48 protein-coding genes (1 of these 48 running past the window's edge) are annotated in these 57,671 nt (G+C 43.9%); 11 read left to right on the top strand and 37 right to left on the bottom strand.

Annotation, left to right across the window (positions count from 1 at the left end; all coding sequences use genetic code 11):
* The 5 genes from B3O12_RS05480 to B3O12_RS05500 form a co-directional block, all read right to left on the bottom strand.
* The coding region (locus B3O12_RS05480) for a M16 family metallopeptidase (protein ID WP_286755580.1) at positions 1-1,260 on the bottom strand (1,260 nt) is incomplete at its 3' end.
* Between the two features lies 1 nt (position 1,261).
* Positions 1,262-2,413 (bottom strand): type IX secretion system outer membrane channel protein PorV, encoded by a 1,152-nt coding sequence (gene porV / locus B3O12_RS05485; protein WP_189629303.1) that lies wholly within the window; start codon positions 2,411-2,413, stop codon positions 1,262-1,264.
* 31 nt (positions 2,414-2,444) lie between these two features.
* A complete protein-coding gene (porU, locus tag B3O12_RS05490; RefSeq protein WP_286755581.1) occupies positions 2,445-5,804 on the bottom strand; it encodes a type IX secretion system sortase PorU in 3,360 nt (1,119 codons plus the stop codon).
* 26 nt (positions 5,805-5,830) lie between these two features.
* Entirely contained in the window at positions 5,831-6,547 is a 717-nt protein-coding gene (locus B3O12_RS05495; protein ID WP_286755582.1) for a CDP-alcohol phosphatidyltransferase family protein, read from the bottom strand.
* Positions 6,544-7,182 (bottom strand): MBL fold metallo-hydrolase, encoded by a 639-nt coding sequence (locus B3O12_RS05500; protein ID WP_229838550.1) that lies wholly within the window; start codon positions 7,180-7,182, stop codon positions 6,544-6,546. Before B3O12_RS05500 ends, B3O12_RS05495 begins: the two co-directional genes overlap by 4 nt.
* 75 nt (positions 7,183-7,257) lie before the next feature.
* Between B3O12_RS05500 and B3O12_RS05505 the strand changes: the two genes are divergently transcribed.
* From B3O12_RS05505 to B3O12_RS05515, 3 genes are read left to right on the top strand one after another with little or no spacing between them, the layout of a single operon-like run.
* Positions 7,258-8,310: an NAD(P)/FAD-dependent oxidoreductase gene (locus B3O12_RS05505; RefSeq protein ID WP_286755583.1), complete on the top strand. Its 1,053-nt coding sequence runs from the start codon at positions 7,258-7,260 to the stop codon at positions 8,308-8,310.
* Positions 8,311-8,331: 21 nt separating this feature from the next.
* Positions 8,332-11,616 (top strand): hypothetical protein, encoded by a 3,285-nt coding sequence (locus tag B3O12_RS05510; RefSeq protein ID WP_286755584.1) that lies wholly within the window; start codon positions 8,332-8,334, stop codon positions 11,614-11,616.
* Between the two features lie 46 nt (positions 11,617-11,662).
* Positions 11,663-12,544 (top strand): YicC/YloC family endoribonuclease, encoded by an 882-nt coding sequence (locus B3O12_RS05515; protein ID WP_286755585.1) that lies wholly within the window; start codon positions 11,663-11,665, stop codon positions 12,542-12,544.
* Between the two features lie 170 nt (positions 12,545-12,714).
* Here the strand turns inward: B3O12_RS05515 and B3O12_RS05520 are convergent, their stop codons facing one another.
* From B3O12_RS05520 to B3O12_RS05585, 15 genes are all read right to left on the bottom strand, one after another.
* A complete protein-coding gene (locus B3O12_RS05520; RefSeq protein ID WP_286755586.1) occupies positions 12,715-13,380 on the bottom strand; it encodes an energy transducer TonB in 666 nt (221 codons plus the stop codon).
* Between the two features lie 82 nt (positions 13,381-13,462).
* Entirely contained in the window at positions 13,463-14,137 is a 675-nt protein-coding gene (locus B3O12_RS05525) for an energy transducer TonB (RefSeq protein WP_189629310.1), read from the bottom strand.
* 25 nt (positions 14,138-14,162) lie between these two features.
* Entirely contained in the window at positions 14,163-14,564 is a 402-nt protein-coding gene (locus B3O12_RS18780) for a VanZ family protein (protein WP_414706567.1), read from the bottom strand.
* 1 nt (position 14,565) lies between these two features.
* On the bottom strand, positions 14,566-14,946 hold the full coding sequence (gene gcvH, locus B3O12_RS05530; RefSeq protein ID WP_189629312.1) for a glycine cleavage system protein GcvH: 381 nt from the start codon (positions 14,944-14,946) through the stop codon (positions 14,566-14,568).
* A gap of 55 nt (positions 14,947-15,001) precedes the next feature.
* Positions 15,002-22,078: a cell surface protein SprA gene (sprA, locus tag B3O12_RS05535; RefSeq protein WP_286755587.1), complete on the bottom strand. Its 7,077-nt coding sequence runs from the start codon at positions 22,076-22,078 to the stop codon at positions 15,002-15,004.
* 63 nt (positions 22,079-22,141) lie between these two features.
* Positions 22,142-22,735 carry a Holliday junction branch migration protein RuvA gene (gene ruvA, locus B3O12_RS05540; protein ID WP_189629314.1) on the bottom strand — a complete coding sequence of 198 codons (594 nt, stop codon included), beginning with the start codon at positions 22,733-22,735 and terminating at the stop codon, positions 22,142-22,144.
* A gap of 101 nt (positions 22,736-22,836) precedes the next feature.
* Complete coding sequence (locus B3O12_RS05545) at positions 22,837-23,943, bottom strand: DUF4837 family protein (protein WP_189629315.1); 1,107 nt, start codon at positions 23,941-23,943, stop codon at positions 22,837-22,839.
* Positions 23,944-24,028: 85 nt separating this feature from the next.
* On the bottom strand, positions 24,029-25,366 hold the full coding sequence (locus tag B3O12_RS05550) for a lytic transglycosylase domain-containing protein (protein WP_189629316.1): 1,338 nt from the start codon (positions 25,364-25,366) through the stop codon (positions 24,029-24,031).
* An 8-nt stretch (positions 25,367-25,374) separates the two neighbouring features.
* A complete protein-coding gene (gene gatA, locus B3O12_RS05555; protein ID WP_286755588.1) occupies positions 25,375-26,796 on the bottom strand; it encodes an Asp-tRNA(Asn)/Glu-tRNA(Gln) amidotransferase subunit GatA in 1,422 nt (473 codons plus the stop codon).
* Between the two features lie 6 nt (positions 26,797-26,802).
* On the bottom strand, positions 26,803-27,003 hold the full coding sequence (locus tag B3O12_RS05560; RefSeq protein WP_189629318.1) for a Sec-independent protein translocase subunit TatA/TatB: 201 nt from the start codon (positions 27,001-27,003) through the stop codon (positions 26,803-26,805).
* A gap of 257 nt (positions 27,004-27,260) precedes the next feature.
* A complete protein-coding gene (locus B3O12_RS05565) occupies positions 27,261-28,463 on the bottom strand; it encodes a murein hydrolase activator EnvC family protein (protein ID WP_189629319.1) in 1,203 nt (400 codons plus the stop codon).
* Positions 28,447-29,220 (bottom strand): DUF4292 domain-containing protein, encoded by a 774-nt coding sequence (locus tag B3O12_RS05570; protein WP_189629320.1) that lies wholly within the window; start codon positions 29,218-29,220, stop codon positions 28,447-28,449. Before B3O12_RS05570 ends, B3O12_RS05565 begins: the two co-directional genes overlap by 17 nt.
* A complete protein-coding gene (locus B3O12_RS05575; RefSeq protein WP_286755589.1) occupies positions 29,198-30,937 on the bottom strand; it encodes a tetratricopeptide repeat protein in 1,740 nt (579 codons plus the stop codon). The genes B3O12_RS05570 and B3O12_RS05575 overlap by 23 nt, the downstream gene beginning before the upstream one ends.
* Before the next feature lie 33 nt (positions 30,938-30,970).
* A complete protein-coding gene (locus B3O12_RS05580; RefSeq protein ID WP_286748212.1) occupies positions 30,971-32,455 on the bottom strand; it encodes an oligosaccharide flippase family protein in 1,485 nt (494 codons plus the stop codon).
* Between the two features lie 102 nt (positions 32,456-32,557).
* Entirely contained in the window at positions 32,558-33,343 is a 786-nt protein-coding gene (locus tag B3O12_RS05585) for an enoyl-CoA hydratase/isomerase family protein (protein ID WP_286755590.1), read from the bottom strand.
* Positions 33,344-33,508: 165 nt separating this feature from the next.
* On the opposite strand from B3O12_RS05585, the gene B3O12_RS05590 reads away from it, so the two are divergent.
* A complete protein-coding gene (locus B3O12_RS05590) occupies positions 33,509-34,960 on the top strand; it encodes an NADP-dependent isocitrate dehydrogenase (RefSeq protein ID WP_189629324.1) in 1,452 nt (483 codons plus the stop codon).
* A gap of 53 nt (positions 34,961-35,013) precedes the next feature.
* Here the strand turns inward: B3O12_RS05590 and B3O12_RS05595 are convergent, their stop codons facing one another.
* The 5 genes from B3O12_RS05595 to B3O12_RS05615 all read right to left on the bottom strand — a co-directional run bounded on the left by B3O12_RS05595 (position 35,014) and on the right by B3O12_RS05615 (position 38,121).
* Entirely contained in the window at positions 35,014-36,072 is a 1,059-nt protein-coding gene (locus B3O12_RS05595) for an adenylate/guanylate cyclase domain-containing protein (RefSeq protein WP_229838611.1), read from the bottom strand.
* Positions 36,073-36,098: 26 nt separating this feature from the next.
* Positions 36,099-36,458, bottom strand: a complete 360-nt coding sequence (locus B3O12_RS05600) for a nuclear transport factor 2 family protein (RefSeq protein WP_286755591.1) — start codon at positions 36,456-36,458, stop codon at positions 36,099-36,101.
* Positions 36,459-36,577: 119 nt separating this feature from the next.
* Positions 36,578-37,540 (bottom strand): sodium-dependent bicarbonate transport family permease, encoded by a 963-nt coding sequence (locus B3O12_RS05605; RefSeq protein ID WP_286755592.1) that lies wholly within the window; start codon positions 37,538-37,540, stop codon positions 36,578-36,580.
* 33 nt (positions 37,541-37,573) lie between these two features.
* Positions 37,574-37,864 carry a hypothetical protein gene (locus B3O12_RS05610; RefSeq protein WP_286755593.1) on the bottom strand — a complete coding sequence of 97 codons (291 nt, stop codon included), beginning with the start codon at positions 37,862-37,864 and terminating at the stop codon, positions 37,574-37,576.
* A complete protein-coding gene (locus B3O12_RS05615) occupies positions 37,861-38,121 on the bottom strand; it encodes a hypothetical protein (RefSeq protein WP_286755594.1) in 261 nt (86 codons plus the stop codon). Before B3O12_RS05615 ends, B3O12_RS05610 begins: the two co-directional genes overlap by 4 nt.
* Before the next feature lie 87 nt (positions 38,122-38,208).
* Here B3O12_RS05615 and B3O12_RS05620 point away from each other — a divergent pair, with 87 nt between their 5' ends.
* The gene (locus B3O12_RS05620; protein ID WP_189629330.1) at positions 38,209-39,132 is read left to right on the top strand and encodes a LysR family transcriptional regulator; all 924 of its coding nucleotides are present in this window, start codon (positions 38,209-38,211) and stop codon (positions 39,130-39,132) included.
* On the opposite strand, the gene B3O12_RS05625 is transcribed toward B3O12_RS05620, so the two are convergent.
* The 5 genes from B3O12_RS05625 to B3O12_RS05645 form a co-directional block, all read right to left on the bottom strand.
* The gene (locus tag B3O12_RS05625) at positions 39,129-39,434 is read right to left on the bottom strand and encodes a SemiSWEET family sugar transporter (protein WP_189629331.1); all 306 of its coding nucleotides are present in this window, start codon (positions 39,432-39,434) and stop codon (positions 39,129-39,131) included. The genes B3O12_RS05620 and B3O12_RS05625 overlap by 4 nt on opposite strands.
* A gap of 67 nt (positions 39,435-39,501) precedes the next feature.
* Entirely contained in the window at positions 39,502-40,143 is a 642-nt protein-coding gene (locus tag B3O12_RS05630; RefSeq protein ID WP_286755595.1) for a hypothetical protein, read from the bottom strand.
* Positions 40,144-40,338: 195 nt separating this feature from the next.
* Positions 40,339-40,944 carry a short chain dehydrogenase gene (locus tag B3O12_RS05635; protein ID WP_286755596.1) on the bottom strand — a complete coding sequence of 202 codons (606 nt, stop codon included), beginning with the start codon at positions 40,942-40,944 and terminating at the stop codon, positions 40,339-40,341.
* A gap of 23 nt (positions 40,945-40,967) precedes the next feature.
* Complete coding sequence (locus tag B3O12_RS05640; RefSeq protein WP_286755597.1) at positions 40,968-41,621, bottom strand: type II secretion system protein GspG; 654 nt, start codon at positions 41,619-41,621, stop codon at positions 40,968-40,970.
* On the bottom strand, positions 41,560-41,940 hold the full coding sequence (locus B3O12_RS05645) for a GyrI-like domain-containing protein (RefSeq protein ID WP_286755598.1): 381 nt from the start codon (positions 41,938-41,940) through the stop codon (positions 41,560-41,562). Before B3O12_RS05645 ends, B3O12_RS05640 begins: the two co-directional genes overlap by 62 nt.
* Positions 41,941-42,226: 286 nt before the next feature.
* Between B3O12_RS05645 and katG the strand changes: the two genes are divergently transcribed.
* Positions 42,227-44,464 carry a catalase/peroxidase HPI gene (gene katG / locus B3O12_RS05650; RefSeq protein ID WP_286755599.1) on the top strand — a complete coding sequence of 746 codons (2,238 nt, stop codon included), beginning with the start codon at positions 42,227-42,229 and terminating at the stop codon, positions 44,462-44,464.
* Positions 44,465-45,159: 695 nt separating this feature from the next.
* On the opposite strand, the gene B3O12_RS05655 is transcribed toward katG, so the two are convergent.
* The 6 genes from B3O12_RS05655 to B3O12_RS05680 all read right to left on the bottom strand — a co-directional run bounded on the left by B3O12_RS05655 (position 45,160) and on the right by B3O12_RS05680 (position 51,026).
* Positions 45,160-45,945: a WG repeat-containing protein gene (locus B3O12_RS05655; protein ID WP_286755600.1), complete on the bottom strand. Its 786-nt coding sequence runs from the start codon at positions 45,943-45,945 to the stop codon at positions 45,160-45,162.
* 141 nt (positions 45,946-46,086) lie between these two features.
* Positions 46,087-47,409 carry a dihydrolipoamide acetyltransferase family protein gene (locus tag B3O12_RS05660; protein ID WP_286755601.1) on the bottom strand — a complete coding sequence of 441 codons (1,323 nt, stop codon included), beginning with the start codon at positions 47,407-47,409 and terminating at the stop codon, positions 46,087-46,089.
* 75 nt (positions 47,410-47,484) lie between these two features.
* Complete coding sequence (locus B3O12_RS05665; RefSeq protein ID WP_286748199.1) at positions 47,485-48,732, bottom strand: competence/damage-inducible protein A; 1,248 nt, start codon at positions 48,730-48,732, stop codon at positions 47,485-47,487.
* A gap of 1 nt (position 48,733) precedes the next feature.
* On the bottom strand, positions 48,734-49,909 hold the full coding sequence (locus B3O12_RS05670) for a trans-sulfuration enzyme family protein (RefSeq protein ID WP_286755602.1): 1,176 nt from the start codon (positions 49,907-49,909) through the stop codon (positions 48,734-48,736).
* 84 nt (positions 49,910-49,993) lie between these two features.
* Positions 49,994-50,602, bottom strand: coding sequence for an alpha-ketoglutarate-dependent dioxygenase AlkB family protein (locus B3O12_RS05675; protein WP_286755603.1), 609 nt, complete (start codon positions 50,600-50,602; stop codon positions 49,994-49,996).
* Between the two features lie 106 nt (positions 50,603-50,708).
* Positions 50,709-51,026, bottom strand: coding sequence for a hypothetical protein (locus B3O12_RS05680; RefSeq protein ID WP_286755604.1), 318 nt, complete (start codon positions 51,024-51,026; stop codon positions 50,709-50,711).
* Between the two features lie 141 nt (positions 51,027-51,167).
* On the opposite strand from B3O12_RS05680, the gene B3O12_RS05685 reads away from it, so the two are divergent.
* The 5 genes from B3O12_RS05685 to B3O12_RS05705 all read left to right on the top strand — a co-directional run bounded on the left by B3O12_RS05685 (position 51,168) and on the right by B3O12_RS05705 (position 56,583).
* Complete coding sequence (locus tag B3O12_RS05685; protein ID WP_189629343.1) at positions 51,168-51,950, top strand: DUF6503 family protein; 783 nt, start codon at positions 51,168-51,170, stop codon at positions 51,948-51,950.
* Between the two features lie 309 nt (positions 51,951-52,259).
* Positions 52,260-52,739, top strand: coding sequence for a nucleoid-structuring protein H-NS (locus B3O12_RS05690; protein ID WP_189629344.1), 480 nt, complete (start codon positions 52,260-52,262; stop codon positions 52,737-52,739).
* A 7-nt stretch (positions 52,740-52,746) separates the two neighbouring features.
* Entirely contained in the window at positions 52,747-53,328 is a 582-nt protein-coding gene (locus tag B3O12_RS05695) for a hypothetical protein (protein ID WP_229838555.1), read from the top strand.
* Complete coding sequence (locus B3O12_RS05700) at positions 53,325-54,161, top strand: hypothetical protein (protein ID WP_229838556.1); 837 nt, start codon at positions 53,325-53,327, stop codon at positions 54,159-54,161. The genes B3O12_RS05695 and B3O12_RS05700 overlap by 4 nt, the downstream gene beginning before the upstream one ends.
* A complete protein-coding gene (locus B3O12_RS05705; RefSeq protein ID WP_286755605.1) occupies positions 54,148-56,583 on the top strand; it encodes a leucine-rich repeat domain-containing protein in 2,436 nt (811 codons plus the stop codon). Before B3O12_RS05700 ends, B3O12_RS05705 begins: the two co-directional genes overlap by 14 nt.
* 170 nt (positions 56,584-56,753) lie before the next feature.
* Here B3O12_RS05705 and fabF read toward each other — a convergent pair whose 3' ends face one another.
* Positions 56,754-57,671, bottom strand: partial view of a beta-ketoacyl-ACP synthase II gene (fabF, locus tag B3O12_RS05710; RefSeq protein WP_286755606.1) — the 3' portion only. The gene runs 324 nt beyond the window's last position; 918 of the gene's 1,242 nt are visible here — the last part of the coding sequence; the start codon falls outside the window, past its right edge — the gene reads right to left on this strand; its stop codon occupies positions 56,754-56,756.

Genomic DNA, 57,671 nt, shown 5'->3' on the forward strand with positions numbered 1-57,671 from the left:
CCCGCTTATACTTCTTGTCAGGCTTTCGGTTTGAAGATGCGTAGAGAGGACCTGCTGTATATCTTCTCTGCTGGTGTTGTTTATTGCTTCAAGGTAATTATTATAGAAATCAGTGGGAAGGGACTGCGTGGCAAGGGTTTTGTATTTGGTAATAATTGAGAATGGGCTCGATATGGCATTCAGGTAGTTGCCTATCATGTAGTTTTTGACCACTTCTAACTCTTGTGCTGAGACGGGCTCTTCTTGTAACCGTTTAATTTCTTTGTAGATTTCGTGGATGGTTTCTTGTTCATATTCAGCTTTGACATCAGTAGAAATAACGAAATAGCCACTGTGATTTAAGGGGTAAAGGCTAGAGTATATACCATAGGTGTAGCCTTTATCTTCTCGGATATTCTTCATTAGCCTTGAGCCAAAAAAACCGCCAAGTAGTTCGTTGGCCACCATGAAGTGAAAGTAATCGGGGCTGCTACGTGTAAATAGCCTTTTACCTAATTTAATGGAGCTTTGTACAAACTTTGAGTCTCTGTGGCTTGTGTCTTTGGGAGCATTACTTTCTTTAAATGAGGGAGTCTCAAACTGCTTGGGTACTTCAGGCTGTCTTTTGGAAAAGTAGCCTGAGATTATTTGATAGTAGTTGCTTGGAAGATCTCCTGAAAGAAAGATGTCGAATGAGCAAGTATAGTTTTTATGAAATGTTTGTAGCTGTTGAGAATTGATTGAATTGATATCTGAAGGATAGAGGCGGTAGCCATAGGGATGGTCTTTGAAAAGGGCGTTCCTAAGGTTTACTGAGGAAGTATAACTTCCCTTTTGCATATTCAGTTTAAGCCTGTTTTGCTCTTTTTCTTTGAGTGTATTTAGTGCTTGATCGTGAAATGAGCTTTCATATATGATGTCGCTAAGAAGGCCTATATTCTCATTGAAATGCTTTTTGAGACCATAGATTGAGATAGAAGAGTGGTCGAAGCCGGGGGTTATTTCGACAAAGCTACCCAGTTCATCTATTTTCTCCGACAGTTGTGCTCCGCTGTATCTATTTGTGCCTTCCAGGAGCATCTTGATGGCCAGTTGAACCTCAGCTGCATTTTGCGCATTAAGATTGCTTCCTTTTGTAAGTAACTCTATTCGAAATGCCTCTGTGTTTTTTTCAGGGTATGCATACAGGTTGCTTCCTCCGGGAAGGGAGAACTTTTCGATCGGTGGTAAAGATATTTTTTGAACTTGCTGAACCGAGGGGGCCTGAGTTCTGTCGAGCATATTAATTATCCTCCTTTTTCTTTGAGAAATTGATTATGGCACCAAACCGCAACGTTTCGGCCAATGGATGCTCTTGTAATTGTGGTACTAGATAGGAGAAGTTCAATTCGATCTTCTCCAGCTTGAAGCCAAGCCCGGCTGTGAAATACTTTCTATTTCCTTTGTTTTCGTGTTCGTAGAAGTAACCGGTTCTGAGGGCAAATTTTTCATTGTATTCGTATTCGGCACCAATTGAAAACATTATTTCTTGCAGCTCTTCATTGAATCCTCCGGGGGCATCTCCGAACGAACTAAAAATTCCATCCAAAAGGCCTTTATCTCTATGTGATCCATCGGGTTGTGGGGTCGGAACCATCAGCTTACTGACATCTAAGGCAATAGTAATTTTATTGTAGGGGTCCAGGAATGAAGAAAGTGCTGTACCTAACCGCAAGGTGGTAGGTATGAAGTCTTCTTCATCAGCACTATTGTATGAAATCTTAGAGCCTATATTGGTAATGGTGGCTCCGTAAGATATTTGAGACTGTTTGTTTAATACCGTTAATTGTGTTCTGTAGTATACTCCAATGTCGGCTGCAATGCTGGTTCCTGGTTTAGGGTCAGAAACAGGGCTGGTGGTAATATTGCCTGAGAGATTGGAGAGAATGTACTTACCGGTTACACCAAGGCTAAGGTTGTCGCTTAGTTTACGTGAATAACTTGCGGCAATGGAGAACTCTCTTGGAGTGAAACTTCCTATGGGTTGTCCGGCTCCATTGGTTAATTCTATATCGCCAAGATTGAAGTAGGTAAGTGCTACACCAAAGGCTTGTTCATCATCTATTTTTTTAAAACCGGAGAGGTAGGAGAGCGACATATCGTCTACATATTTTTTTAACCATGGGGTGAAGGTGATGCCGAGTCCTGAGTTTTGGTTTATTTGGGATAGTTTGGCCGGATTCCAAAATGTGGCATTAAGATCTGGGTTGGTAGCTACACCAACGTCTCCCATGGCTCCTGATACAGGGTCTGGAGCAATGGTAAGAAAAGGCACGGCTGTTCCAATTACATTTCTATCTGTATCCTGGCCACTTATGTTTCCTGAGTTTTGTCCAAAGGTATTGAGAGTGATGTAGGAGAGGAGTATGGTGAAGATGAAAATCCTATGTTGCATGAATTTTTTGTTCAAAGATAGTACGTAATAGTTAATTTGAAATTATGAGTTTTCTGCGTACAAAGTCGCTTTTTCCCGTTGTTTTTGAAACTATTTTGAGTGTATAAAAGTAAATGCCGGCATTTAGTCGTTGTTGGTTATTGTCTTTTCCGTTCCAGTTTATCTCTAATGTAGCTTCTGCACTGAGCACTTCTTGTTCTATTCGGTGTACAGGTTTGCCTTGATTACTGATAATATCAACACTTACCAGAAGGTTTTCCTGTACCAATTTGTGAGTTACTTTAAAAAAGGTTTCCTCTATAAACGGATTCGGATAGGATTTTATTTCTGTGATGTACGATGAATTCTCCATTACCTCAAACTCCAGGTATTCAACGGCTGCATTTCCGTGTGAGTCTCTTGCTCTTACTTCTATGCGGTGTTTGCCTTCTGGAAGACCTTGCAACAAAGTGGTTGCCATACCACGCCCCGCTTTGTCTGGCAGAGTGGTGAAGGTTTCTCCCAGATCTATCTGTAGTGTGTCATTAAGAATGAGCATTAAGTTTTGACCCAGTACGGCATTGGAAATGTTTATACCGGTTTGGTCTCTAAGCTTTACAATGGCTAAAACATCAGGGTCGAAGGGACTCTGAGGGGGTGCCAGGGTATCATTGAGGAAAATTCTGATTTCAGGGGGGGCGGTATCTGTGACCGGACTGGGGTGTGTGCCACCAAGCGTAAAGGAAAGAGTGCTACCTAAAGCCTCTTGATGGTTGGTTTTTGCATAGGCCTGAATTTTTCCATGACCGAAAGAGTAGTCGATGTTTTTAGGGATTGTAAAATTTATGGTAAAATGGCCAGCTTCTACTGTGGCTTCTCCTCTAAATAATACCCGGTCTCTTTCCTTATATTCGAAAGGAGCATTTTCTGAACCAAGGGTAATTTTCGGTTGGGTCTTGTCTAATAGTTCTATGGTCGCTATTCCGTTAAAGTTGGGGGCAACAGAACCATTGGAGATAATTCGGCCACGAACTTGAATCGGTTGAAGCGCCCTTAGTGTATCTGTTTCAGAGGGTTCTTTTCCATTTATGTGTGTTATTTCTACCTGATTCTGAGGATATGCTAGCCTCATGCTTGGGTCGCCAAGGAGGATGAAATTTCGGTTTAGGCTTCCTTGTAGTGAATTATTTTTAGTGAATTTGATGACATCCCCGAGTCGTTGGTACTCTCCGTTGTTTTGTTTGAGCATGGAACCGTAAAGAGCTTCGTTCAGGCGATAATTGGTGCTGGAAAATACAGGTCGGGCGGTTGTTAAGAGTCCAATAGCTCCACCGGTGTTTTTAAAAATCAATCGTTCGGCTCCTGATTCTGTATTAGGGTCGTCATTTCGTCCGAACTCGCAAGTGGCAGTAATCAGAAAAGGCATTTTGTAGGTATTTCGCCACTGATCTATATGATTGAATGTGAGTATGCGTTCTTGGGTCCAACCAAATTCAGCACCATGACCTGTAAAGTTGATGATCAGTTTTCCCTGGTTTACGGCATCGAGCAATGCTTTTTCTGCAGCCGGAGAAAACTCGCCATTAGGCTTTCTTTCCTGTTCGAATGCATCCAGATAGAACTTGTTTACCCGAAATTGATGATAAGTAGTGTCTACCAGAGTAGCGAGCTGATCGGCATCGCGCTGGTGAATATTTCTGTCTCCATCATCTGCGACAAAGAGAATTTTACTTTTCCAGTTGCCCATAGTGTTTGGATGGGTATGGTATAGAATGATTTTATCTATAGCTTTTTTGGCCTGATCGTAGTTGCGTGCAGGTATACGCCCTATACCAATGTCTAGTTGATGATCTCCTGATGTAGACTCCTCCCAGAAGCCCTCGTCATTATCCAAAAAGCCAAAGAAATCGTCTGAGGAATAAGACAATAGCGGGTGTATGGAGTTTCTCGACTCATAAGTGGGTACGAGGTTGGTATTGTCTGATACTCTGTTTTTATAATCAAATGAGCCTTTTCCCAAAAAGAGCACATACTTTAAGTTGCCCTGATCGTATTTGTGTCTAATGAAATCGCGAATGGCCACAATATCCTGGCGGCCGCTACTAAACTCGTTGTAGATTTGTGAGGTTGAAGCTACTTGAACGCTCATAAGGTCGTGCGTTCTTCTAAATGTGGCTAAACGCTCGGCCTGTAGTATTAAACTCTCATGAGTAACAATTAAAAAGTCGACCGGAGGGGTTGCTCTGAGGTTTTGATTAGCTATGGACTTAAACTGAAGGGGCTCTGGTAAACTTGATGGATTAAAAACCTGATATGTAGCTTGTTCTTCTGTAAAAGCTCCAAACTGGGCTTGGTTGTTCGATCGGCTGAATTCCTGAATAGCAATATTGGATGGGTCCGAAATATTCCAAATGACCAGATCGTTGCTTGAAGTTTCTAACTGATATGTGACTAAGCCCGAATGGTCGGGGGTGAACCGGAGTGTTTTCTGCTCAGTTTGGAATGCAGCTTTTGCCTCTACCTCTACAAGGTATTTATCTAAATAGGCCACGGCATTGCCTGAGCTATTTCTGTCATAAGAGAGACTAACTTCTAAAGCACCAGAACTGAGTAGATTTAACGGAATAGAGAAGCTGTTTTGCTGGATATTGCCTTTTATGGTGTATTGTGAGTTGGGTATGGCATTGAAGTTCATTTGTCCGACTTCCGATCCATTCACTTTTATGGAGGCTTGGGTAGTGGTAAAGGCCTGTGCCACAAGGCTTGCATGAATTGTGGCCTGGGTTGCTTCCGCTAAACCGGCTAGGCTGTGCTGAAAGGAGATTGGAACGGAGGTAATGCTTTCGCCAAGCCATTCTCTACCGGAAGACAGCAGGTTAATTAGGTCATTTTCATGATAAAACAGATACCTGGATTGAGTGATTTTTTGATGGTCGGTGCCTAGGTTGGGAGTCTGTCGAGCCCTTTTTCCGGCAGAAGGTTTATGTGTAAGGAAATAAAATACACTGTCGGAATAGAGATTTTTTTCTACCTGAAATGTTTTCGTAGTGCCATCGTAGATGGTTTTGTGGGGTGAATCTACATAGAACAGGATAAAATCGTTTTCGTTGAACACACCATCGTTTGCTCCCGACACCACTATGGCGTTTTCAGTGAGGTCAATCGGTCGTTGGTCGCTGTTAGATTGAGGGAGCATGCCTCCCGGATTTCCGTAAACGGCCAATTGGCGAGGGTCTATGCTTTCCGGAGAAAAGCCCATTTCGCGCAGTTTGTTCCATGAGATTTTATATACACCGGGAGAGGTAAAGCCCATCTTCACCCAGTGCCCTTCGGCCAAAACACTGGCTTGCTGGGCATGCAGTATAGGCTGCATGAAACAGAGGAGCGCAATAATGAGGTGTTTGGCTTTCAATACTTTAAGTTGCTGATTTATAACGTTTAAACTTTGTGGGTTGTATTTTCGGAGCTTTTAAAATTAACGGTGAGCGACAGCAGCAAATAAAGCATCATTAGGTAAGGAGCCGAGTCGAACCTAAACACGGCTACCAAGGGTATAGTTGAAAGTAGTAGTGTATATTTCTCCCAATTATGCCTAAAAGCAAATCCTTTGAATTTTAATGAGATCATTTTCATGGGGCTCACCATAAGAAATGAAAAAAATACGGCCAGTACTATGAGCCAATAGCTTGCTTCATGAAGGGTTTGCCCAAAGTAGCTCGATTGATTGTATATAACTATGGGGAGTGCGGAAACAAACAGTCCATGGGCCGTAGTAGAAATGCCCTTAAAAACGGCACTTTGATTATCTGAGATATTGAAAATGGCCAGTCGTATGGCCGAACAAACGGGAACTAGTAAAATGAGATATCCCCAACCTTCTATCGGGAAATAGGATGCATATATAAAGGTGGGGAGCACCCCAAATGTGACCAAATCGGCTAGTGAATCGAGCTGCACACCGAATTTTGAAGGCACCTTAAGCGCTCTTGCCAAAGCACCATCGAGCAAGTCGCAAAAGGCAGCTGCAAAAACAAAGTAGTGCACTTTGGGTTCACTGCCCTCCGGGGCGGAAAGTATATGTTCTATAGCCAAAACCCCAAGGACCAAGTTGGTTAGCGTAAACAGGTTAGGTATGTTTTTTATAATCCATTTCATTGGATGGCGCAAAAAGGGTTGTACTTCTTTTCGTGACTAATGGTGGTGGGAATGCCGTGACCTGGATACACCAGAGTTTCATCATTTAACTTAAAGAATTTCTCCCGAATACTGGCAATTAAGGTGTCGTAATTCCCTCCCGGTAAATCAGTTCTGCCAATGCTTTCATGGAACAGAACATCTCCACCAATAAGAAATCCGTCCTTCCGGTTATAAAAAGCTATGTGTCCGGGGGCGTGTCCGGGTACAAAAAGTACTTCGAGTTGGCCACTGCCCACCTCTACGGTATCACCTTCTTTAAGGAAGAAATCCGGTTGCGAGGGGGTATACTTTTGAAAGCCGTAGCTTGGTGCATAGGCTTCTACCGATCTGAGCGTATCAAGATCGTTTTCTCCAATGTAGAGTGGGGCGTTAAATTGACGCATAGCAAACGCATTACCCAATACATGGTCTATGTGGCCATGTGTATTCAATATTTTTTCTATGTGAATGGATTCTCGTTCTATGTAGCTAACCAGTTGAGATTCTTCGGCCGGATCGAAGCATCCCGGGTCAATAATAACTCCCTTGCCCTCTTCATATACCACATAGGTGTTTTCCATAAAAGGGTTGAACGTGAATGTTTTTACGTGCATACTTTAACCGTTTAAAAGCTCTAAATTTCACCGTTTATTCAAGAGTTATCAAGAATACTTCGATAATTTCGCTGCATGAGGGTGGACTATCTTGTGGTTGGAGCCGGGATTGCCGGTAGTGTATTGGCAAGACAACTTTTGGAGATGGGAAAACGAGTTATGGTTATCGATGAACCATCGCTTTCCAATAGTTCGAAAGTTGCAGGAGGGTTGTATAATCCCATTACGGGTAGAAAAATGGTTAAGACCTGGAATGGAGATGTGTTGTTTGAATATCTGGATGGCTTTTACCGGGAATGGGAAAACGACCTGGACGAGTCTTTTTTCTATAGTATTCCTATTTACAGGCCTTTCTTCTCTATAGAAGAACAAAATGAGTGGATGGCGAAGAGTATTGAGCCAGCCTATATCCCTTACATTGCCGGTATTAAGCAAAAACCTTTTTGTGAAGATGAAGTGCAGAACCCTTATGGAGGAATTTTACTGAATAAATCAGGATACCTAGACACAGCTACTCTGTTGAAAAGTTTCAGAGCTTATTTAGTAAAGTCGGGTTTGCTTCTGGAAAGCCAATTCAACCCCAATAAGCTTCAAAAAATGGGAGGGAACTACACCTACGAAGGAATAGACTTTCGCCATTTGGTTTTTTGCGATGGTCACCTCTCAACCACCAATCCATGGTTCAGTTGGTTGCCATACCGGCCGGTGAAGGGGGAGTTACTTTTCATTAAATCTAGCGTTATGCCAAGGGTAATTTACAATAGAGGTGTATTTGTTATACCCTTGGGCAGTGGAATGTGTAAGTGTGGATCTACTTACGATAATGGCCAACTGGACGAAATTCCAACCATTGCCGCAAAAAGTGAGTTAATAGATCGTGTGAAGAGCCTGGTGAATTTTGACTTTGAGGTGATAGACCAGAAGGCAGGAATAAGGCCTGCCACAAAAGACCGAAAGCCTTTTGTTGGCAGGCATTTTGAAGAGAGAAATATCTGGATTTTCAATGGGCTTGGAGCTAAGGGAGTGTCGTTGGCTCCATATTATGCAAGACAACTTGCATTACATATGGAAGAAAACGGAGCACTGGATGATGAAGTCAATATTGAAAGGTTTTTTTCGTTATTTTAAGAGTTTCTTCGACAACCACATATGGTTATAAAGTATTCCAAAACGTACCCGCTTCTATTTGTGCTTTTCACTGTGCTTTTTGTGGTGAATGAGGCACAAGCACAAGCCTTCAGAGAGAAATTTGGTAAGAATAGAATTCAGTACAAGTATTTCGACTGGAGTTATTTTGCCTCAGAAAACTTTGAGGTGTATTATTATGAAGGCGGGCAGGGGTTGGCTCGAAAAACCATTGAATATCTCGAAAGTGAGTTTAACAGGATAACTGAAACCATTGGTTACCCGCCTTATGCCAAAATCAGAATCTTTCTCTACAACTCTGTGGCAGACAAACAGCAGAGCAATGTGGGGGTAAATGCCGGAGATTTTACGGTTGGTGGAGAAACCGAGTTTGTACAATCTCAGGTAGAGTTGGCTTATTCAGGCGACTACAGTTCTTTTAAGAAGAAGGCATTATACAGTATCACCGAGATGCTGATAGAAGAAATGTTGTACGGTGGCAACATTGCAGAAATGTTCCAAAGCTCTTTCACCAACCCCATTCCGGTTTGGTTTACAGGCGGTATAGCCAAATATGTGGCCTACGGATGGGATAAAGAATCGGACGATGCGGTAAGAGAATATGTTTCTACCACCTCAGAAGATAAGTTTATTCGCTTGAGTGCTGAAATGAACAGACTCCTGGGGCAGTCTATCTGGAACTATATTGCTCAGAAATACGGACAGCGCAGTATTTCCAACATTCTAAACCTTGCCCGAATTATTCGGAACGAAGAAAACAGTATTGAGCGTACTCTTGGAGTACCCTACGAACAGTTTATGAACGAGTGGCGCATTTTTTATAACAACGCCAACATTCAGCTTAAAGAGAATAACTATTCTGCTCCCGATCCCGGCACCAAGGTTTCAGGTAAAAATAAAAACGAAGACCGCTACACATCAGTGAAGTTTAGTCCTGATGGTCGTTTTTTGGCCTATGCAGCGACCAATGAGGGACAGTTTAAAGTAAGGGTACGAAATATGACCAATAATGAGGAGCGGGAGATATTTAAAGGAGGACTTAAGCTAATCGATCAGGAAGTTTACACACACTATCCTATCCTCAGCTGGGCCGACACGACCACACTGGGTATTGTTTATGCTGAAAATGGCGCAAATGTTTTGGCAGTAAAGCGATTGGGCGAAAAAGGAGAGCAGAAGCTTAAGATACCTCTTTTGGGTATTATTCAGAGCTTTGATTTTAAAGATGGAGGACGACTTGCGGTAATGACCGGCTCAATCAATGATGTTTCTAATGCCTATGTATACAATCTTGTAAGAGGTCAGGTAAGGAAAATAAGTGACGATCGTTTTGACGAACGAGATATAAGCTTTTTTGAGGGGTCGAATCAGGTGGTTTTTTCTTCTAACCGATCTACGGATAGTGTTTTTGTATCCGGCCCCGACAGTCTGGAACATGTAATGGGTAACCAGTTCAACTTATATACCTATGACATCGACTACCCCGACAGCTCATTTAAACAGCTTACTAATAGCCTGGCTATTAATGAACAACCCAAAGCTTTTGGTGGCCACACTGTGGTATTTGTAAGCGACCAACAAGGGATTAAAAATCTTTACTCATACAGTCTGCAAGATTCCACCACAAGGCAGCTTACTAGTTTTGTTTATAGTATTAAAACCTATGACTATCACCCTCAGAGTGGGCAGTTGGCCTTTGTGTCTAATCTGGAAGGAAAAGAAGCTGTGTTTTCACAATCTATTGATTTGACTCAGAGCATTTTTACCCCCGTTACTCCCCGAAGGGCTTTGGAGGTGGCAAAGATTATGGCTCAAAGAAGAAGAGAGAGGTTGGGAGAGCAATACAATAAGCTGGATTCTGTGCGAAATGCCGGCCCGTTGGTGCCTCAGAATGTAAGGTCTCCTTTGCAGCAGTTAGATTCCCTCAAAGAAGGGGCTATTAATACGGAAGAATATGAATTTAAGATAGAGTCTAAGGTCAATACCAAAGACTATCAGTTTGAGAAGCCTTCAGAAGACCCAACGGTGAGTAGCCGGTCTTTTTTGAGTATATACCAGAACACGCGGTCTACAGATAAAATACAAGGGCCGGCACCTTATGAGAACCGTTTTCAGACGGACAATCTGGTGACATCTTTTGTAATTGATCAGTTACGATCATTTAGCCAGCTCATGGAAATCCAAATGAATGATTACTTACAAAACCATCGGTTCAAAGGTAGTTTGCTGGTGCCCTTGAGCTTCAATCAGGGATATGACATATCTGGTGAGTACGAATATCTCAAAGACCGACTCGACTACAGTGTGAAATACTACCGCAAGAGCATCGTACGAATCGATCCGCAGCGTTTCTTGAATCAACGGTTCAATCTAAGCACTTTTAGTGTGGGAGCCAGCTATCCGTTCAGCCATAAGTTGCGCGTAGACTTTAACCCCTTCTTGGCTCAAACCAACTACATAGACAGAGATATACGTTTACTTATACCAAGTAATAATCCCTCCCAGTTCGTTTCGGAGAGTACCGCAACATATGGAGGCTTTAATACCTCTGTGGTATTTGACAACAGCGTGGTGGTGGGAACTAACCTTCATCAGGGAACTCGTGCAAAGGTGAGATTTGAGTCTTTTCTGAAAATGAATTCTGAAGCTGTAAGCTTCAGTAATGTACAAGTAGACCTAAGACACTACTTTAGAGTGAACAAGGGGATATACCTTGCCGGTCGATTCTTCTATGGATCGTATTTTGGCAATGCACCTAAGAAGTATTTGTTGGGTGGAGTAGACAACTGGGCCTTTAACAGTACCGAGTCTTCGAATGCCGAAGTTAATCCGTTGGACTTCCAGACCTTGTTCGATAATAGCGATGTGCTGTTCCATCAGTTTACGAACCTTAGAGGTTACAACTACAACACATTTCAGGGTAAGAATGTAATGACCTTTTCAGGGGAAATACGTTTCCCAATCAACCAATTGCTTACCAATTCAGAGCTTAAGTCCAACTTTTTGAGGAACCTTCAGGTTATTGGATACTATGACATAGGTTCGGCCTGGGACGATCTTTCTCCGTTTAAGCCCAAGAACAATCTGAATATTGAGGAAATCAGGAATGAAGGTTCTCCGTTTACTGCCGTAATCAACAATTTTTCAAACCCATGGTTGCAAAGTACCGGGGTGGGGGTAAGAACCATGTTGTTTGGTTTCTTTAGCCGAATAGACTTTTCGTTCCCAATACGCAACTTTGAAATGCTCAACCCTAAACTGCAACTGTCTTTTGGCTACGACTTTTAGTTTATTAGAAGTCAATTAACCTATTTTTGTGCATTAATTAGAAAGCATGCTAAAGTCAATGACCGGCTACGGCCGCACCAAAGGTACCGTTAAAGGCCATCAGGTAGATGTTGAAATTCGAACGCTGAACTCTAAGTTTCTCGATGTTCAACTTAAAGTTCCACGCCTGTTTCAAAGCAAAGAACTGGAGATTCGTTCCTTACTTTCCGAAGGTCTTACCCGGGGTAAACTGGCCGTGACCATAGACATGGTTCAGGATGCAGAAGCCGATAGCTCTAACCAGGTAAACCATGAATTATTTAAGAAGTATTACAAGGAGTTTGAGGCTTTGGCAAAGGAAGTAAATGCCAACCAATCCGATCTTTTTCGTTTGGCTTTACATAGCCCCGATGTAATGAATGGATCTGCTTTAGATGAAGAAGAACTTGAAGAACAGTGGAAGGGAGTAAAAAAGTTATTGGCCGAGGCTATAGTGTCTTGTAATAACTTTAGGCAGCAGGAGGGTGCAAGTTTGGCTGCCGAGCTTGCCAACTACATAGATAGTATTGGTAGTTTTCTGGAACAGGTGAAAGCACTGGATCCCGAGAGAGCAGAAGCCATACGCGAACGGATACTGAAGCATCAGAAAGAGATAGAAAGCTCCGATGAATTTGATAAAAATCGGTTTGAACAGGAAATGATCTACTACATCGAGAAGCTTGATATTTCTGAAGAACTGGTTCGGCTGAGTAACCACCTCAGTTACTTTAAGGAAGTAATGGGCGAGAGTGACTCGCAAGGGAAAAAACTGGGTTTTATAAGCCAGGAGATTGGTCGCGAGATAAATACTATAGGCTCGAAGGCTAACTATGCACCTATTCAGAAGTTAGTGGTTGGAATGAAAGACGAGTTGGAGAAGATTAAAGAACAGTTACTCAACATTATATAGTTTTTTCAGCCTAACAAAAGGAGCCTTCAGGTACTTCTTTTGCTTTCCGAATACTTCTGTGTTTTTTACTTGAGGGCCTGACACTGCTTTTTGTGAGTTTTTGCGGATTGCCCCGGTAATGCGAGAACCTGGGATATTGTCCTCATATTACCGGAGCGTTGCTGAATCTTTTATTTAAGTACAAAGTGTATAAACATGGACATTCTTGATTTAACAGGATTGCCGCGTTGAAGCCCTGGATTCCATTTGGGCGACATCTCAAGCACGCGTTTGGCTTCTTCGTCACAGCCGCCACCAATTTCGCGAAGTACTTGCACGTCAGATATATTACCCTCTTTATCTACCACAAAGCTCAGAAGTACTTTGCCCTCAATCCCTGATCGTTTGGCAAACTTAGGGTAGTTCAGGTTCTTTTTAAGAAACTTGATCCAAGCTTCTTGACCACCTGGAAAGCTGGCGTTAGTTTCTGCAATGACAATTGCATCATTAGTTACTTCATCTTCCTGTTTGGTAAAGACGAAGTCCTCCATTAGGTCTTCTTCATTGTTTAGGTCAATAATAGGATCTTCCAGCTCGGGAAGGTCAATTTTATTCTCTACCTCAATGAGTTTTATAACCTGTGGTACCTTAGGAGGTTTGGGCTGTTCAAATTCCGTAGGAGGAATTACCGGATCTTCGAATACTTGGTTCTCATTGAATACAATGATTTCCGGTTCTACAGTAGCCTTAATCTGAAAGGCTGAGAATACGAGCAGAAGGCTGCAACAGAGACCTATGCTAAAGAAAAGGCTGGTTTTTCTCGCATAGTCGATAGATTTGTTCTTCTTGAGTTCCATACTAACTAATTTTATAGTATTAAAACTAATAAATTAGTTAATCACATCAAAGAAAAAGCCCACTCATTTGTGGGCTTATTATTTACTTCAGTTTAAATACTATTCTGAATTGCATTCTGGACTTTACTGGTCTACCTCTTTGTTTTCCAGGGTTCCATTTTGGAGACTCTTTAAGTACTCGAACGGCTTCTTCGTCACATCCACCGCCAATACCTCTCATTACCTGAATGTCTGAAATGTTTCCTTCTTTATCTACAATGAATGAAAGGAAAACGGCACCTTCAATACCCATTCTTTTTGCTTGACGCGGGTACTCAAGGTTTTTATTCAGATACTTATACCATTCAGCATCTCCACCAGGGAAAGAAGCTTGCTCTTCTACAATCATGAATACCTGATCGGCTTCTTCTTCTTCTGGTTCTTCTTCGAAAACAATTTCTTCTACTTCTGTTTCCTCAGTGATTTCCACATCTAAGTCAATCTCAATTTCTTCTTCGATTTCCTCTTCATCAGGGATTTCGATAATCTGAGGTTGCTTGATTGGTGGAGGAGGTGGTGGTGGCTGCTCGGTAGGAGGTATCTCAGTCAATTCCTCAAAATCATCCGGAGCCATACCTAGATCCATTAGCTCACCTTCTTCATATTGTTTCCATTCGAAGGCGGCCAAAGTGATCGAAAGGCTCAAGATGAGGCCAAGTGCCATAAACATGGTGGCCTTTCTGTTAACGTCCGCCTTTGGACTCTTCTTTAATTCCATAACACTGTTTAGTTAGATTCTAAAACTATAATATTAGTTTTTCAAACGCAAGCTTATTTTTGATAAAAATCATAAAAACAATCACGCCAAACAAGGCTCCCAGAAAATTTGCCAACAAATCGTAAATATCTGCCATTCGGCCGGGTATCAATTGCTGGAGAATTTCTAGAATTGCACCGAAAACTAAGCATATAGTTAACGATAGCTTCTTGTAATTTGTTTCCTTGCTTTCCAGTTTTCCTTGCAACTGATAACCAGACAGTACAAGAATACTGAATATGAAAAACACCCCTAAGTGGGCTAATTTGTCATATGAGAGAAGTTTAGACTCTGGAAAGGAGTCTTGAGGCAGCAGCATTAAAACGGCCACAATGGTACCCCAAACTCTGGCAGGCCATAGTGCATAGGGCCTCCAACGTTCCAGCATCTTAACCTCCTATATGTGCTTTGTAGTCATCGGCCGACAGCAGACCATCTAATTCCGATGGGTCAGACAATTTTATCTTAATCATCCAGCCATCTTCGTATGGACTTTCGTTTACCTTTTCCGGGGAGTCGTCCAGGTCTTCGTTTACGGCAATTATTTCACCGCTTACGGGCATAAACAGGTCTGAAACTGTTTTTACAGCTTCTACTGTGCCAAAGACCTCGTTGGTATCGATGGTCTCTCCTTCGGTTTCAATTTCTACATAAACAATATCACCCAATTCGCCTTGGGCAAAGTCTGTGATACCTACGGTAACCTCATCACCGTCAACCTTAACCCATTCGTGGTCTTTTGTGTACTTTAAGTTTGCAGGAACGTTCATATGGTCAATTCTCAATTTGCACCAAAATTACATGCTTTCATGAGAATTGCAGGCTTTATTGTGACAAACTGAACTGAATTCTTCCACCAAAGGTAGTGCGGGCGTTTAGGAAGCTTGTAGACACTCTTGGGTCATTAATATTCTTGTCGAAATAGAAGGTGACTAACAGGGCCTCACTAATCTTGTAGTCTACGGTTGGGTTTAGTCGGAAAACCCTGATACCATCAGTTATTATCGGTTCTTCTCCAATTCTACGTTGCACCACCTTGCGGTCGCTTATGTTCATTGTGAGGTTAAACCGCAGCTCATTGGGGAGCGATTCTTTGCGCCCATTAATTCTGAAAGGAATTTGAACTCCTGTACGGGCAAAGTTTACAGTAAGTCTAAAGGCCTTATTGGTCATTTCTGTTACTTGTATGTTAGACAGGTTCAGGGCCAGGTTTCTTTCCCTGTCATAGTTCAGGTTGAATCCCCAACTCGACTTTGTTCTCAGGTTAATGCCAATGAATGGAGCCATTCTTTCGGTGAGTACAACCTGTTGGGCAAGATATACGGGAACCAGGTCTCCGTTTTCGTTCAATTCTGAGGCCAGCCCGGCTTCTCTCAGATTGTTGTCTAAGGTGAGCCCAGAAGTATAAAGGGGGGAGTTGACAAAATTGGAGACATCGTATTTGCTACTGTATGCATGAGAAATAGAAACGGTGCTAAACACCTCATTGATGGTCGGTATTTTTGACAGGCCGTTGTATTGCAAACTCCAGTTGGGTATGGGCCACTTGGGAAATGGGCTTGTGTCGGCTTTATCGGGCGACTGCCCACTGTAGGCTGCAACGAAGGCAGGAATAACCACTTCCTGAGAGTTAATTCCATACTCTCCGTTGTTGTTCAGTCCATCGAGTCTTTGTTTAATACTGCTTCTGTAGGCTTCAAAGTTTTGAAAGAGGGGAGAGCTGTTGTCGGCATTATCCTTATCAAAGGCTGTTTTTATCATTAAGAAGGAGATACCGTAGGTTCCTGTTCGGTTTGGGTTAATGCTAATGAAACTGTCGGTATCGGGGTCGTTGCGGAATATTTCCTGATAGTTTTCTGTGAAGCTCTTTCGGCCTGAAAGGGTTACCCTAAAGTCTTGGAAGGGCTCAACCAGAGCTTCGTAGCTGAATTGAGTAGCCCGGTTTTGCTGGAAGGGATTCGTTAGAAACTCGCTTGGAGCATACAGGTTGTTCGAAGCCAGCACATGCCGGATGTCATTGTCTTGAGAACCAAGTATGAAGCCCAGTCCCGGATTTTCGAAATCACGGTCTAGCCCAAACAGGTAAACATCTGGCATGTAGCCCGGTAGTACGGTTCCTTCGCCTTGGGAATAACTAAAGTTTATGCTTCTCAGTGCCATTAAAGTTCTTAGGAAACCCTTGGTTAGGGGTATGTCTGCCAGGCTTTTTCTAGCCGAGGTATCGGCCGCAGCATTTCTGCCGGTTGGTCGTGTCCGGCTTCTCGAAGGAGAGTTTATCTTTCTGAGCACCCCAATGTTATTGTATAGTTTTACAAGATCTATTTTGCCCGAAAGTCCAATTTCGAGGGTGTTGTTGGCTAGGTTGCCCAACGTATCTCGCTGCCCAATGGCACCGGCTTTCCAATTGAAGTTGGTGGTGTAGCTCAGGTCGGAGTTAATCCAGTTGGTTGCCGGAAGTTTATCGAACGGCAGCGTGTAGGTGCTGCGTATGTTGTGAGTATAGTTTTTAATTCGCCCCAACTTCTTAAAGTTGGTGAGTACAGAGTCTCGTTTCACTTCTGTGTCTATATCACCTTCAGGCTCATCAATAATAGCATTTACTCTTGCCGTATAGTCTAGGGTGAGTCGTTGCGCAAGATCCCAATTTACGGCATAGGTTCTGTCGAAAGTGAATGACTTTTCATAATAAGGATCAATGCCATCTGTACCCAGGTCGGCATTTCTCAGTTGGGTTTTTAGAAAACTTCGGTTTACGTCTCCATTAATGGAAATGGAGGTAGGAATCGGGTTGAAGTTGAAGTCTTTGATTAGTTGTAGCCATTTGGAGTCGAAAAGGCTTACGTTTTGAAAAGGAGCAATGTTGAGGGCTTTGGGTTTGTAGTTGTAGTTGACCGCACCACGGTAGTTTCTAAAATCGTAAAGAGCGGTGTTGATGTTGCTGCGAGTTATTTCATTGTAGGCATAAGTAAAGCTGAAGTTTTCGATAGCCCAGGGCAGATTAAGACGATTTTCTCCGGTAGCTCGTTTTCTTACGTTGGAGAAATTGAAGCTTCTTCTTTTAGATATGTCTATTACTTTATTAAGGTAGTCGTCTCTTTCTTGTTCTTCTTCAAAACTGTCCAGAACATCTTCCAGTGGTAAATCAGGATCCAGAGGGTCGAATTGAGGTACCGATCGGGCATGTTCAACACTAAAAAAGGCAGGTATTTCCAGTCCCCAGTCTTCCGGGAAAAACTTGTGGAGGGCCACACTGGTAGAAATATCGTAGGCGGTAGTTTTCTCGCGATTTCTTTCCGATACCTTGTCCGATATCCCTCCAAAACCTATGGAAGAATGAGCAAAGCTTGCGCTCAGGTTGCCCAGGTCGGCCAATTGAGCATCTAGTCGGGCATTGGCCGCCCAACCCGATTTTGAGTCGAAGTCGGTAACTCTTAGCTCATTGGCCCACAGATAGAACGATTTGGGTTCTGCATCGGGCGAGCTTGGGTTTCTTACACCAATCATTAGGGTTTGCACCGAACTCATGTCAGGGCGACCCACCACTGTAACATTGTATTTACCTACTGTTTGGGTGAAGGGCAGGTTGAGGTTGGCATTTTGCCTGTTTCTTGCCGCTTTTACTTCATACAACCTGTCAAACGCTATATCTATCTCATTAGCTTCGGGCCAAATTTGTTCGGGCGATAGTTCTCCCGGTTGTGTCATGGTGAGCGGGACTTCTATCTCATAGTAATTTTCTGTAAAATCGGTTCCCAATCGTAAAAAAGCAGTCACTTCTCCAGGCTGTAAGTCGTCTGGGCTATCGGCATGTAAAAACATCTTTATTCGACCATAATTGATCATGTCTTGTGTTACCGTTTTGTATACGGCTCTTGCATCGCGATCCCGAAGGTTTTCCACTTGGAGTTGTAGCGACTGTTCATTACGCCTTCTTTCAATGGTAGAGGTGTTGTCTCTGTCTCTTCGAATACCGGGAGGCAGTACATAAGGCGGACGCCCATCGGCCGGTTGGCTGTTTTCTTCAATACTTACTACACCTACAGTAAACTTGGCATCGGAAGGTTCAGGAATTTCGAAAAGGCCTTTTTCGTACAGACTTTCCTGAAAGGTTCTCCATTGGCTGCCCACCATTCGGAAATTCACAAACCGTAAAACCACTGGTTCGCTAAATTCGGTGAGGTAGGTTCTTATATAGCGAATGGATTTGAATCCGTTAATATTGCCTTGTACACGATCGGGCTTTCTCACCGGAATTCGGAAGAGGTACCAACTCACCTGATCTCCATTTACCTCGTTGGTTACTTTATCTACAATATTGTTTTTTCCTACCTGAAACTGCCCGGGCTTAATGTCAATAGCATATTCATAGTACTCCTCTAAATCGGCCAGTGTATTGTCTCTGTTTAGGTCTTCATTGTCGGGTAGGTTAGAGTTGGAGGGGGTAAAATTAAGGTTGCCCGTAGAAACGGGGCTATTGCCTTCCATGCCGTTAAAGTTTTTATAGCGGGCCAGTATTTTTACATCGGCAGCGTCAAGCTCATCGCTAAGGTAATATTGAAAATTGTCTCCGGAGGGGTCGTTCTGAAGGGCTTGTCTAATGGAAGGGTCCACGTTTACTGAGCTTAAGAAGTCACTGAAAAATTCAGCCTCTTCGCTAGACTTGAGACCATCGAGCCCAACATCCTGATTGGCCCTGGCTCCCTGGCTGTTGTCGAAAGCCGGATTAAGGTAAGGCTGGTTGGTTACCCTTCCCCATTCGTTAACAATCACGTTGTCATTGGTTATTTGCCCATCGGCTGGTAGACCTTGTTCAAAAGCATGTCTTTCATCGCGCATCAGGTCTTCAGAGATACTGCCCAGGTTTATAAACATCTTTCCACCTGTAGTGTTGGCCTTTGCCGGATTGATTCCATCATCGATTAACCCCCGAGGGTTTTGAGGTGTGTTGTTGCTCACATTTATAAAGGGGTCCATCATCCAGAATTCGATGTACTCAATGTTGGTTTTGTCAAAGTCTACCTCGTTGGTAATGGCGCGTACTATGGCCCCAAAGTTCTTCTCCGGTTCAGGTAGCGAGCCATCCCTTTGTAGGTTGGGGTTGTAGTTGTACATGCCTCTTTCTGCGGGGTAGTAGGCAATATCGAACGAAGGCTCATTGACCACGATTTGCTGAGGATCTCTTTTAATCACTTCCGTTTGGCCTACCGATCGTACGTAGTGGTTTTGTAGGTCTTCGGGAGTAATATTCTGAGGTCTGTTTCTGCCGGAGGATCGGTAAAAAACGTTGTCTATAGTATACCAGGCAATTTTTGCTCTTCTATAGTTAGTGCCCAGACGTGTACCGGCCTGGTTGGAAAGATCGAACTTGTTGTCATCGGTCTTTGGGGTAGAGCCCAGTTTCCAGCTTTGCGCATTGCTTAAACTAAAGGGAGTTACGGTTGCCTCAAAGTCATCGATATACGATGTGCTGGTGCCGTCTACTTCGTTGGAAGTGCCCGGAAACAGTTGGGCAAACTCTCCTCGCAAGGTAATTTTAGATGGTGCTTTTGTGTCAATAAAGGGTAGGGCATCAACCATCCGTGTGAGGAAGCGCGAATTGGCACTGTAATTAAAGTCAAGCCCCACCATGGTGTTGCTTACCGGTTCGTTACCGATATTCACTCTGGTGAGTTGGGGGCGTTCGTTGAGGTGAAGCAAAGTAAGTCCCACGTTGGTTTTGTCATTTACCACGTAGTCTAATCGGGTACCTAGGAGGTTGCGGGCCTGAAAGCTAAACAGATCGGCTTTTTCGTAAGACACACGAATTTTTTTTCCAGAATTGAGTATGAGTGGATTAATGATGGTGACTTTTCCCTGCACATAGTCTACTGTGTAGTCGGTACCTTCTACCAACGGGGTACCTCCGGCAGTCACCACTACACTGCCTTCAGCCACCTGAAAGGCATTGAGGTTGATTTCGTTGGTAGAGCCTGACTGTAGGCTACCTTTTATAAAGTACTTATTGAGTCTTGATACCAGTTGAGCATCGGCACGGGTGGTTCTGTATAGGGTATCGAAGACATACTTTTCTTTGAGAAACTGCTCTGAATCTAAAAACTGACTTTCCAGTCGCTGACCAAAAGGTTCCAGGTAAGGAAATATAATATAGCCTCTTTCCGGATTGATGGTAACTCCCTCCACATAGTCGAAATTTCCGTCTTTTTGTGGGTCGCCATTTTGGTTCAGCCGGTCCAGTCCCATAATCTCAATTAGTGGAATATCTTTAGTGCGCTGTCCCTCATGTAAACTTGGGTTGTCTATTCCAGTATTATCATCGCGGTAAATTACTCTTAACTGGAAGGACTGGCGATCTACTCCTGCAGCATTCAGGTTGTAAATGTTCTTCATCATAAGGTCCCAGGTAGGTACCCTCGTATTAATTTTGCTGGGGCGCAAGAGTTTGAGGAAAATGACGTCATCTTCCGATCTTCCCTGATAGTCTTCAGTAAGTTCTCCCACTTTGTAGCGTCTACCTTGATAGTTGTATTCGAATGATACAGCCAACACTTCGTCATTCTGTAATTGTCGGGTGAGTGAAATAAAGCCTAGTTCTCGGTTAAAGTAATACTCAGAAGGATCTAACTTCCGGGCACCGGTTACTCTCTCAAAGTCCTGTCCTTTTTCTAGTCCATGCTGCCCTTCCAGTATGGAACTAATCTGATCGGGCCTTCTGAGATTGGGATTTGCCAACAGGTTCTCAAACAGGTTGTTGGCTGCGTTGCTGGTAGGGCTGCCGCTATTCCCGTTGCCCACAAAACTATTTCCTTGCTGAAATATCACATCGCCTTCACCCAGGTCCATAAAAGCGGCAAAGTTTCTAAGGGTTTGCGTGTTGTTCGTTCGGTTGAGAACATAAACTTCTAATCGGCTTATTTGTAGCCCTGAGATGACTGTTGGGATGCTTCTGAGCCAATTCTGAAAGTTGTTTCTGAAAAAATGCCCCAGAAAGAAGTGTCTGTTTTCATCGTAGTCACTGGCGCGAATTTGAAATTCATTGCGCTGTACACCTCCTTCTATCTCAATAGACTCGGAGGTTCCTCTTTGCGAAGCGGCAAGAGCGGTTACATAGAGTCTTCCAAACTGAAGCTGCGTTTTGAACCCAAACAGGTTTTGAGCCCCGGCAATCAGGCTATTGTCAATGGGCAGACTTACGTTACCAATTTCCATGCTTTTAACGATGTCCGATTCCAGCCCTGAGAAATCTACCTTAAGCTCGTTTTCGAAGTCGAATGAGTTGTTGTTGTCAAAATTGGCATTCATTCGCAGTTTGGTGCCAATGGTGCCATCGAGCGACATCTGAATATTTTGGTTGAACTCAAAGGTTCCGTTGCGTTGCTGCCTGATAGGGATGGCGGGGTTGTCTACACGCTGAAACCTGCCGCCAAAATCGAGCTGAACGGTTCCGTTGGTATTAATGAGAATCTGGTCGCCACCAAAGAGCCGGTCGAAGAAGGGGTTTAGGGCAATGGGAGGGATGAGACGCCCTCTGTTACTAACGGCACTTTCTCCATCGCGCGCTTTAGAGCGCTCCATTAGAAACTCTTTATTACCCTGTTCTATTTTCTTTCGGAGGGCCTGATTGAAAGGTACATAGGCTGGGGGGCGAATAAACTGATTGTCGAGTTTTTCGGATACGATAATGTTTTTACTCGTGTCTACCTGATATTGCCTGTTATAAAACCCTGCATTATTAAAGAGCAAAGGCGAGTTGAGCGGACGTCTGTATAGCGGGTCTCCAAAAGGGTATCTTGGTCTAAAAAGTGGGTAGGGGGAAGGGGTGTACCTGGTAGTGTCTTGTACCGCACGGGTGCTATCCTGACGCTGAGCATAAACTGATTTAGGCGCGAGAAGGCCTTGTACCATCAGGCCAAAAAATAAGAGAAATAATATTTTGTGCTGTTTGCCGATCAAGACCTCAGAAATACCTCAAGCCGCTTTGAGGGCTAGTTTTATCAATTGTTCCAGGCTAATATCTCCTGTCTGCTCCTTTAAAATTTTGTCAATGCTCTTTTGTGCGGCCGCCTTGGCAATGCCCAAGGTTACTAACGCTGCGAGAGCCTCATTTCTTATGGCGCCTTTAGAAGAAGATGGAATGTTTATCGGGTCGCCAGCATTGGCCGCTTTACCAATTTTGTCTTTAAGCTCTAAAATAATGCGCTGAGCGGTTTTTGCTCCTATACCTTTTACCGCTTGAATGGTTCGTACATCTTCTCCAAGTATGGCCTGTTCCACCTCTTCGGGGCTAAGAGAAGATAATACCATTAAGCCGGTCGATGGTCCTACTCCTGAAATAGAGATAAGGTGCATGAAAATGCTCTTTTCATGTGGGTCGGCAAATCCAAAAAGAGTTTGGGCATCTTCCTTTACATGAAAGTAGGTAAACAACTGAATGTTCTCCTTGTCTTTAATCCGGGAAAAAGTGTTTAGTGAAATCTTTACTTCATAGCCCACACCTTGTATATCTATAATTACATAGGTGGGATCTTGAAAAGCAAGTTTACCTTTTAAGTAAGCAAACATAGTGGAGGTAGTCTTATGAAAAACAAAAATGGCAAGTTACCCTTGCCATTCCTAAAATTAATAAGATTCCTCAATTCAACCCTAAGGTTGTTGTGTTTCTATTAGGTTGTTCTGAAGGTGGTGAGTAGGGATTCCATTTCTCGAATGAGTTCTCTGTGACTTTCATTCGGATGAATTACGAAACCTTCGATGTAGTAAAGTTTACCTTTGGCTTCGTCTACAAAGGTGTAGCTCACAAAAGTACCTCCCACGGAGAAGTTGTTGGTTTTCCATGCACCGCGCATTTCTACGGTGTATTTATCTCTGAAGTTTATGTTTCGGAAAACAGGCTTCATGTAATTGGTTTCCGTAATCATATAAGACTCAGGATTCTCAGGGTCTCCATAGATGTACTTTTTTGCGATCTCATTTCTCAGAGCAATAATGTTCTCTTGCTTAAACTCATCTTGTGAGGTATAGTCTTTGGTATAAACGAACAGATTTTTACTCGGACCTACGGCTGGTAAATAACGGGCCCACATGAAATCATCTTCTAGCATGGCCAATTCGTAACTGGCAGGGATTTTAATGCTCACTCCCAACTGATCGATGACCTTATTCACAATATTTCGTGAAGCTACTGACATTTGGAGTTTGTCCGCCAGACGCTCTTTCTCCGCTATATTGAAATAGTTTTGAATGAGCTGGGCGTTTTCCCGAATGTTTTTAGCAAGGGTTTTATCGTCTTTACCAAAGAGCTGAAGTACTTTTTGATTTTTGGCAAATTGATTGTCAGAAGTTTGCATAAACCGGTCGGGGTTATTGAAAATAGTTTCTTTCGAACTCTCACTAAAGGTGGCTTGCAGCCACTTGTCGGCCGCAGATTGGCCTTCATAGCTCACTACATATACCAGGTTTCGCGCAATCTTAAATATACGGTTGAATTCAAAAGGTTCGATAACCCGAATGGTAAACATGGGTTCTGAACGAGAAAGCCCTGGAACCGGCTCTCTGAAAACCTCCTTTATAGCCTCGCCAAGCTCTGCATCGTATTTGTTTTTATTCATTACGACAACAATCTCACCGGGCTCCCCAGAGGCCTCTGGAAGAAAATTCTCATTTTTGGCAGTGGCATTGCCCTCAGCATCTACATTGGCTCCTTCTTTTCTTTGGTTACAGGCCACGGTGAGCAGTGCTGTAAAAACGAGTATTGCGTATAGTCTTTTCATAGCGCTCTAATTAGTTGTTTTGAAGGAAATGAATTCTGCCTGTATTAACAAGATAAATCTACTAAAAGTTTAGTTGTTAATTTGGCTAACCTATTCTGAGCTTCATGCCGGGCTTAATGGAGTTGCCTTTTAAGTTGTTGAGCTCCTTAATCCGGTCTATGCTCAGGCCTTTATACATACGAGAAATATCCCAAAGGGTGTCACCCGGTTGCACTACATGCAGTTTGGAATCAGGGATGGGCTGATCGCGTTGATTGGCCGTAACAGAGGAGGCATCGTAGAAATCGGGGCCAATAAAAATATCGAGGCGCTGGCCCACCCGAATGAGTGAACCTCTTATGTTGTTCCAGCTTTTTAGGTCTTCCAGCCGTACGTTGTGTTTGCGGGCAATTGTTCCCAGAACATCGCCACTTTTTACCCGATATACTACCTTTTCTTTGCCAAACGTACTGCCTGGCATATTCTTGGCAATTTTTTCGAACTCCACTTTATCGGCCTCTGCTTTGGCTAAAATAGATTCTTTGTGGGTTTGGAAGTAGCGCGATTGATAACGCGGTATTCTAAGCTCAAAGTTTTTGAGATTGGCCGGAATGGCCCCCTTTTTAATGGCCGGATTCAACCGTTCTATCTCCTCTATGTCAATTCTACCTTCATCGGCTAAAGTTTTCAGGTAAACAAACTGATTGGTTTTTACTACATCGTAGTCTATAGGGTAGAGTATCTCGGTGGGGTATATGTTGTGCACATCGGCATATTCCATTGCGTACAGTATGGCGGCAAACTGGGGTACGTAAGAGCGTGTTTCTCTAGGCAGGTAGTTGTAAACCTCCCAGAAGTCTTCTTTGTGTCCTGCTCTTCTCATGGCTCTCCAAACATTGCCAATGCCGCTGTTGTATGCGGCCAGGGTCATCTTCCAGTCTTTAAAAATACCGTAGAGCCAGGCAATATACTTGCAGGCAGCTTCTGTAGATTTTTCCGGGTCCATTCGCTCATCAATGTACCAGTCGATGTGTAAACCCTGCTCTCGAGCGGTTGGAGACATGAATTGCCAAAGGCCTACGGCCTGAGGACCTGAAACTGCTTTTGGGTTGAGGCCTGCTTCAATTATGGGTAAATATTTGAGTTCCTGAGGCAGGTTGTACTTGGCCAGGTATTTCTCAAAAATGGGGAAGTAGACTTCTTTTCTGCGCAGCATTTCGCGGGTGTAATCCCGATCGCGAACCGTAAAGTAGTTGATGAAGGCATGCACACGATCGTTAAAGGCAATGTCAATTTCAAGATCTAGCTCGTTGTACCTTCTTTCTATTTCTTCATAAGGAAGATCAGGCGCATAATCATATACTTCATGAGGAGCCAAAGCTTCTTGAGCAAAGGCTGTAACTGTGAAACATAGCAACAAAAAGACGCTAATCAACTTTCTCATAGACTGCTTTAACGCGAATTGTTTTGCTGGATTTTCGAAAATGCGAAAAGTTTTTCTTCCTCAAAAGCCGCTCCCATAATTTGCATCCCTATTGGTAAGTTTTTAGCATCATTGCCCATAGGAACGGAAATGGCCGGCAACCCACAAATAGAGGCCTGCACTGTGAACAAATCGGCCATGTACATAGCCAATGGACTAGCGTGACTCTTGTGTTCAAAAGCCGTGGTGGGGGTAGTGGGAGTAATTATGAAATCTACCTTTTGCAATATTGCTTCCGTGGCCTCTTTAATGAGGCGTCTTAGTTTCTGCGCCTGAGTAAAATAAGCATCGTAATAGTCGGCACTTAACACAAAAGTGCCGAGCATGATCCTTCGCCTTACTTCGTCTCCAAAGCCCTCCGTTCTCGAGTTTTTATACATGGCTTCCAAATCGTTGGAGGTACCACTTCTTAAGCCATAGTGAGCTCCATCGTAACGAGCAAGATTAGTGCTGGCTTCGGCCGTTGTAAGTATGTAATAAGTGGGTAGTATATATTCGGCAAAAGGAAAACTTTCTTCTACTAATGAATGACCGTCTTTTTCTAACTCACGCACCCAGTTTTTATAAGCCTCTTGTATTTCGGGCTGTAGTCCGTTGTGGTCAAACAGTTCGGGGAAATAGGCAATTCGATAAGTACCGTGGGGTTGTGCATTACTATATTGGGCAACCTGACGCGATGAACTGGTAGCATCTTTTTCGTCTCTACCGGCTATGGCTTCCAGTATGCGGGCATTATCTTCAACAGACCTGGAAAATATGCCTATGGTATCGAACGATGAGGCGTAGGCCAGAAGCCCCCAGCGGGAAATACGAGAATAAGTGGGTTTTAAACCATAGATGCCACAAAAGGCAGCGGGCTGTCTTACCGAGCCTCCGGTGTCGGTACCGAGTGCTACATGACACATGTTGGCGGCTACGGCAGCAGCTGAGCCCCCTGATGAGCCTCCTGGAACACGCGCGGGATCTACAGGGTTTTTGGCAGGGCCATGGGCTGAATTTTCATTGGAAGAACCCATACCAAACTCATCGCAGTTTTGCCTGCCAATGAGTATTGCGTCTTGTTGGAGTAATCGCTCAACAGCAGTTGCGGAGAACTGAGATTCGAAACCCTTAAGGATGTGGCTGGCCCCCGATACTTCATGGTCTTTGTAGCATATGAGGTCTTTGAGGCCAAAAATTAAGCCGACCAACGGGCCGGCTGTTTTTAGCTCAATTTTTTTATCTAACTCGCGCGCCCGTTGTTTGGCTTCTTCTGCATATACCTCTACAAAGGCGTTGAGTTGTTTATCTCGCTCAATGTTGGTCAGGTAGTAGTCTACCAACTGTGAACAAGTTATTTTTCCAAGCGAAAGGTCTTCCTGAATCTCATCCAGTCGATGATATTCCTTCATTGAAACCTATTGCTTATCGATTTCCTTACCTGCTTCGTCTACTTCTTTCTTAATCTCCTTGGTAGCATCTTTAAATTCTCTGATGCCTCGGCCAAGGCCACGTGCCAAATCAGGTATCTTTTTGGCACCAAACAAAAGAAGCACGATAAATAAGATGACAAAGATTTCGGGTCCTCCCGGCATTCCTAGCGCTAAAATTGTTTCCATGGACATAAATTTCAATTCGTCAAAGATAGGCAAAAACTATGATTCTAAGCCTAGAAAACCAACTACTTTAATGGTAGTTCCTGATTTTTGCTGACAGATGGCCTAAAAAATACGATAGACTACTTACTTAGGTCGTATGATGTATGTTTCTACGGTCTACTATCATTTAGTCTTCGCAAATAGCTGTGAACAGACCGCTTGTGGCCGGGAGAGTTCTATCCGATCTAAGTAACTCACTCACAAATATGATATGCGGCTTAAGGCTTATTGTTTTTACGCTGCAACCAGGTTTCGGGGTTAACTGTTCCGTTGGTGGCATTGATGCGGAACTTCATTTCCGACACATTTTCATTGTTGGTGAGAACTTGCCCTAATACATCTCCTGCCTGCACCTGCTGATCTTTTTTGACGGTTACAGCTTTTAGTTTTGAGTATGAGGTAAAGTAATCGCCATGCTGGAGTATAACGGTGATTCCCTGACCCGGAATAGACATTACGCCAATTACTTTGCCGGGAAAAACGGCCTTGACGGTTGCATTGCTTGAGGTTTGTATGTCTATGCCTTTGTTATTGATTTCTACTCTTTTGAGTGTAGGGTGGGCGTGTAGTCCGTATTTCGAAGAAACAAAGCCTTCATCTACCGGCCAGGGGAGTTTGCCTCGCTGTTGTTCGAAAGCCGTACTCAGGGCTTTCATGTCTACGTTGGCCAGGGCAGCGGCTCTTCTTTCGGCTTCTATTATATCTTCTATGCGGCTGGTGAGTTCGCGTTCGGATTCCCGTTGTTTCTCAAGTTCTTTTTTAATGCGGTTCTCTTGCTGCTCCAGTTGGGCGATAAGCTTCTTTTGCTCCAACTGCAAGCCTTGTAGTTTTTGATTTTCGCTCAACTCATCATTCAAGAGGGCTTGTTTTTGTTCTTTTTGTCGAGCCACCTCAGCTATTTGCTCATTGAGGTTTTGCTGAACAATCTCAATTTGCCGAACCTGTTTTTTACGCGCATCTCCATATTGCCTTATGTAGCGCATGCGCATGAAAAGCTGGTTGAATGTACTGGAGGAGAACAAAAACGTGAGTTGATTAAAGCCGGAACTGGTTTTTTGTGTGGCGTAAATCATTTGGCCGTATTCTTTTTTTAAGGCCTGAAGATCCCTTTCCATAGCATTGACAATGCTTTGATTTTCGGCAATTTCAGCATCGAGTAGGTCTACCTCAGAATTGATGGCCTTAATGAGGGAGGCACGCGAAGATATTTGATTGTTTAGAGCCTTGAGTCTACCCAAAGAGGTGCTTCTTTTTTCGGTAGTCTGATTTAGTATTTTTTCGTTTTCCTTAATTTTTCGCAGTATCTCTGCTTTCTGTTTTTCGAGTTTATCACGCTCATTTTGAGCCAATAAGGTATTGCTCCAGCTCAAGGCCAGCACAAAAAACAGAGTAAGTAAAACAGACTTATTGGCGCTTCTCATATCGGTCTGGGATATTGAAAGGAAAGCTAAGCGATTCGTCTTCAATTTTCACACGGTTGTGTTCAATGTCAATTTCGGCCTCCTGTTTTTTGCCGTCCTGATAGTAGGTGAGAATCATAAGGGCTTTGTAAGCAAAAGGCTTGTCTTCTAAGGGTTTGAAGTCGCCATATTTGAGTTCCAGTGTGTTGTCATTTCTAAGTGTGGTGGCAAACACATTCTCCAGTCTTCTGTTTTTTGAACTTACCATATTGCTAACCCTCAAATCTCTTACGCGCTGAGTGACATAGAAATTGTTGTTTTTTTCTACAATGTCATCGTTTTTGGAAAGTGGTACGGGTAAATCACCAATAATTATGGCCTGAAAAAGAGAGTAGCTAAACTCAAACTGAAACTGTTCGCTTAGTTGCTCAAAACTATAGGCATATATGTTTCGGTTTATTCTGTCCAGAATAATCACAGAGTCGCGGGTAATTTGCCCTCTAGCCCCCTCAATACCCACTCCATTGCTCAGTGTGAACCAAATAAGGCTGTCTCTCTTAATGCGTATGTTGGCGGTAGCTTTGGTTTTATCTTCCTGATTTTTGTACCTGATTTTGGAGCGGGTAGAAATATATTCGTAGTCAATTTCTTCTATAGTAAGCACCTCTCTGGGTGAAAACTTAAACCCTAAGAATCGTTTGTTACAACTGCTAAAAAGCACTAGCATGGCTAGCATGCCCAGATATAATGCCTTTTTAATTGATTTGTCCGCTTGCAATTTTCTGATCTAATTTTTCTGAACCCCCACCGAGTTCTTTTGCCATTTTCCAGTACTTGACTGCCAACGCGTTTAACTTGATCTGAAAGTAGGTATCTCCAAACAGTTCAAGAGTAGCGCCATCGTTCAAATCTTCAAATGTATGAATATAATGTAAGAGTGTAATAAGGGCTTGATTATACTGTCCGTTGGCGTATAACTTTTCGGCCGACTCTTTCACTTTTTTGAGCTCTGCATTTTTTTCGGATACAGGGGCTGCATTTTTTTCCACCCGGCTGAGGAGTATTTCTCCGTTTTGCTTCAACGCATCGGGGTGAACTTCCTCCAGGCTCACGGCTTCTTTCAATAGGCTGTCGGCAGTTTCGGTTTGTCCGTTGAGGAAAGCTATTTGGGCTTGTTTGGCCAGTATCTGACTTTTAAGCAAAGTGTTTGCACGAGTCATTCGGGTGGCCTGACCAAGTAAGTCGCTGGCTTCATCCAATTCGTTCAGCTCTATTTTAGCGCTGGCCAGATAAATGTAAAAAATGGCCTGATTAGGGAATAGGCTTAGCGCTTCTTCAGCATCAATATTGAGTTGCTTCCAGTTTTCGTTTTCGTAGGCGTGGGTTAATACTTTATCCCACACTTTAAAATCGCCCGGCTTTAAATCTTTGAGTCGCTGATATTTTTCTATGGACTTTGTTCTGAAGAGGGCGCGTTGTGGACCGCTGGTTTGTTCGGCTAGTTTGGTGTAAACGTAGGCTCCGTTTTCTATAGCCAGAGGTTCATTAGGGTATTGGTTTTCCAGAGCGGTCTGTAAACTGTCTATGAGACCAACCGGAGGTTGGCTGCTATTTTCTAGTATCAGTTGCCCGAGTAACAGTACTTTATCTGAAAGTGAAGCATTTGGATCGTTAAACGAGCGGGTTAATAGTTGAAACTTGGCGTCCGATTGCCCCTGAGAAGCATAAAGATCGGAAAGTAGCAGGCGCATAGCGGCATTCATGGATGTTTGATTTTCCAGAAACTGTATGGCTTCGGCTTGTTGGCCTGAGCTACTCAGTACATTGGCATACTGGTACTTGATGTCCATATCGAGCGGATAGTCTATGACCAACTGCTCCATGAGTGTAATGGCCTCTTTTTCTTTTGAGCTTTGCATGAGCATTTCAACCAACTTCATGCTTTGATCCAGCGTTAGGCTTTCCTGTTTGCGGAAGAGTTCTATGGCTTCTCTGGTTTTACCCACGGCCTGAAAAACATTAGCCAGCTCCACCAGGTATACCTGATAGTCAGGGGTGTAAGTAGCCATGAGTTCGTAGTAGCGCGCAGCACCTTCGGGGTTTCGGTTTGCTTTTTCCAGTTCAGCAGCCAATACGTAGTAGTACTTGTTGTTGCTCGACAAGGCAATGGCTTTTTGAATGGCCTCCACACCTTTCTTAGTGTCGTTTTTCGCTAAATAAATTTCGGCCTTTTTAAACCAGGCAGCGTGGTTTTTTTCATCTACGTCAATGGATTTATCCAGAAAGGCAATGGCTCGCTCATAGTCTTCGAGCAAAAAGTATTTTTGGGCTTCAATGAGCAAGTATTCTGCATTGGCCTGGTCATACTTGCTGGTCTCTTTTTTAAGCGTACTTTCAACCTGCCATGCCTTAAGGCTAAAGGCACTCAAAATCCAGATAAGTGCAAGAAAAAGGAGTTTGTTAATCTGCTTCACAATCTGTTCACGCAACGACATTCTTTAGCTGTTGGTTGTAAATACTTGATCTAACTACCGTGTAGGATTGCTTACGGTTTTGTAGTTCAACGATTTACCTTCCCTGAGATACATAAATACCGCAAAAATTAGAGTAACAAACAAGTCTAATCCATACGAAAGCCACCCATTAGTCAATTGAATGAACTCCACACCATAAATTACCCCCATGGCCAGAAGCAGATAGCCGGCCAGTGGTTTGAAACGATAGGGGATAGCAAACTCACTTTTGCCTTTTTGGTAGCATAGAAAAGACATTACGGCATAACAAAGCAAGGAAGCAAAGGCGCTTCCGTAGTAACCCAATAGCGGAATGAGGAGTACATTGCCTGCGAGGGTAACCACCGCACCGATAAGCGCAAAATAGGTTCCGAAAATGGTTTTATCCTTTAGCTTAAACCATACGCTGAGGTTGACATAAATACCATATAATAGTTTGGCTAAAAGCAATACGGGCAATACATAAAGTGCTTGTTTGTATTCGGGCTTGCGCAAAAAAAGATCGCTAATAAGGTCTATGTTCAAGGCTACGGCCACCATCATAAAGATGTTAAACACTACAAAGTAGTGCATGATTTTAGCAAAAAGGGCGGGTGCTTCACGGTTTTCGGCATGGTTGAAGAAAAAGGGTTCGGCAGCATAGCGGAAGGCCTGAATACCCAACATCATAATTACACTGAGTTTTACAGCACTGGAAAAAACACCCAACTCCGATTCTCCAAGTAACTCAATCATTATCAGGCTATAACCTTGTTCGTTGAAGATGCCACCCAAGCCCATTAGGAAGATGGGAAGGCCATAATTGAGCATGGGTTTGAAGGTTGGCCAGTGGATTCTCAGCCTTAACGACTTGAACTCTGACCACAAAAAGGGTATGTAGAGTAGATTGGCCATTAAGTTTACCTGGAAGATGTAGCCAACTCCATAATCGGTTTTATAGAAACTCTCTACAAAGCCTGAAAGAGATGAGAGGTATTTGCCTTGTAGAATATCCGGGAATACAATTATGAAAAGAAGGTTGAGCAGAATAGTAATGGTAATCACCCCGGTTTTGATGAGCGCAAATTTTAGTGGTCGTTCTTCCAACCGTAGCTTGGCAAACGGAATGGCCACTACCGCATCTATAAAAAGTATAGCGGCCATGTATTGAATATACTCCGTTTGAATTCCCTTATCGAGCCAGCGGGCTATGCCCGGTGCCCCTACATACAGCAGGCCTGAAAGTAAGCCGGAGACCAGTAAGACTGCAGTAGCCGCATTATGGTATGCCTGGCGCGCATCAATTTTTCGGCTAAAACGAAAAAAGGCCGTTTCCATACCAAAGGTGTAGATTACCAGCCCCAGAGCCAGGTATGTATAAAGATAGGTAACGCTTCCATACTCCTCGGTGACCAAACGGGCGGTCCATATAGGTAAAAGCAGAAAGTTGAGCACCCTTCCGAGAATGCTGCTAATGCCATAATAGGCGGTTTGTCCTGCCAGTTTTCTGAGTTGACTCATAGAAAGCCCGGGCTTTTAAGGCCCAACATGTGAGTTGTGTTGGTCATGTATTTTCACCACCATCACTCAACGTAAAAAAAGCAAAAATGGTGTTGGAATCAGTTACTCTCCTTTAAAAGTTGCCGGTCGTTTTTCAAGAAATGCCGTGGTGCCTTCTTTGAAATCAGCGGTTTTGGTACAAGCTGCAAAGCTATTGGCCTCGGTCTGGTAACCATTCTCCTGTTCGTTGAAAACAGCATTGACACAGTCTATAACCAAACCAATGGCTATGGGTGCTTTGGAGGCAATTTTGCCCAATATTTCTTCACACTTCGCCTTTCCTTCTTCTATGGTGTTTACCACGTGGTTGGCGAGTCCAAGACTTTTGGCCTCTTCGGCACCAATCATATCGGCAGTCATGCAGAGTTCAAACGCTTTCGCTTTACCAACCAGTTGGGTAAGGCGCTGAGTACCTCCATAGCCCGGAATTATGCCAAGCTTCACTTCGGGCTGTCCAAATTTAGCCGTAGCTGTGGCTACACGCATGTGGCAAGCCATGGCCAATTCGCAACCGCCACCCAGGGCAAAACCATTGACCAAAGCAATAACCGGCTTATGGCAGTTTTCTATGGCAGCAAAAACCTCTTGTCCGCTTTCTGCAAATTTTCTGGCATTTACCTCAGAAAGACTGGCTATTTCAGAAATATCGGCTCCTGCCACAAAGGCTTTGTCTCCTGCACCGGCAACAACCACTCCTCTTATGGAGTTGTCGTCATAAATGGTTTCGAAGGCCAATTTTATTTCGTCAATGGTTTGGGCATTGAGCGCATTCATTTTGTCGGGCCTGTTAATGGTTAGGTAAACAATGCCCTCTTTATTTTCGAAAAGGATGTTGCTAAAAGCAGTCATATTCGTTTGAGCTAGGTGCCAAAGATAATAGCCATAGGTGGTAAACTAAAACGGCACCATCCATTCCTATAAAAAATGATCTAACAATTGGCAGATTTTGGGGTTTAAATTCCGAAAACAAACAATGGTCACTACCTTTGCGGCCGAAAGACTAACCCCAGAAGAATGAGTAAAACAGACAGAATTACAGTTGCCTATGGCGATGGTATTGGTCCTGAGATTATGGATGCTACCATTCGTATTATGGATGCCGCAGAAGTTGGCCTAACTTACGATGTCATAGAAATTGGAGAACAAGTGTATAAAGCAGGCCATAAGTCGGGCATAAGCCCCGAGTCTTGGGATATACTGCGTAAAAACCCTGTTTTTCTCAAAGCTCCAATCACTACCCCTCAGGGTGGAGGTTACAAAAGTTTGAACGTAACCATTAGAAAATCGCTCGGCCTTTTTTCCAACGTGCGTCCGTTTAGGGCTTACCCCCCTTACGTGCCGTCTCATTTCCCCCACATGGACGTGGTAATAGTGCGCGAAAACGAGGAAGACTTATATGCCGGTATTGAACACCAGCAAACCAGTGAAGTGGTGCAAACCCTGAAGCTGATTTCTGAACCCGGCTCTGAAAAAATTATCCGATATGCCTTTGAGTATGCAAGAGCCTATAATCGCAAGAAGGTGACTTGTATGACCAAGGATAATATTATGAAGCATTCCGATGGATTGTTCCATAAGGTGTTTAACGAAGTGGCTAAGGAGTACCCTGATATTGCTGCCGATCACTGGATTATAGACATTGGGTCGGCTGTTGTTGCAGCTCGCCCGGAGTCGCTCGATGTGGTGGTAACCCTCAATTTATATGGCGATGTGATTTCGGATATTGCTGCTGAAGTGGCGGGTTCTGTGGGAATGGCCGGTTCGGCCAACATTGGTATGAACCATGCCATGTTTGAGGCCATTCACGGCTCGGCTCCTGATATTGCCGGACAAAACATAGCCAACCCATCAGGCCTACTGAATGGAGCTACCATGATGCTTGTGCAGTTAGGCAAGGCCGACAAAGCCGAACTTATTCAGAATGCATGGCTCAAGACATTGGAAGATGGTATTCATACCGGTGATATCTATCGAGCGCAGCGCAGTGTGGAGCGTGTAGGTACCAAAGAATTTGCCGATGCGGTGATAGAGCGACTAGGCCAGAAACCAACTAAGCTAAAGCCTGTACACTACGATGAAAATGTTTCTATTAGTATAGATGTAAAGGAAAAACCGGCTAAGAAGAAAGAGCTTGTTGGGGTAGATGTGTTTATCGACTGGAGGGGCGAAAACAGAGATGCCAATGAGATAGGCGATAAGTTGCTCAACGAAGCTTCTACCGAGCGCCTAAAGCTAAAGCTTATCTCTAACCGTGGGGTGTTGGTATACCCTAATGGTATGCCTGAGACTTTCAAAACCGATCATTGGAGGTGCAGGTTTACCAATCCAAATGGAGAGGTTTTACAAAACTCTGATGTAATTGAACTGCTCCAAAATGTGCAGAAGGTCGGTTTCGACTTTATTAAGACGGAGCACCTTTATCAGTTTGATGGTGAGCGAGGCTACTCGCTAAGCCAGGGAGAATAATTGTAACGAATGTCTGGAGAAAACACGCTGGTCTACTGGGCTAGCGTGTTTTTTTATGATGCAGGCTCTACGGCATAAATAGCCACCGCCTCTTCCTTGCCCTTTAGGGGCATTTCTCCCATAAAATGAAAAACGAATTTTCTACCAAGAATTCGGTCTTTGAGATGTTGAGAAACCAGAAGCGGTTTCTCCAGCTCATTGCATTTGGCCTGAATACGAGCGGCTGTGTTGAGCGTGTCTCCGTGGTAAGCTATTTCTCTTTTGTATTTGCCCACTTCGGTGGTGGTAACTTTGCCCAGATTTACACCGGCTTTAAAAAACGGCACAATGCCATAGGCTTTTTCATAATGCTCTTTGCGCAATTCTATTTGGTGCTGAAAAGCGTAAAAAGCTTTAAGGCAGTTGTTGTTTCGAATGCCGGCAGGGGTTGGCCAGGTGAGTATGGCCTCATCGCCCACGTATTGATAAATTTCGGCCTCATAGGCCAATACCACTCCTAAGTCGTAAAAGCAGTCCTGGATCAGGTTGCTGTAGGTAATGTGGCCAAGTTTTTCAGCAAGCTGGGTAGAAGATTGCAGATCCAGAAACATAAATATACGCTCTTCTTCATGCGGTTCGTAGAATTCGCCCATGAGTAGCTTGGTGAGGTTGCCTTCGCCCAACATTAAATTAACCTGTCGTAAAACCAGCATAAACAGATCGAAAACAATGATGTAAAGATACACCACGCCACTACCGGCATCGGTAGCAAACTCCCACAGACCAATCTCAAATTTTAGAATATGTACAGACATTAAGTAGGCCACAAATATCATGGCGACTACAAAAGCCAATAGGTATACCCCCTTTATTATAAGGAGTTTTTTAATGGAGGTCTGCCGATAGATTTTTTCTTCCAGCAGAAACTGAAAGTAGCCTGAGATCATACCAAAGAAGCCTCCCAGTAGTCCGGCAAAGAAAATAGCTACGTCCAGGCTGGGGTTAAAGCGGCTTACCTCAACAGTGCCCACACTCCTGATAAAAACTAAAAATATCAGGCCTGCCATCCATCCCAGTGTATACTGGCGAATGATGGTCTTCTTTCGGTTGCGGAGTGGCTTGGAAAATTGCACGTTCAAAGCTAGTAAGATTGGGCAGTTTAGGTAGTTGGAAGAGGAAGATTGTGCACGCGAAGGAATGAAAGCTTATCCCAATAGCCTCTTTGAAACACTATTTTTCCTTCCGAAACCTGAAAAAAGCCACAACCTCGTAGTCCCAGAGGGTCTTTCCACTCCATAATAGCCCAGTCTCCATCTTCGAAAATATGCTCAACTATACAAGTCATTTTGGCCGTAGCAAACTCGGTTTCAAAACTGTTGATGATGGCTTTTTTGCCCTTTAAGGGACTATTGGCTACCTGATGGTTTATAGCCTCTTCGGCATATAGTTGGCCTAATGCCTGGGCGTTACCTTCGTTAAAAAGCCTAACCCATTCTTCAACCAGTGTTTTTGGAGTCATGTATTGGTGATTAAAAAGTAAAAACCTATGATTTTCTTCTGCTCAGAAGGTAATCATAGGTTTACTATCGTTTCTAAAAGTGCTTTGGTTGCGTAGACCGGGTTGTTTTTGTCTGCAAATCAGTTGAGGTGAATGATAGACAAATACAGGGGCATACCTAAGGTAATGTTGAGAGGAAAGGTAATGGCCAGTGCCATAGGTATATATAAGCTGGGGTTAGCTTTCGGGGCAGCCAGCTTCATGGCGGCCGGCACAGCAATATAAGAAGCACTGGCTGCCAGTATGGAAAACAGCAGTTGGTTGCCAACGTTATCTGTAATGTATTGGCTCACAAAGGCAACTACCGACCCGTTAATTAAAGGCACCAGCACAGCAAAACACAAAGTGAACCAGCCGTTTTTCAAGAATGTGGAGAGTTTCCTGCCACTGGTTATTCCCATGTCTAGTAAGAAAACCGCCAAAAAGCCTTTGAAAATATCGGTAGTAAAGGGTTCTATGCCTTGAGCCTGTTTGTCGGAGGCAAGAAAGCCAATGACCAAACTACCCAGTATGAGTACCACACTGCCATTGGTTACCGAATGCTTTAGGATACGGCTGAAAGAGACTTTGTGCTCACTTTCTTCTCTGAAAAGAGCCATAAGCAGTACTCCTATAACAATTGAGGGGGCCTCCATAAGTGCCATTACAGCCACCATGTGGCCATCGAAAGCTATTTGCTGCATTTCTAAAAAGGAAACGGCCGTTACAAAAGTTACTGCGCTTACCGATCCGTAGGCTGCGGCTATGGCCCCCGCATTTTGTACCCCAAGTCTCTTTTTTAGTAGAAAAAAGGAGTATATAGGTACGATAAGAGCCATAACTACCCCAAAAACCAACGACCAGAGGATTTCCGCATTTATAGTTTCGTGAGACAACTCCTGACCTCCTTTAAATCCTATGGAGAAGAGAAGGTATATGGAAATGAATTTGGACGAATTGGCTGGTATTTCCAGATCGCTTTTTAGCTGAACGGCCAACAGACCCAGAAAGAAGAAGAGCAAGGCCGGGTTGGTCAGGTTATCGAACAATAATTGTAATTCCATGAAGGCTTGGCAAATCCGGGCTGTAGGCCCGGTCTATCGGGTTAGTTTAATGTTGAATGAGACCGTTGCTTCAATATGGCAACCCAGCTGTTCTGCTAACATAAACCGTTCATGAAGTTCTTGCTTCTGTTGCTTTAGATGGTCTATATAAGCTTCTGTGTCGGCATTGGATTTTAGCTGATTTGGTTGCTCAAATGCCCTGAGGTTTTGAAGGTTTATTTGCTTTATCAATCCGTCTACCATGGCAGCCACTTGTTCAAAGGCTTGTGAAGGAGACAGGGTTTGGTTCATTAACTGTATTTGATTTTCTTTTTCGTGAATCATGACTTTTGATTGGTTTTACTTGATTGTATCAGGTGAATAATAGAAGCGAAGAAAACGATGGCTCCTGAGGCTATGGCGGGGGCCTTTAGGGCGCTGGCATAGGTGAAGACCAGCATAATCCAGCAAGCTAAAGCCAACAAAACTGTCCCTATGAAAACCAGGCTTTGACTTACTATGAAAGCTTCTGATTTGACAGGAGAAGTATTTTCTGACTTGGCTCGCTTTTCAGTCCATTCGGTTGTCGATGTTGTGCGCATAGTTCTTTTTTTAATGCGGCACAAAGATGAAGGCTGTGATTGATAAATTTTTATTTATCTTTCATATGTTAATCATAAACATAATTTATGGATTATACCCTGCATCAGCTCAAGGTTTTCCTTAAAGTAGTTCATACACAAAGCGTTACTAAGGCTTCAGAAGAGCTTTTTTTAACTCAGCCAGCAGTTTCTATTCAGCTCAGAAAATTTCAGGATCAGTTTTCTGTACCGCTATTTGAGGTAGTAGGTAGGCAATTGTACATCACCGATTTTGGAAAGGAAATAGCTGTGGCTGCAGAAAGGATTCTCAACGAGGTAGAAGCCATTAATTATAGAACCTTGGCCTACAGCCAGCAATTGGCAGGTCGACTCAAGGTTTCTGTAGTTTCTACAGGGAAGTACGTAATGCCCTATTTTCTGTCTGAATTCATGCGAAAACACAAGGGTGTCGATCTGATTATGGACGTAACCAATAAAAGTAGGGTGATCTCTAACCTGGAGGAAAATGAAGTTGATTTTTCGTTGGTGTCGGTTTTGCCTGCCCACCTGAGTATCGATAGGCTAGAGTTGCTTCAAAACAAGCTATATCTGGTGGGTAGTCCGCAACTCAGAGCTTTGGCCGATTCTGATAAAAAGGATTTTCTGCAACAATACCCTCTTATATATAGAGAACAAGGCTCGGCTACACGCAATGCCATGGAGTCGTTCATTCGTTCAAAATCCATTTCTACTTATAAGAAGCTGGAGCTTACTTCTAATGAAGCCGTTAAGCAGGCAGTAATTGCAGGACTTGGTTATTCTATTATGCCCCTTATAGGGCTCAGAAATGAGCTCAGAAATGGGCAATTGGAAATAATTCCATTGAAGGGCCTGCCGATTGTTACCCGTTGGAATCTCATTTGGTTAAAAGGCAAAAACCTCTCTCCGGTAGCACAGGGATATTTAGATTTTCTAAAGCAGAAGAGAAAGAAACTGGTGGAGGAGCATTTTCACTGGTACGAGCAATATTAATCTCTGGGTTTTCGGTAAGAGAGTAACTTCATAAACAGAATGATGCCCGCCAGTAGAGCCGTAATAATATTGGCGATTATGAGTGGGCGATTATCAATGGATAATCCATAGGCCAACCAACAAAGAGTACCTAAAAACATCATGGCAAACGTTGTGAGGCTCAGGTCTTCGGTGTGCCTTGTTCGAATGGTTTTTATGGCCTGAGGCAAGAACGCTCCGGTGGTAAGTATTGCAGCCAGTATACCCAAATTTTCCATAACTCTGGTGTATTTAAGGAATTGGCCAAAGGTAGAATAATTCATAATCTACGATATGAAAAGTAAGGAAAACTAATGCACCGTGTTGCATCGGTGCATTAGTTTAGCTGGCTTATTGTAAAGCAATGGGTGTTTGAGGTCTCTTGTGGTGCGCATATTCAAGCAGGGTTGCTACCTCGGTTTCTGCATTGAAATGAATTTTGAGCCAGCCTATATGATACTGACCATTCTGGTAGACCTGAATAGCCAATACTTTGCTACGTCCTATCCACGCACCTTCATGGCTTACCGAACCGCTATTGGTGGTCTTGCGTATGGCTATGGCGCCATGTTCACTGGTCCACTGTTCATTAGGTTTGAGGCTAAAGTCCAGTGTGGTGGGGGGATTCTCTGCAATAAGAAGCCCCATGTTTAAAAAGTTATCGTCAGAAAATGGTCCCGATTTGACTTTATGAGGGCCAATTGGGTTTACACCAACATAGAGTTTGTCGCCCTCCTGGTTGGCCGTAAGTTCTGCAAACACGGTAAAATCTACTATGCCGTCTTTGTTCATGTCTATGGTCAGAGGGTTGCCACTTCCCTGTTTGGCGGTGCGCCCGTCTATCACCCGAATAACTTCAGAAGGTGCAATGGGTTGGGGGTCATCGTTAGAGCAGCCCCATAGCCCAATGGTTAGCCCAAGTAAAGCCAAAAGGCTAAAGAAAGGCCTATCCGACAACTTGCGGATAAGCCTCTTACTGAATGTGTAGTACATTTGAGTTTTTGAGTTTTGCTTTAGACAACACCTCTCAAAGAAGGGTTGTAAGTCGTGTTCGAAAACTCTTTAAAAGAAAGCCGATTTATTAGGGATGGAGAAATAATATCGATAAATCAGGCCTAAAGCCGATTCTTACAGACAACGGAATAATCCTAAAAGAATGGGAAACTTCGGGCCTCTCTGGTATTAGTCTTAGTTTTCATAGATACGAATCACTTCTCCATGACCTTTCCCCATAACGCTTCTTACGTATGCATTCACGGCTTTGTGCATGGGCACGGGGTTGTGGCCAGGAAAGTAATCCTTGTATTTCGCATAGGCATCTTCTACCATGCCTAACGAAACCACATTGAGCCTGATACCATTGTGCATTTCCAGAGCGGCCGCTTTCACAAAACTGTGAATGCCACCATTTACCATAGCCGCACTGGTAGTCTTTATTACCGGGTCATCAGCCAAAATACCGGTAGAAAGAGTAATGGAGCCGTTGGCGTTTAAGTGCTGTCTTCCGATTCTCACCAGGTTTACCTGCCCCATTAATTTACTCCTCAGACCAATGTAATAATCCTCTTCGCTCAGCGAATCGAACGGAGCCCACTTGGCCTCACCGGCTATGCATATCAAGGCATCAATAGGGCCAGTTCGTTCAAACATGTTTTTAATAGAAGCGCTATTGGCAATATCTACCACTACATCTCCGGCCGACCTTCCGGCAACCAATACCTCATGCTCTTTTCTGAAATGCTCTGCAACAGGTTTTCCTATAGTGCCATGACCACCTACTATTAATATTTTCATAATTCAGTTGGTTTAAAAAATGGTTAATCACTCTTATCGTACACAATTATGTCATCTTCAGTTCCAAAGAGACCGTCTTTACCGGCCGATGTGAGCGTGTAAGAAGAGTCGGTACGTTCGTACTTGTAATTTTGGTTCCAGGCATCCTTCAGCCAGCCTTGCCAAATCGGTTTACTTTGTACAAATGAAGAGAAACTGTCAGGAAAGGTGTCGGTGTTGTTTTTATACCATTTCAGTGCTTCCTGGATTTCCTGCATTTCATCGCGGGTAAAACCCTCATTGAGATATTCCTTACGAACATATTGATTTCCATTAATTACAGAGAGTTGAAACAAAAAAATCAATGTAGGAATAATGATGATCACCGTGATTAATCCAAAGATAAGCTGAATCATGGCTTTCTTTTTGCCCTCCGATTTAGAGACCACCTGATAAATTTCGATAAAGGAGATGATCGCAAAAGTGGGGTATATAAAAAGTGCAAAATACGGTAATAGAAAAATAAGGAGAATGGGCAATAGTAAGTTTAGCAGGCCCGAAGTATACCTACCCATATAAAGCTGACCGGTGCCAGGAATAATTGCTGAAAGAATAAACGGAATTAGACTATTCATTTTATCGAACAGCAACGAATATATCCACTTCTGCCTGCTCCCAATTGTGGCTTCGTTCGTCATACACTTCAAAATCGAAGGTATAAGCTCTCTTCAAGTCGCTAGACCAAATGTTTTTCCAGCTATCTGCCATACAATCGGGCATTTTACCTTTAGCTTGTATCAGTGCATAGGTTTGTTCGGGTATGGCCAGCTTGCTCAATCCTTCTGGTGCCTCAGTGCCACTTTTTACACGACATCCAACAAAATAGTTGAACGCTCCCGTGTGGTCGCTTTCGTAATCGAAGTACACTGCGTATACAGCCTCATTTAGCTTATTCTGTATGGTCTGAGCTAGTTCTTGTGTTTCAAACTCTTGCCAGAGACTTCCACAGTCTTGCATGGACTGGCCATTTTGATTGCTTGTTTTTGTTTTTAGCCTAAGGCCGATTAGTTCAAAAGATGAGTGTGTCATAACAAGTGAAAACAATAATGATCAATAATACGAAAATGAGGAAGCATTACGTATGCCGGAGATAAAAACTAGTATCGTTAAAAGCTGAGATGGAAAATCCTTCATTTCATTTATCAGGTTGATAGGGTATAGATTATATAAATATGATACGATCGATTATTTATAAATTTTATTGCAAATTGAAGTCACTGTTGAAATTTAAAAAACACGATATATGGAAAATCACAACCCACACGGCAGCGCAAGCTACAATACCAATGACGCGGCCAATTGCCCTTTTCTAGGTGGAAAGCTCAATCATAGTGCCGGAGGAGGTACCTCAAATCAAGACTGGTGGCCCAATGCTCTTAAGCTGAATATTTTAAGGCAGCATTCCAGTCTTTCAAACCCAATGGGAGAAGACTTTAACTATGCTGAAGAGTTTAAGAAGCTGGACTACGAGGCACTAAAAAAGGACCTTCATGCACTAATGACTGATTCTAAAGACTGGTGGCCTGCCGATTGGGGGCACTATGGTCCGTTGTTTATACGCATGACCTGGCACGCGGCCGGTACTTACAGAATTGCCGATGGAAGAGGTGGTGGAGCCACCGGTTCACAGCGTTTTGCTCCGCTAAATAGTTGGCCCGATAATACCAATCTGGATAAGGCAAGAAGATTGCTATGGCCTATTAAGCAAAAATATGGTAACAAAATATCGTGGGCAGACCTGCTCATTTTAACCGGTAATGTGGCGCTGGAGTCCATGGGATTTAAAACCTTTGGCTTTGGTGGTGGTAGAGAAGACATCTACGAACCTGAGCAAGATATTTATTGGGGTTCGGAGCGCGAATGGTTGGATGATAAACGCTACTCAGGAGACAGAGAGTTGGAGAATCCGCTGGCAGCTGTTCAAATGGGCCTTATCTATGTAAATCCGGAAGGCCCTAATGGTAACCCCGATCCCATTGCAGCCGCTAAAGACATTCGCGAGACATTCGGACGAATGGCTATGAACGATGAGGAAACCGTGGCTTTAATAGCCGGAGGTCATACGTTTGGTAAAACGCATGGAGCGGGAGATCCTACCAAATATGTTGGTCCAGAGCCAGAAGGAGCCACTATGGAAGAGCAGGGTTTTGGATGGAGAAATACTTTGGGCAGCGGACACTCCGAAAATACCATTACCTCTGGTTTAGAAGGTATTTGGACCGATACACCAACCCAGTGGAGCATGAAATACCTTGAAAACCTCTTTAAATATGAGTGGGAGCTGTACAAGAGCCCGGCAGGAGCCTACCAATGGAGGCCTAAGAATGGTGGTGGCGAAGGAACCGTACCCGATGCTCACATAGAAGGCAAGTTTCATCAACCATTTATGCTCACCACCGATTTGTCCTTGCGCATGGATCCGGAATATGAGAAAATCTCACGCAGATTCTTAGAAAATCCCGATGAGTTTGCCGATGCATTTGCAAGAGCCTGGTTCAAACTATTGCACAGAGATATGGGCCCTAAAAACCGATACCTGGGGCCGGAAGTACCCACCGAAGATTTGATTTGGCAAGACCCCATTCCGGCAGTTGAACATGATCTTATCGATGCGGCTGATATTAAGCACCTGAAGGCAGAAATACTGGCTACAGGTCTGTCAGTTTCTGAGTTGGTGTCGACAGCCTGGGCTTCGGCTTCTACCTTCAGAGGTTCTGACAACCGTGGAGGAGCCAATGGCGCCAGAATTAGGTTTGAGCCTCAAAGAAGTTGGAAGGTAAATAATCCCGAGCAATTAAATAAAGTGCTCAATGCTCTGGAAGAGGTGCAAAAAGCGTTTAATAGTGCACAGTCTGGCAATAAGCAGGTTTCTATGGCCGATCTGATAGTGCTTGGTGGCTGCGCGGCTATCGAAAAGGCGGCCAAAGATGCAGGCGTAACCATTGAGGTGCCATTTACCCCGGGCAGGGGAGATGCTCTGGAAGAGCAGACCGATGCCGAATCGTTTGAGTGGCTAAGACCAAGAGCCGATGGTTTCAGAAACTATCAGCAACAGAAGTATTCCGTATCGGCCGAAGAGCTGTTGGTCGATAAAGCACAATTGCTAAAGCTTACACCTCCGGAAATGACAGTATTGGTGGGTGGAATGCGTGTGCTCAATACAAACTATGATGGCTCTAAACACGGAGTGTTTACCGACAAGCCCGGAGTGTTGAGCAACGACTTTTTTGTCAATCTTCTCGATATGAACATTAGCTGGAAAGCAACCAGTGCCGATCAGGATTTATTTGAAGGTAGCGACAGATCTACCGGAAAAGTGAAATACACCGGTACCCGGGTAGACCTTGTGTTTGGTTCAAACTCCGAGCTACGGGCATTGGCCGAAGTGTATGGTCAAGGCGATAGCAAAGAGAAGTTTGTCAAAGACTTTGTAGCAGCCTGGAATAAAGTAATGATGAATGACCGGTTCGATATAGCCTGAAAAACGGCACAGGACTAGAGCGAAAGGTGTCTCGAGGGGTAAAGCCTGAAAGACACCTTTTTTGTTTGGTCGTTGGTGGTTGGCTGTACAGTCTTGTATGGGGGAGTGGATCCTTTTTTATGCACGACTCATTGCATAGATTGAATTCAGTCTAAATTGAAATTGACTGATTATCAAATATTTAAAGTCTTATTGAGGTATATTGAGATTAGCGTAAACGAAATAATGATATGTCTATACGATTAGCTTCCAGTTGTTCTCATTGTGAGTCTCTCACTTCAGATAATATATGTTCGGTTCATAAGCTTAAAGTCAATGAAAACTATACCTGCGATAGGTTTTCACTCATACCAAAGCTTGATACTTCCAGGCATTGTGGCAACTGTGCCCGTCATCAAACCGATGCATGTGCACATCCAAACAAAGCGAGTGAGGGCATGCTCTGTTCAAGCTGGGCTCCGCAGGCGTAGCCATTAGTAAAACATAACATATAGTTAGCAGCCTTAAAGCTCCTGACTACCTGTAGTTCCGGCTTCGATCGGGAATTTTTTAATTGTCCCTATAACCCGGTTCAGATACCCTGTTAAAAAACTATAGTTAGCAGAAGACCGGGGCCATCGAGAATAGGTGGCTACCCATATCACCTTTTTAGAGCATGTGTCAGTGTTTTATGACGGGCTGCCGTTCAGGTGGTTTTACTTTTTTCTGTTGGCGGACGAAAAGACTACTTCCTTACCGTTGGAGTCTATTAGTCCTTCCTTGTTACCTTTCATGTATTTGGCATAATTCGAGAGACCTGTCGACCCAAAATCGAAAATGCGGTCATAGATTGGCTTCACAATTTCTTTTCCCGATGAATCAATAAATCCATACTTTTCATCCTTTTCTATTTTTGCCCATGATATACCGCAAGTGCCAAAATCAAAAATTCGGCTGTAGATTGGGGCGACTACTTCTATACCTGATGAATTGATGAAACCAAACTTTCCACCCTTCTCTACTTTAGCCCATGAGATTCCATTAGCTCCGAAATTGTAGATTCGGTCATAAACTGTGGGCACAACCTCTACTCCCTGGGCATTTATGAAACCTATTTTACCTCCTTTTTCCACTTTGGCCCATGAAATGCCATTAGAACCAAAAGAAAATACTCGATCATATATAGGGGGAACAACTTCCCGACCCTGGCTATCGATAAAACCAAACTTACCGTTCTTTTCTACCTTGGCCCAGGAAATACCATTAGAACCAAAGACGAAAATTCTGTCGTATTTGGGCTCAACAATCAACTTGTGGTTGGCGTCTATAAATCCGAACTTATTTTCAGACTCAACCATAGCCCAGGAAATACCATTTGCTCCAAAATCATAGATTCTGTCAAACTGTTTGAGTGTTTTGAGGTTTTCTTCCTGCGCAAAGATTTGGGCGGAAATGACCAGCATGAATAGGCCGGGTAGCCAATTGGTGTGTTTTGTTTTCATAAGGAGACCAGTTTTAAAACCATAATTTAACACATTTTTTTTAGTACAAATGGTCATTTGATAATGCTCCTTAAAAGAACAGGGCTTCATGTGACATGAAACCCTGCTTAATTCGGTCTATAGCTTAAAGAGTGCTTGTATTTATAGCCCTCTGTTTAAATCGAACTTTTCGAGGTAGTCGGCTACTCTTCGAACGAACATTCCTCCCAATGAGCCATCTACAACCCGATGATCGTAGGAGTGGGATAGGAACATTTTGTGTCTGATTGCAATAGCATCTCCATTTGGTGTTTCTATTACCGCAGGCTTTTTAACTACGGCTCCAAGCGCCAGAATACCCACTTGCGGTTGCATAATGATGGGGGTTCCCATTACGTTGCCAAAAGAGCCAACGTTAGAAACAGTGTAAGTGCCTCCCTGCAAGTCGTCTGGCGAAAGCTTGTTTTCACGGGCTTTCTTAGCCAGCTGATTTACTTTTTTGGTGATACCCACAAGGCTTAACTGATCGGCATTGTGAATTACAGGAACAATGAGGTTGCCGGTGGGTAAGGCTACAGCCATACCTATGTTAATGTCTTTCTTCTTGATTATCCGCGTACCATCTACCTGCACATTCATCATTGGGTAGTCCTTAATGGCTTTTACTACGGCTTCTATAAAGATGGGGGTAAAGGTGATTGGCTCTCCTTCGCGCTCTTTGAATTGCTGTTTTACGCGGTTTCTCCAATACACAATATTAGTTACGTCTGCTTCAACAAATGATGTAACATGAGGAGAGATGCGCTTTGAATCGACCATGCGCTCGGCAATCATCTTACGCATACGATCCATTTCAATGATCTCATCTTCACCAGAGATGCTTACCGGCATTGGTTGAGGGGTACGAGCCGGAGCGGCTGCAGGCTGGGCAGCAGGTGCCGGGCTGGAAGTGGCCTGTCCGGCCGCTGGTCTATTTTTCACATAGGCCAGAATATCTTTTTTGGTCACACGGCCTTCGCGTCCGGTACCCGGTACCGACTCAAGCTCTGCCATGGAAATGTTTTCCTGACGAGCAATGCTCATTACCAGTGGAGAATAGAAGCGGTCTGAACTGGTTTGTCCATTACTTGATTGTCCGTTGCTGGAGGCTGAAACTGCTGCTGGTTGAGCTTCGGCTTGAGGTTGGGGTGCTGAAGCCGTGGCAGCGGGAGCAGTAGTCGGCTGGCTTTCGGTTTCCACTGCGGTATCCGTTTCAATTTTAGCAATGGGAGCACCTACGGCCACCACATCGCCCTCTTTCACTAAAATTTCTTTAAGAATTCCTCCGTGAGTTGCAGGAACTTCTGTGTCTACTTTATCGGTGGCCACCTCCAAAACCGATTCATCGGGTTCTATGGTGTCTCCCTCTTTCTTTAGCCAGGTGAGCACAGTACCTTCCATTATACTCTCGCCCATTTTTGGCATTACCATTTCTACTATAGCCATTTCCTTATTTTTAGTGAATTAAAACGTTTGCACTAACTCGCAAAAGTAAACGAATTACCAAATATTATCAAAGTTTTATTGGTTTAAACTTTTTCTAACCAAATTTAATATTGCAATTTCTGTCAATTCAATATTTAATAGCCTGTTCTGAGTTAATTGCAGTTTTTTGGTGATGGTTTTTTCGCCATCCGCAAAAGCAATCCAAACTGTACCTATTGGTTTTTCGTCTGTTCCCCCTCCTGGGCCGGCAATTCCACTCGAAGCAGCACCAATATCGGCATTAAATAGCTTGCGTACGCCTTCAGCCATTTCTTTTACGCAGGCCTCGCTTACGGCTCCATAGGCCTCCAGAGTTTCTTGCCGTACACCAAGTATTTGCATTTTAAACTGGTTGTGATAGGGTACAACTCCACCCTGGAAATAATTACTAGAGCCGGCCACTGTGGTTAGTTTGTGTTGGGCGTAGCCTCCAGAACAGCTTTCGGCCAGTGCTATGGTTTTGTTTTTGGTTTTGAGCAATTGGCCTACGGCTTCTTCCAGAGAGGTTTCATCGTAGCCGTAAATAAATTCGCCTGCCAACGGAAGAAGCCTTTCAACCTGCTGCCCGACTTCCTCTACCAATTGTTGCTTGTTTTCACCTACGGCTGTCAGTCTTAGTTTTACCTGCCCTACACTCGGTAGATAGGCTAATGAAATATGTTCGGGTAGGTTGGCCTCCCAGTCCTTTATAATATCGGCCAAAAACGATTCGCCAATACCCACCGTTTTGATGAGCTTATGATAGATAACCGGGGTTTGAAAGTGACGGGATAACTTAGGCAGCACCAATTGCTTCATAAGATTTTTCATCTCGTGCGGAACACCGGGCAACGAGACAAAGACTTTTCCGTTGCGTTCGTACCATGTGCCGGGCGCAGTTCCAAGCTCATTGTGCAATACCTGGGCTACTTTAGGCACCAGGGCCTGTCTTTTATTAAGTTCAGTGAACTGTCTGCCCCTTCTTTCAAAGAAGTTTTTTACATGGTTTAAGACCGATTCGTTGAGTACAATTTCACTATTGAAATACTCCGCCAACATGGGCATAGTCAGGTCGTCATTGGTAGGGCCAAGGCCACCGGTAATTATCACCATGTCGGCTCTTTTTTCGGCCTCGGCAAAAGCCGTTAAAATGGCCTCTCTTTGGTCGCCAACAGTTGTTTTTCGCACTACTCTAACCCCTAGTTGATCCAACTCTGCACTAATCCATTGTGCATTGGTATCTGTGATTTGCCCATAGAGAATTTCATCTCCAATGGTGAGAATCTCGGCCAGTATCTGTTTCATTTTATGCTTTTTCTAAAGCTTGTTGAATGTCTGAAATAATGTCGTCAATGTGTTCTAAACCCACCGAAACGCGAATGAGTTCTGGCGTGATTCCTACCTTTAATCGCTCCTCTTCGGTTAGCTTGGCGTGGGTGGTAGATGATGGGTGTGTGGCAATGGTTCGGCTATCGCCCAGATTGGCGGTGAGTGAACAAAGGCTAAGGTGATTCAGGAAATTGCGTCCGTTTTCTAACCCACCCTGAATACCAAAGGCAACCAAGGCTCCGCCCTTACTCATTTGTTTCTGTGCAATATCGAATTGAGGGTGGCTTCTAAGGCCGGGGTATTTAACCCAGTTTACTTTGGGGTGAGCTTCCAGGAATTCACTCAGAGCAAGTGCATTTTCGCAGTGTCGTTCCATGCGCACAGCCAGTGTTTCCAGACTTTTGGAAAGGACCCAGGCATTGAAAGGCGAGAGAGCTGGTCCCGTACTTCGGCTAAAGGCGTAAATTTCTTCAATAAGGTCTTTTCGACCAACCGTAATTCCTCCCAAAACGCGTCCCTGACCATCTATAAACTTAGTGGCTGAGTGAATCACCAAATCAGCTCCGAAGCGGATAGGCTGTTGAAGATAAGGGGTAGCAAAGCAATTGTCTACAATAAGTATTAGTCCATGCTCTTTGCAGAATTGCCCGGCAAACTCAAGGTCCACCAAATCTACACCGGGGTTGGTTGGTGTTTCCAGGTAAAACAACTTGGTGTTGGGCTGCAACGCATTTTCCCAGTCGGCAGTGGAGTTTACCTCTACATAGGTGGTTTCTATGTTCCATTTGGGCAATATTTTGGTGAAAACGGTATGAGTAGAGCCAAACACCGAACGGCAGCTTATGATGTGGTCTCCCGCATTGGCCAGGGCTGCAAAAGTAGAAAACACTGCAGCCATACCTGTAGCAAAAACATAGCCTGCTTCTGCACCCTCCATTTGACATAACTTGTCGGCCAATTCCTCAAAATTGGGATTGCTGAAGCGGCTATAAATATGGCGGTCGTTTTCACCGGCAAAGGCAGCCCGCATTTCTTCGGCATCATTGTATATAAAGCTGGAAGTCAAATACATGGGCGTGGAGTGCTCCTGTGCATGGGTGGGGGCAATCTGAGTTCTTATGGCCTGTGTTTCGAATTTCTGGTCTTTGCTCATGGCTGTGCTTGTGTGTTCAAAGTTAATTGAGTTTTATAGTTATGCTAAGACAAAAGCATTGTTGTTTGCTCAAAAATAGCTTGTCTAACCGACTATAGTTCTGAAGGTGAGATTAATTCGTGCACCATCGGCTTTTTTGCTGGGAGGTAGGGCATGCTGCCAATAGTCTTGTGTAGATCCCTTCATGAGTAACAGGCTTCCATTTTCCAATAGTTGTTCTACTTTGTTGCCCGAGTGTTGGTGTCGGAATACAAACTTTCGTTCGGTTCCCAGGCTTATGGAGGCTATAGCGCCTTCTCGTTTTAACTCGGGCTCGTTGTCGCTGTGCCAACTCATGCCCTCTTCTCCCGAATGATACAGGTTAAGCAAGCAGGAGTTGTATGTTTCTCCGGTAGCCAGTTCAGCCTTTTTTTTCAGCTCAATGAGTTCGTTAATCCACGGCAAGGCCTTTTTTGTGGTCTTAGAGTAGGTGTAGTCAAAGGGGTTGTCTCCATACCAGGCTACTTTTCGTTTAGTGGTAATCCGCTTGCCAAACATGAGCAACTCATCGTTTCTCCAGGCTATTTTCTCGAGCAATTTGCGAAAATAACGGTAGGCATCGTCAGGATGTATGAGAGCCCGGTAGTAATGAACTATACCGTCTTCCGGCAATATGTTTTCTTCCGGTTCGGGAGTGAAGTCAAATAATTGCATCGCTCGTGTTCAGGGGTTTGCCAATTGAATGGTTGCAAGTTGATCAAAAAATGCGTGAAATCGGTTCGGTTTTTAAACAACTCATGTGCCCGGGAGGCCAAAGAAGTCATCGGCCGCTTTTCATTCTGGCCAGAGCAATTTCGGCCAGAGCAATCCATTTGTCCATGTCGGTGGTCAAAACAAACCAGTCCTTTAGTGGCAGTTTGGTTTTGAAAGGATTGAGAAGAGTATAGTGATGAATGCCCTCGGAAGCCGGGTCGAAGTCTCTCCCCAGCCGGAAGCACATTTCGTTGTCCCAGTTGAATAGAAAGTTTTTGCCTTTGTATTGCAGGCCACGAGACGACATCATTTTGCCCTCCGTCACGTCAGCTTGGGTAGCAAAGTGATTGACGAGTGTTTCGAAAAATTGTTCTGCCTTATTCATATTACATTGTATGAGCAAAATATGCTGTTCTTCCGCTGTGTTTGGTTGCCTGCATTAACCGTTTGTAGAATAATGGGCTGTATGTTGGCTAACTGACACACTATGAGTGGTAAGAACTTCAACTTTGTAAAAAGTTAAGCTATGAAAAAGATTGTGCTTTTTTCTTTAATGACGCTGCTATGGGCCTGTGAAGGGACAAAAGTAGAGCAGAAAAAGGAAGAAACGGCTAAGGTAGACTATACCGCGCACCACGTTGAAGCCATAGATAAAGTATTTGAAGCTCATGGTGGCTATGAGCAATGGAGCAAGCTCAAAACCCTTGCTTACGAAATGGGCGGAAGCAAAACTCTGGTTGATTTGCAAAACCGCTATACTCGTATTGATTCGGAAAACCAGACAGTAGGTTTTGATGGCGAAAAGGTATGGGTAAATCCGCCCAGCGAAAATGCTGACCGTCAGCGCATGACTTACAACCTGATGTTTTACTTCTATGCCTTCCCGTTTGTGGTTGGTGACCCCGGAGTGAATTATGAGCCTTTGGAGCCAATAGAGCTTGCCGGACAGACTTATAACGCTGTGAAAATAACCTATAATGCAGGTGTTGGAGATGCCCCGAATGATCAATATATCATTCTTTCAGATCAGGAGACCAACCAGATGGAATGGCTAATGTATACCGCAACTTTTGGAGGAGAGCCTAGCGACCGGTTCAACCTAATTCGCTATAGTGGATGGCAAGAAGTGGGGGGTGTTAAGTTAGCTACGTCTTTGCAATGGCATCGGTTTGCCGATGGCGTGGCCGGAGCCCCTCGCGGTTCGGCCACGGTGTTTGAAAATGTGCGCGTATCGGTAGAGTACCCTTCGATGGATAATTTTAGAATGCCCGAAGGTGCTGTGGTGGCCAAAGACCCGGCCGGAGAATAGTTTTGTAATAACCCCTCTGCCCGGAGGGGTTATTGTTTTATTTGTGTGGAAGGTTGAGGCCCCACAACCAAGAGTGGTGGGAGTTATTTCTGCCAAACTTTCCTGTCAATTTCAGCTTACACTTTTATACCTCCGATAAAAGCATTTTCATTGTCAAACTGACAATGATTTTCTCATTTAGAAAATATTTTCATTTTCGACATCCACTTTCAGTGCCTTTTACGTTTAACGCGCTGATTGGAACACTATTTGTCCGATCGAAACAGAAAAATGAAAAAAAAGAGCAATTCTAAAACCCATTAAATTCAGATGAACAAAACAATCAGAAACCTAGCGCTACTTGCGCTTCTCCTCGTTTTTGTGGCTTCTTGTAAGAGCCAGAAAGCAGTGGTAGATGCCACTCCGGATGAGCCGGAAGTAGAACAACCTGCTCCTAAACCAGATCCTAAGCCGGAACCGGAGCCCGAACCCAAAAAAGATGTAAGAAGTGCTCCGGAACCTTCGCTGGACATGCGCCTCAATAATTACTTTGAAGCCATTGCCAATGCCAGTTCAACCGATGTGGCCAACCGAAATATTCGTGAAGCACTAGGGTTGTTTAACAGTGGCAATGCCCCTGTTCTCATTATTTTTTATCAGGCCAATGGTACTGAAGACTATGACGAGCCAACGGACATTACCAAGTACCTCAATTACATTAAAGACACAGGTAACAATGTGCACAAAGTGAAAGAAGTGGTTCGCGACCCGAGCGGAAAAATCAAAGAATTGGTGTTAGTGAGAAAATAAAATGAAGATGAACAGACGATATAATCAAATATTGGCCGTTGCCTTATTGACAGTGCTTACAGCATTTTCGGCTGTAGCTCAAAATGCAGTAGATCCTAACAGGGAAAAGGCCATCGATTCACTAGCCTTAGAAAAGGTTAGAGATTTGGGTAAGTACATTAAAATTATTGGCAACAAAAACACTCCTTATACCGAAGCTACCCGTGTGATGGACAGGGCAGAAGAGCTCTTTGCTCCGGGCAGTGAAATGGGGGTTTCGTCTTTAGCCAAAGAAGAGATTGAATACTATAAGGTGAGAGAGTACTTCAGACGCCTGATGGCTCTGAACTACGACAAAGTGACCATTGAATGGTACGATATTCACTACATCTCTAAGTTGGAAAGACAACCCGATGGTCGTTATGTAGGGGTGGTAACCATTTACCAGAAGTTTGAAGGTAGAAATGGTGATAAACTCGCCTATAAGGATACCACCAAAAAGGACATTACCATCTATGTGGAGAAAAAAGAGACCCAGATTGCCGGACGAACTATTGAGTTCTGGGATGTAATTTTGGGTGATATTCGAGTATCTGAAACAACCATATGATAAAGCAAGTACTGCTCATTTCGGGCATATTCATTTTCCTGGCCATTCAACCACTATCTGCACAGATTATTACCGATAATCAAAGAGTGGAGGAGCAATTACTGGCAAGTACAAAGCAGCTCAATCAGTTCTTCAGCCGTTTTAATGGTGAAGAAGATACCAGGGGAAGAGAGTTTGAACCGGATGACAGGCAATATCGAAATTCAAGATTAAGAAAAAGATACCTGAGCATTCTCTTCGATGAAGAGAATGCCGGGTTTTCTGAATCTCTCTTTCAGGAGTTTGTAGATAGGGTAACCAGTGATGCTGATCCGGTTTTTTTGAGCTTACGCTCAGACAACTGGTTTGCGGTGGTCAATACCACTTTTGCCTACAAGGGAAAGTCCGTTCCGCTCACACTCTATATGCAAATTCAGCAAGAAGGGCTGGGGTATGAGTGGGTGATTTCCGACCTTTCTTTCGAACCTTACAAGAGCCTGTTTAACAAACAGCGTGGTCAAACTAAGGAGTTTTTACACCCCATGAGTCACGAGCTGGACTTTATGAATCTGCGCAAGGCTATGGTAAAAAACGGAAGCCCTGAGTCCTATACACTCGCAGACTTTAAACCCGATTTTTTAACCCTTTTTCTCTATGAGGTTAAGATGGGTCACCTTGTATTCGAAACTGTAAACAGGGTTAATTTTCATTTCTTTACCGTTGATGGCTGGTATTTCTCACTCAGTAATTTCAACAGGCCGGGCTACAATACCGGTTGGCTCATTTCAGACCTGCTAAAAATTAATGCACAGCAGAAACAAGATCTGTTAAAGTTGTTGTATGACAAGAATTAAGGTTTTTGCTTTACTAGTACTGATGCTGGGCTTTCCTGGTCTTCAGGCACAGGAATTTGGCCCCGGAGCTCAGTCCGATCCTAAGATCGAACAGGCCAAGGGTATGGTCAATACGTTGGCCTATTATTTCAACCTTATTGGAGGCCAGCGAACCTCTCTGGCCGAAAAAGAGACCATAATTAATTCCAGCTACCTTAAACTGTTTGCCAATGAAAAAGTGCAGATAGAAGATGATTTGCAGGAAGACAGGTCTACCGTCATCTACAAAGATGTTCAGGCATACTTGAAAGACATTGACTTCTTTTTTGAAGATGCCCTTTTTGAGTTTGAAATCGATACTGTGCAGCGCCTGCTCAAAGCCGATAGCACCCCTTACTATCGGGTGGAACTCATACGCAACCTAAGCGCTGTTAGTTTATTGGGCGATTCGGTAAATACCACACGCAAACGGTACATAGAACTCAATCTCGACACCAAAGGACAGGAACTAAAAATTGCCAGTATATACACCACCAAAATGAGCAAAGAGAAGCAATTGCGCGAGTGGTGGGCAGGCTTAACTCTTGCCTGGAAAAAGGTTTTTCAAAAGAAATTGGGTGTTTTTTATGATAGCCTCTCCAATGATGAACTCTTTTCGCTGGTTACCATGGATTCACTCGATATAAGTGGTAATGATCTTATTCTGGATATAGAACCCATTTACCAGCTTACCGCACTAAAACACCTGAAGATAAGTAATACCTGGGTGAACGACCTGCGGCCATTGCTGTCCATTAATAAGCTGCAATCGCTCGATGTTTCCAATACCTCAGTTTTCGATCTGCAATACCTCAAATACCACAAAGACATTCGAAAGCTCAATTTGAGCAACTGCCATGTAGAAGATTTCGGTGTACTCAAACAGTTCGAAAAGCTATCAGAGCTCAATCTGAATGGTATAGCCGGGACCAACCTTACATTTTTGGGCGATCTTAAGAATTTGGAGGTTGTCAGACTTCAAGACGCCAAAGGCTTAAATGGATTTGATTTCGGCCGACTCGCGAAGGTGAAGGCTCTTTATTTAAAGAACAGCGATCTCACCGGTCTCAATGGTTTTGAGCGACTTACCCTGTTGGAGGAACTGGATATTTCAGGTACAGAGGTGCAAAGCCTTGATGCGCTGGGTCAACTCAGGCAACTAAAAACCATTCGGTTGGATAATACCGAAATTCACGATATCACTCCTCTCATGGGGTTGCCCCAATTAAAGCGTGTGTACGCCAATGGAACCAGCATGACTAACGAAATGGTGGCTGAATTTACAGCAAAGAGCAAGGCATTACTCATCACCAACGCAGATCAACTCCTTGCCTGGTGGCAAAACATGCCCGTGGGTTTGAAGGCCAGATTACAACCACTTCTCGATACCATGTTTCCATCGGTAGAAGAACTATCGGCTCTCACACGCATTGACTCTTTGAATGCCGAAGATGCCGGTCTTCAAAATCTGGATTTTTTGGAGCGATTTCAATCCTTGCAATACCTTAACCTGAGCGGAAACCGAATCAATCAACTGGATGGAGCGAGGTTATCGAGCCGCCTGGTAGAAATTCAAATGAATAATACCGACCTGAATGCCCTGGTAAACTTGTCCAGGCTACCGCAACTGGAAGTGTTTGAAGCAAGGAACACCGCGCTGAAAGACCTAAAGCCGTTTGTGGAGACTCCAAAAATCAGGTTGATAGATGTAGATGGTGCTCAGGCAGGTACTAAAGAAGTGGCCGAACTATTGGCCCGAAGGCCACAGGTGAATATACGCTTTAAGACCAAAGAGCTAGTGAACTGGTGGTCGTCTATGCCGCAAAGTGTAAAAAAGTCTTTGAGAGATCAGGCTGCTCTGGACGATAAGCCAAATCCGGACGAGTTGCATGCACTAATTGCCAGAGAGCAGCTTGTTTTCCAAAACATAGCGTTGACCGAGAGCTTTCAAGCAAGCCTTGATCATTTCTACCGTTTAAAGTCCCTAACCCTTCAGCAGTCTCGAGTGTCGCAAGTAGCTGATTTGCCGCAGTTGCCTGCATTGCAGGAGTTGGCGCTTTTGCAAATGCCTATTAAAGACTTAACGGGGCTTTCAGCAAAATACCCGCAGCTTAAACGACTCAACATTACCAACACGGCCGTGGAGGACTTACGACCTTTGGAATCGTTGGTTAGTTTGGAGTATATCAATTTTTCCGGAACACCCGTCAAACGATTCAGAGGACTGGAAAAGCTGACTAATCTAAAAGAAATAGACTGCTCCAACACCAAAGTTTTCAAGTTGGATAAACTTACCGCCCTTAAGAAGCTTGAGAAAATTACCTGCTTTAATACCGGGTTGCGTCAAAACGATATTGATAAACTTCTGGAAAGCCTCCCCAATGTGGAAGTAGTGTTCTATTAAGACATCATTCATCGTGCTTGTTTACAGTGAATTACCTGCCAACAGTTGGGCTGCCCATTATTCCGGGCCAACTTTTAAAAAGCCGGAGATGTAGAGGGTTTCTACATTTGATGTGCCTTACACTGCCCTGGCGGCCTGGTTCAGCCGCCAGAGAGAAGGTGCACAAGCGATTATTCAAAGCGTTTAAAAATAGCGGTGGCAATATGCCCGCCAAAGCCAAAGGTGTTGCTCATGGCGTAGCGAATATCGTGAGCCTGCGCCTTGCCTAAGGTCAGATCGAACTTCTTGTCCCAGTCCTCATCTACTTCTTTGGTATTAATGGTCGGAGGAACAGTACCGTCTTCAATTGCCTTAATGCTGGCAATTGCCTCTATGGCTCCCGCTGCTCCAAGCAAATGGCCTGTCATAGATTTAGTGGCCGATAGCTTTAGGTTTGGCTCTGTTCCAAAAACTCTTTCAACGGCTATTAACTCGCTCTGGTCTCCAATAGGGGTGGAGGTGGCGTGAAGGTTAATATAGTCAATGTCATTGGCGGTAATTCCGGCATCTTCCAGTGCTTCATTCATGCCCAGAAAGGCCCCTTCACCCTCAGGGTGTGTGCCGGTGAGGTGATAAGCATCTGCAGCCATTCCGCCTCCTGCCACTTCGGCAATTATGTTGGCTCCGCGAGCGCGGGCATGTTCATACTCCTCCAGAATCAAAGCCCCGGCTCCTTCGCCCATCACAAAACCATCGCGGGTTTTATCGAAAGGCCTGGAAGCTGTGGTTGCTTGCTCGTTGTTGGTACTTAAGGCCCTGGAGGCAGTAAAACCACCGAGTCCGGCTGCGGTTATCGGTGCTTCAGAGCCACCGGTAATTATCATGTTGGCCTTGCCCCAGCGGATGTAGTTAAAAGCATCGATTATGGCGGTAGTGCCTGTGGCGCAGGCCGAAATACAGGTAAAGTTGATGCCCCGCAGCCCATATCTCATAGAAATGACACCTGAAGCAATGTCTGCAATGATTTTAGGAATGAAGAAGGGGTTGAATTTTGGATTCTCTTCACGCTTTACGTAGTCAATCATTTCTTCTGTAAAGGTTTCGATACC

Source organism: Roseivirga sp. UBA838 (genome assembly GCF_002296035.1).
GTDB lineage: Bacteria > Bacteroidota > Bacteroidia > Cytophagales > Cyclobacteriaceae > Roseivirga > Roseivirga thermotolerans.

What these genes read in the sequence shown, in the direction of transcription:
- porV (WP_189629303.1), bottom strand. Translation starts at nt 2,413, where the DNA reads ATGCAACATAGGATTTTCATCTTCACCATACTCCTCTCCTACATCACT.
- B3O12_RS05495 (WP_286755582.1), bottom strand. Translation starts at nt 6,547, where the DNA reads ATGAAATGGATTATAAAAAACATACCTAACCTGTTTACGCTAACCAAC.
- B3O12_RS05500 (WP_229838550.1), bottom strand. Translation starts at nt 7,182, where the DNA reads ATGCACGTAAAAACATTCACGTTCAACCCTTTTATGGAAAACACCTAT.
- B3O12_RS05505 (WP_286755583.1), top strand. Translation starts at nt 7,258, where the DNA reads ATGAGGGTGGACTATCTTGTGGTTGGAGCCGGGATTGCCGGTAGTGTA.
- B3O12_RS05510 (WP_286755584.1), top strand. Translation starts at nt 8,332, where the DNA reads ATGGTTATAAAGTATTCCAAAACGTACCCGCTTCTATTTGTGCTTTTC.
- B3O12_RS05515 (WP_286755585.1), top strand. Translation starts at nt 11,663, where the DNA reads ATGCTAAAGTCAATGACCGGCTACGGCCGCACCAAAGGTACCGTTAAA.
- B3O12_RS05520 (WP_286755586.1), bottom strand. Translation starts at nt 13,380, where the DNA reads ATGGAACTCAAGAAGAACAAATCTATCGACTATGCGAGAAAAACCAGC.
- B3O12_RS05525 (WP_189629310.1), bottom strand. Translation starts at nt 14,137, where the DNA reads ATGGAATTAAAGAAGAGTCCAAAGGCGGACGTTAACAGAAAGGCCACC.
- B3O12_RS18780 (WP_414706567.1), bottom strand. Translation starts at nt 14,564, where the DNA reads ATGCTGGAACGTTGGAGGCCCTATGCACTATGGCCTGCCAGAGTTTGG.
- gcvH (WP_189629312.1), bottom strand. Translation starts at nt 14,946, where the DNA reads ATGAACGTTCCTGCAAACTTAAAGTACACAAAAGACCACGAATGGGTT.
- sprA (WP_286755587.1), bottom strand. Translation starts at nt 22,078, where the DNA reads ATGGTACAAGGCCTTCTCGCGCCTAAATCAGTTTATGCTCAGCGTCAG.
- ruvA (WP_189629314.1), bottom strand. Translation starts at nt 22,735, where the DNA reads ATGTTTGCTTACTTAAAAGGTAAACTTGCTTTTCAAGATCCCACCTAT.
- B3O12_RS05545 (WP_189629315.1), bottom strand. Translation starts at nt 23,943, where the DNA reads ATGAAAAGACTATACGCAATACTCGTTTTTACAGCACTGCTCACCGTG.
- B3O12_RS05550 (WP_189629316.1), bottom strand. Translation starts at nt 25,366, where the DNA reads ATGAGAAAGTTGATTAGCGTCTTTTTGTTGCTATGTTTCACAGTTACA.
- gatA (WP_286755588.1), bottom strand. Translation starts at nt 26,796, where the DNA reads ATGAAGGAATATCATCGACTGGATGAGATTCAGGAAGACCTTTCGCTT.
- B3O12_RS05560 (WP_189629318.1), bottom strand. Translation starts at nt 27,003, where the DNA reads ATGGAAACAATTTTAGCGCTAGGAATGCCGGGAGGACCCGAAATCTTT.
- B3O12_RS05565 (WP_189629319.1), bottom strand. Translation starts at nt 28,463, where the DNA reads ATGAGAAGCGCCAATAAGTCTGTTTTACTTACTCTGTTTTTTGTGCTG.
- B3O12_RS05575 (WP_286755589.1), bottom strand. Translation starts at nt 30,937, where the DNA reads ATGTCGTTGCGTGAACAGATTGTGAAGCAGATTAACAAACTCCTTTTT.
- B3O12_RS05580 (WP_286748212.1), bottom strand. Translation starts at nt 32,455, where the DNA reads ATGAGTCAACTCAGAAAACTGGCAGGACAAACCGCCTATTATGGCATT.
- B3O12_RS05585 (WP_286755590.1), bottom strand. Translation starts at nt 33,343, where the DNA reads ATGACTGCTTTTAGCAACATCCTTTTCGAAAATAAAGAGGGCATTGTT.
- B3O12_RS05590 (WP_189629324.1), top strand. Translation starts at nt 33,509, where the DNA reads ATGAGTAAAACAGACAGAATTACAGTTGCCTATGGCGATGGTATTGGT.
- B3O12_RS05600 (WP_286755591.1), bottom strand. Translation starts at nt 36,458, where the DNA reads ATGACTCCAAAAACACTGGTTGAAGAATGGGTTAGGCTTTTTAACGAA.
- B3O12_RS05605 (WP_286755592.1), bottom strand. Translation starts at nt 37,540, where the DNA reads ATGGAATTACAATTATTGTTCGATAACCTGACCAACCCGGCCTTGCTC.
- B3O12_RS05610 (WP_286755593.1), bottom strand. Translation starts at nt 37,864, where the DNA reads ATGATTCACGAAAAAGAAAATCAAATACAGTTAATGAACCAAACCCTG.
- B3O12_RS05615 (WP_286755594.1), bottom strand. Translation starts at nt 38,121, where the DNA reads ATGCGCACAACATCGACAACCGAATGGACTGAAAAGCGAGCCAAGTCA.
- B3O12_RS05620 (WP_189629330.1), top strand. Translation starts at nt 38,209, where the DNA reads ATGGATTATACCCTGCATCAGCTCAAGGTTTTCCTTAAAGTAGTTCAT.
- B3O12_RS05625 (WP_189629331.1), bottom strand. Translation starts at nt 39,434, where the DNA reads ATGAATTATTCTACCTTTGGCCAATTCCTTAAATACACCAGAGTTATG.
- B3O12_RS05630 (WP_286755595.1), bottom strand. Translation starts at nt 40,143, where the DNA reads ATGTACTACACATTCAGTAAGAGGCTTATCCGCAAGTTGTCGGATAGG.
- B3O12_RS05635 (WP_286755596.1), bottom strand. Translation starts at nt 40,944, where the DNA reads ATGAAAATATTAATAGTAGGTGGTCATGGCACTATAGGAAAACCTGTT.
- B3O12_RS05640 (WP_286755597.1), bottom strand. Translation starts at nt 41,621, where the DNA reads ATGACGAACGAAGCCACAATTGGGAGCAGGCAGAAGTGGATATATTCG.
- B3O12_RS05645 (WP_286755598.1), bottom strand. Translation starts at nt 41,940, where the DNA reads ATGCAAGACTGTGGAAGTCTCTGGCAAGAGTTTGAAACACAAGAACTA.
- katG (WP_286755599.1), top strand. Translation starts at nt 42,227, where the DNA reads ATGGAAAATCACAACCCACACGGCAGCGCAAGCTACAATACCAATGAC.
- B3O12_RS05655 (WP_286755600.1), bottom strand. Translation starts at nt 45,945, where the DNA reads ATGAAAACAAAACACACCAATTGGCTACCCGGCCTATTCATGCTGGTC.
- B3O12_RS05660 (WP_286755601.1), bottom strand. Translation starts at nt 47,409, where the DNA reads ATGGCTATAGTAGAAATGGTAATGCCAAAAATGGGCGAGAGTATAATG.
- B3O12_RS05665 (WP_286748199.1), bottom strand. Translation starts at nt 48,732, where the DNA reads ATGAAACAGATACTGGCCGAGATTCTCACCATTGGAGATGAAATTCTC.
- B3O12_RS05670 (WP_286755602.1), bottom strand. Translation starts at nt 49,909, where the DNA reads ATGAGCAAAGACCAGAAATTCGAAACACAGGCCATAAGAACTCAGATT.
- B3O12_RS05675 (WP_286755603.1), bottom strand. Translation starts at nt 50,602, where the DNA reads ATGCAATTATTTGACTTCACTCCCGAACCGGAAGAAAACATATTGCCG.
- B3O12_RS05680 (WP_286755604.1), bottom strand. Translation starts at nt 51,026, where the DNA reads ATGAATAAGGCAGAACAATTTTTCGAAACACTCGTCAATCACTTTGCT.
- B3O12_RS05685 (WP_189629343.1), top strand. Translation starts at nt 51,168, where the DNA reads ATGAAAAAGATTGTGCTTTTTTCTTTAATGACGCTGCTATGGGCCTGT.
- B3O12_RS05690 (WP_189629344.1), top strand. Translation starts at nt 52,260, where the DNA reads ATGAACAAAACAATCAGAAACCTAGCGCTACTTGCGCTTCTCCTCGTT.
- B3O12_RS05695 (WP_229838555.1), top strand. Translation starts at nt 52,747, where the DNA reads ATGAACAGACGATATAATCAAATATTGGCCGTTGCCTTATTGACAGTG.
- B3O12_RS05700 (WP_229838556.1), top strand. Translation starts at nt 53,325, where the DNA reads ATGATAAAGCAAGTACTGCTCATTTCGGGCATATTCATTTTCCTGGCC.
- B3O12_RS05705 (WP_286755605.1), top strand. Translation starts at nt 54,148, where the DNA reads ATGACAAGAATTAAGGTTTTTGCTTTACTAGTACTGATGCTGGGCTTT.